Source organism: Exiguobacterium sp. GL_137 (assembly GCF_057834585.1).
This window is the reverse complement of sequence record NZ_CM174406.1, coordinates 2,091,458-2,149,128: the sequence shown is the minus strand read 5'-3', so window position 1 is coordinate 2,149,128 and position 57,671 is coordinate 2,091,458. Positions and strand designations below refer to the sequence as shown.

The window sequence follows — 57,671 nt, the reverse complement described above, 5'->3', positions numbered from 1 at the left end:
TCTTATAAAAAGGACAGGAGTAGAATAAGTGATGAAAAGACGAATTTCCTTATGAAAGCGCTTTTCTACCAAAATGCGCCAACGTTTGATTGGCAAACAAAAGGGGGGATTTGGATGGCGAATCATCGTGATTTCGTGGGGCGTAAAATACACTCACTGCTCGGCGTCATTCCAATCGGGTTATTTTTACTTTCTCATTTTACGACGAACTATTTCATCGTTCGTGGGGAGGAAGACTTTAATAAGGCTGCGGAAGTCGTGGGGAGCGTTCCGTATCGGTTGTTCTTGGAAGTGTTTGTCATCTTCATTCCAATCATCCTGCACGGTATCTACGGTGTTTACATCGCATTTACAGGTTCCGCGAACACAGGTCGTTATACATACTTCCGGAACTGGATGTATGTGCTACAACGCTTTTCAGGTATTTTCCTCGTCGTGTTCATCACATGGCACGTTTGGGAAACACGGATTGCAGCAGCAATGGGTACGGCAGTTGATGCGAGTATGATGCAAAATATCGTCGATAACGGATTCATGCTTGCCTTCTACATCGTCGGAATTTTAGCGACGACGTTCCACTTGGCGAATGGTCTCTGGACGTTCTGCATCACATGGGGAATCACACAATCACCCGCTTCTCAAAAAGCGATGTCTTATGTGGCAGCCCTCGTATTCATCGGATTATCGTTTGTAGGCGTACGCTCGATCTTGACGTTTGCAGGCGTGTTGTAAGGAAAGGGGAACTAACAACATGGCGAATAAGAATCTTGTCATCATCGGTGGAGGACTCGCCGGTTTGATGGCTACGATAAAAGCAGCAGAACAAGGTGTACCCGTTAAATTATTTTCACTTGTGCCCGTCAAACGTTCACACTCCGTTTGTGCGCAGGGGGGGATCAACGGGGCCGTCAACACGAAAGGGGAAGGTGACTCACCTTACCAACATTTGGACGATACGGTATATGGCGGCGATTTCTTAGCCAACCAACCACCCGTTCAAAAGATGACGGAAGCAGCACCGAAAATCATCCACATGTTCGACCGGATGGGTGTCATGTTCAACCGGACACCGGAGGGATTGCTTGATTTCCGTCGTTTCGGAGGAACATTACATCACCGGACGGCTTATGCCGGTGCGACGACAGGTCAACAATTGTTGTATGCACTCGACGAACAGGTCCGTAAGTTCGAAGCGCAAGGTTTGGTAGAAAAATATGAAGGATGGGAATTCCTTCGTGCAATCATCGATGAAGAAGGTATTTGTCGCGGTGCGGTATGTCAAAACTTACGTTCGATGGAAATCGAAGCGTTCGCAGCTGACTCAGTCATTTTAGCAACAGGCGGTCCGGGGGTTATCTTCGGAAAATCAACAAACTCGGTGATCAACACAGGGCAGGCGGCGGCAGCTGTCTACCGTCAAGGTGCCATTTATGCGAACGGCGAGTTTATTCAGATTCACCCGACAGCGATTCCGGGGGATGACAAACTGCGTCTCATGAGCGAATCAGCACGTGGTGAAGGCGGACGCGTCTGGACGTATAAAGACGGCAAGCCATGGTACTTCCTGGAAGAAAAATATCCGGCTTACGGAAATCTTGTGCCACGTGATATCGCGACGCGCGAAATCTTTGATGTTTGTGTCAATCAGAAGCTTGGTGTCAACGGGGAAAACATGGTCTACCTTGACCTTTCCCACAAAGATGCAAAAGAACTGGACGTCAAACTGGGTGGGATTCTTGAAATCTACGAAAAATTCGTCGGAGATGATCCACGAAAAGTACCGATGAAAATCTTCCCGGCAGTCCATTACTCAATGGGTGGATTATGGGTCGATTATGATCAAATGACGAACATCCCGGGCTTATTTGCATCCGGTGAGTGTGATTACTCGATGCATGGCGGTAACCGTCTAGGGGCGAACTCATTATTGTCTGCCGTATACGGCGGAATGGTCGCTGGACCGGCAGCCATCGCTTACATGAACGATCTCGATCAGTCTGTCCATGAAATGCCGGAAGAAGTCGTCGAAGCACATAAGATTGCAGAAATCAACCGTTTCAACGACATCCTCGCGATGGAAGGTACGGAAAATGCGTATCAAATTCACCGTGAACTCGGTGAAGTCATGACGGATAATGTCACGGTTGTCCGTTACAATGACAAACTCGAGCAAACGCTTGAGAAAATCAAGGAACTCCGTGACCGCTTCACACGTATTTCGGCAACGGATACAGCACGTTGGAGCAACCAGGGCGCATCATTCATCCGTCAACTCGATCATATGCTTGATCTTGCGGAAGCGATTACGCTTGGAGCCCTGAAACGGGACGAGAGCCGTGGTGCCCATTACAAACCGGACTTCCCGGAACGTGATGACGAACGGTTCTTGAAAACAACGATGGCCCGTTATACGAACGGTCATCCGGAAATCTATTACGAAGAAGTCGATACATCATTGATTCCACCACGTAAGCGCGACTACAGCAAGAAGTCGAAGAAAGAGGTGAAGGCATAATGGCGACACCACTCGAACAGAAAACGAATCAAAAGCCGGTTCAATTCATCGTCCAACGTCAAGATGGACCAGATGGTAAAGCATATGATGAAGCATTTGAAGTCCCTTACCGCCCGAACATGAACGTCATTTCGGCCTTGATGGAGATTCGTCGTAATCCGGTCAATGCAGCCGGAGAAAAAACGACACCAATCAACTGGGATATGGGCTGTCTCGAAGAAGTATGTGGCGCGTGTTCAATGGTTATCAACGGAACGCCCCGTCAATCATGTACAGCACTTGTCGACAAGCTCGAGCAACCGATTCGTCTTCAACCGATGCAGACGTTCCCGATTGTCCGTGACCTTCAGGTCGACCGTCAACGGATGTTTGATGCTTTGAAGAAAGTCAAAGCTTGGGTACCGATCGACGGTACGTATGATTTAGGTCCGGGACCACGGATGCCGGAAAACAAACGCCAGTGGGCATATGAACTTTCGAAATGTATGACATGCGGTGTCTGTCTGGAGGCGTGTCCGAACGTCAATGACCGGTCGAACTTCATCGGACCGGCAGCGCTTTCGCAAGTCCGTCTCTTCAACTCGCATCCAACCGGTGCGTTCCACAAAGAAGAGCGTCTTGAAGCTTTGATGGAAGACGGCGGAATCATGCAGTGTGGAAACGCACAAAACTGTGTTGAAGTGTGTCCGAAAGGGATTCCACTGACAACATCAATCGCGGCAATGAACCGTCAGACGACATTGCACTCATTCAAGAAATTCTTCGGAAGTGACGAAGGACGTACGGGTGAAGCAGTTAGTCATTAATACAAAAACGTAAAATTAAAGAAGGGGCGATGCTCCTTCTTTTTATAGTTTAAGGAGGAAATGATTGTGCGTGTACCTAGTTATATCAATGATTTAGATCCGTGGTTGGAACAGATGAAACACGGGACGCGACTTGATGTCGCGGTCCGGTTCGCTGAAACCGACGCTTACGGTCATATGAATAATCGGGTTCCCTTCGTTTATTTCGAAGATGTCCGGACTCTGATGCTAGAAGAAACGGGCTACTCGCTTGCTGACGACGGCATCGTCGTCGTCGCGGATGCACAGTGTAACTACATCCGACAAGTCTATCCGCGGGCCCGTCTTGCCGTCTACGCCTATCCTGTACAGGTCGGTACGGCTTCGTGTGATGTGCATTACGCAGCGTTCAGCGAACAAGAGGAATTGATGTTTACAGGACGGACCTCGATGGTTCAGATTGATCGTTCCGGGAATGCCTTTCCATGGAATGAAGCATATAAAAATTCCTTGCAGAATCGATTCGAATCCGTTATCATTTGATAATGAGTTCACATATTCGAAAACGACTCACTAGTACGTTATTAGTGGAGGGAGATTTCTTAATCATGGAAAAAACATTCAAAGTCATCGCGGATTCAGGCATTCATGCTCGTCCGGCAACACAACTCGTCAACACAGCTTCTAAATTCCAATCAGACATCAACTTGGAATACAACGGAAAGACTGTAAACCTCAAGTCGATCATGGGTGTTCTTTCACTCGGAATCGCAAAAGACTCAGACATCAAAATCGTTGCAAACGGTGACGATGCTTCTGAAGCTATCACGACTCTTTCAGATATGCTGACAAGCGAAGGTCTTGCTCAGTAATCCTTTATCGTACATTCTTGGACGCCGGTCTTGCACCGTCGTCCTTTTTTGTTACCATATGAGATGAGAGGAAAGTGAGGGGAAATCGTGAATAGATCAATTGGAGTATTAGATTCTGGGGTTGGTGGATTGACGGTCGCACGTGAATTGATGCGTCAGCTGCCCCATGAACAAATCATATATGTCGGAGATACGTTACGGTGTCCGTATGGTCCCCGGCCGGAAGAAGAAATTCGTCAATTTACGTGGGAGATGATTGATTTTCTTGTCGCCCAAGATGTGAAATTGATTGTCATCGCCTGCAATACGGCGACAGCCGTCGTCCTGAAGGAAGCCCGGCAAAAGTTGTCGATTCCAATCATCGGTGTCATCGATCCGGGTGCACGGGCTGCGGTTAAAGTCACACGTTCGAAACGAATCGGTGTCATCGGTACGAAAATGACGATTGAAAGTAACTCGTATGAAAAAGCATTACGTCATGTCGAGGGACAAGTCGTCGTCGAGTCGTTGGCCTGCCCACCGTTCGTCCCGCTTGTTGAATCATCCCAGACAAGTGGACCGTATGTGGAACGTGTCGTTGCGAACACTTTAAAACCCTTGCTTTCGTACGATATGGATACACTGATTTTAGGGTGTACACATTATCCGCTGCTTGCAGAAGTCATTGGACGAGTCATCGGACCAGACGTCCAGCTGATTTCTTCGGGAGACGAAACCGCACTTGAAGTAAGTGCTTTGCTTGATTATAACGGCATCACATCAGCACACGATACCGTTCCGGAGCATGTCTATCATGCGACCGGTGATACACGCTCTTTTGAACGAATCGCCAGTGACTGGTTAAATCAACCGGTCCAGGCAAAACGGTTAGTGTTAGGAACGGAGGAAGAAAAATGCGTTTAGATCGAAGAGCACAAGCAGACATGCGAACGATTCAGTTCGAGACGGGTGTCAATAAACACGCAGAAGGATCGGTGCTGATATCGGTTGGTGATACACGGGTCTTATGTACAGCGACGGTCGAAGAAAAAGTACCGCCCTTCCTGCGTGGGAAACGACACGGATGGATCAATGCCGAATATGCGATGTTACCGCGGGCGACAGCACAACGGACAGGCCGGGAATCCGTTCGAGGCAAGCAGACAGGACGGACGATGGAAATTCAGCGATTGATCAGCCGGGCATTGCGGTCTGTCGTCAATCTTGAGAAATTAGGCGAACGGACGGTTTGGATTGATTGTGATGTTCTTCAAGCAGATGGAGGAACCCGGACAGCGGCCATTACAGGTGGTTTCCTGGCGCTCGTCTTAGCGGTTGACGGATTGATTCAAAGCGGTAAGCTGACAGATACACCAATCAAAGAAGGAATTGCAGCAGTATCGGTCGGGAAAGTCGGGACGGAGTTATTGCTTGATCTTTGTTATGAAGAAGACGCAGCGGCAGATGTCGACTTGAATCTCGTCATGACATCGTCCGGAAAAATCGTCGAACTGCAAGCGACAGGAGAAGAAGCAACCTTTTCTCGCAAAGAAATGCTCGATATGCTCGAACTTGGGGAAAAGGGTATTGAAGAACTCCTCCATGCGGCGGAACAATCGTTAGGCGCCTCGTGGTGGTATGTCGGGGAAGAGGTGGAGCACGGATGAAAATTATCGTAGCAACGAGAAATCCCGGAAAAGTCGGTGAGTTTCAGGCGATGCTTGGAAGACTCGGATACGACGTTGAATCCTTACTGGATTATGAGACGGCGCCTGAGACCGAAGAGACCGGATCGACATTTGAAGAAAATGCGGAATTGAAATCCAAAGAGGCAGCGGCCTATTTTGGTCATGCCGTACTGTCGGACGACTCCGGGCTTGAAGTGGATGCGTTAGACGGAGCACCGGGTGTCTACTCGGCCCGTTTTGCAGGAGAGGACAAGTCAGATGCTGCTAATAACGCGTTGCTGTTAGAAAAGTTAGCGGACATACCGGCAGAACAGCGAACAGCCCGATTTGTCTGTGCTTTGTCACTGGCAAAACCGTCGGGTGAAACATTGACTGTCCGTGGGACGATGGAAGGACGGATTGGATTTGAATTAAAAGGAACAAACGGTTTTGGTTATGATCCATTGTTTATTATTCCGCCTTTAAATCAGACGGCGGCCGAATTAACGAAAAGTGAAAAGGCGGCCATCAGTCATCGTGGACAAGCGTTGCGAAAACTTGAAGCGACATTAACTACTTTTTTGGGAGAGTGATTTTAAATGAAAGCGTTAATCGTAAGTGACAGCCATGGTCTCGATCAGGAACTATTGACGATATTCAACCGCCACCAAGAAGCAGATGTTGCCTTTCATTGCGGTGATTCCCAACTGACAAGAGATGCCGAATCGTTATACCCCTATCGTGTTGTGAAAGGGAACTGTGATTATGGGAATGATTTTCCGGACGACGTCGTTGAAGAGCTAGGACCGTTTCGTGTCTTATGTGTCCACGGTCATCGGCAGGACGTCAAGTACAGTCTTGATCAATTGGTTCACCATGCCGATCAGAAAGCGGCAGCAATCGTTTTATACGGTCATTCGCATGTCGCGAAAGCCGAACAGCGGGACGGGAAATTATTTATCAATCCGGGCTCGATTCGGATGCCACGTCATCGCCCGGAAAAGACATATGCCTTGTTGACGGTAGAAAATAATCAATTTACGGTTGATTTTTATGATTTGACAGGCGAAAGAATCAATGCCCTGTATCTCGAGGGAGTGCTTTAAAAAGAGTTTTTGCGAATGTGATTGACACGAAAGAATTGTTTTAGTATAGTTTATTCGTGTTGACACGTCTCAATAGCTCAGCTGGATAGAGCAACGCCCTTCTAAGGCGTCGGTCGGGGGTTCGAATCCCTCTTGGGACACTATAATTAAAATAGAGGCTTCCCTTATGAGGGAGGTCTCTTTTTTTTATCCCTTTTTTCGGGTATACTTAAGGTATCATGAACTTGAAAGGGATGATAAGGATGTTAAAGAGAATGAGTGGAATCCTCGTATTGACAGTGGCTTTAGCCGGCTGTAGCGAGGTTACGGATACAGTGGATAATGCAAAACAGCAAGTGACAGACGTAAAGAATAGTGTCGATTATGCAGGACAATTGCAAGACATTGCCAAGGATACGTCGCAAGTGACATCTGAGTTATCGACAAAGCTCGATCAAGCAGCGACGGAAGCACGTGATGCGGCGAATCCGGAACAAGCCCTGGATCAGCAAATCGAACAATTAAAAAATGATGGAACGGTCCAACAGTTGAACGAAGAATTGAACCAGATTGATGAACGGCTTGCAAACTTAGACAGTCCGCCAGCAGAACTGAAGAACTTAAGTGAAAAACTTGAGCAGTACGTGAATCAATCGGAAGACATCACACGGTTATTGGAAACGGATGTTTCCTTGGATACACTTAACAAAATGGGAATCGAACAGGCGGGGCAATTACAAGAGGCTATCTCGAACTGGACGTCTTTGCTTGATCCGTTCACAAAGTAAGACAGATATGAAAAAGGTGGGATGACTGTGAATCAGTCGCAATCACGTTGGATGGAACAACCCTTGGAAGACGAACGCAAGCGGCTTGCCAGATTGAGCCAAGACGAGTTGGCAGCTGAGCTCGTGCAATTGGAGGACTGGAAAACAGAAGAAGACGTTCTCTATGTACTCTACACGATTCAGGAAGCTTTTTTGACAACTGAACATGGTGTGGAAGCTTATTTACAAGTGGCAGATCCTTTTCTGGATGTAGACGGTGTCGAACAACTCATCGCGCTGTTCATGTATGAAAAGGGAGAGCGGTATTCGTTTAACGTGGCCTTACGAACTGCCTCTCCCTATCTTCCTTATGGTCTTGCATTAAAATTAGACGAAATGGCCCAATCGCTTTCGCGTAAGAAGGGGAATGCGCGACAAACGGATGATTCCTCCTATGTGAAGATCCGTGAAACATCACCTATGCACGCAGATGAAGGTGAGTGGGTCGAGCTTTACCGGCTCGGGACGATGGAGGAACAGTTTCGTTCGATCGGACAAATCGATTTAAGAACGAATCCTTCTTTCGTCCACTATATCGTTCATGACTACCTCACGGGAGAAGATGTCAAAGAACAGAGTGTTCTCGTCATTCAGGCGTTACTTCCACAACTGCCTCAGAATGTGGATCTATTTCCGGTGCAGATATACATTCCGTCCATCCGGGTAGAGCATGTCTTTGAAGATCCGGATCAACTCAACAGACATGTGGCGAGACAGGCGATGGAACTACAGGCTTTTAGTGATGAGACGTTTAAGTTAAAACGAATGGATCCGTTCAAGGCACTGTTGTTCATGAATTGGTATCAAATCGTCTTTCCAAATGAAACACTGAAGGGGGACGACGGCTGGCAGAAGTGGTTGGATGCGGTCGATGAATTGACTGAACTCGATTTCATTTCGGAATCACCACCATCCGACTTGAGTGAACAAGCTGAAAAGATTTATCAGGCTGTTCATTTCGTGTTACCGGAAGGGAAACAGTATGAGCAGGCATTACTTCTCTAATTCAAGAGAATGCCTTGTTCAACAGTGGTAATCCTCAGAACGATTGTGCTATAATGTGACTTGTTGTACACACACGTACGCTAATTGACATTTTTGGAGGGACTCAGCATGACTGCAAAATGGGAAAAACAATCAGGTAGCCTCGGCGTTCTCACGTATGAAGCGCCTGCTGAAGCATTTGATAAAGCGGTAGACCAAGCGTTCAAAAAAGTCGTTAAGACATTGAACACACCAGGTTTCCGTAAAGGAAAAATGCCACGCGCAATGTTTAACAAAATGTACGGCGAAGAAGCACTTTACCAAGATGCACTTGATATCTTATATCAAGACACAATCGAAGGTGCTGTCGTCGAATCTGGAATCGAGCCAATCGCGCTTGATAACATTGACGTTGAAACACTCGAAAAAGGAAAACCAGTTGAGTTCAAAATCACATTCGTGATTGAGCCGGACGCAACACTCGGTGAGTACAAAGGCCTTGAGTACACAGCAGTCGAAACAGACGTTACAGACGAAGATGTCGATGCTGAACTCAAAACAATGCAAGAACGCGGTGCAGAGCTCGTCGTTAAAGAAGACGGCGCGATCGAAAATGGCGATACAGTCGTATTCGACTTCGCAGGTTTCGATGGTGAAAACCAATTCGACGGCGGTACTGCAGAAAACTACTCACTCGTCATCGGGTCTGGAAACTTCATCCCAGGATTTGAAGAGCAGATGGTTGGTCTTAAATCAGGCGAGCAAAAAGATATCGACGTCACGTTCCCAGAAGAGTACCATGAAGCATCACTCGCTGGAAAACCAGTCGTATTCAAAGTAACAATCCACGAAATCAAAGCACAAGAACTTCCTGAATTGACAGATGAGTTCGCTAAAGAAATGGACGAAGAAGTTTCTTCTCTTGATGAGTTGAAAACAAAAATTCGTACACGTCTTGAAAACACACGCAAACAAGAAGCTGATGCTTCCATGCGTGATGAGTTGGTTGAAGCTGCGACTAAAAACGCAACAGTTGATCTTCCAGAAGTCATGGTTGAAAACGAAGTTGAACGTATGGTCCAAGAATTCACACAACGCATTCAGTCACAAGGAATTGACCTTAACATGTACTTCCAGTTAACTGGAACGACTGAAGAGGCGATGCGCACTGAAATGAAAGAACAAGCAGAAGAGCGCGTTAAAGCTCGTCTCGTTCTTAAACAGATCGTTGCAGATGAAAAAATCGAAGTCACTGAAGAAGAAGCGCAAGCTGAACTTCAATCGATGTCTGAACTCTACAACATTCCTGCAGATCAACTCGAAACGATGCTTGCACCACAAGGCGGATTGGATACACTTAAAGGTGATCTTCAGTTCCGTAAAGCAATCGACGTTCTCGTTGACAACGCAAAAGCAAAATAAGCAAACAACCGAACAGGATCGACTTCAAGACCAATTTCTGGTCTTGAAGTCGATTTTTTTGTACGATAGGTCAAACAAGGACAAACAAAATTATATTTTTCAAATCAAACTGTAAAACGCTCATCCAAGATTTGAAAGAGTTTCCTTGTTCATGCTACAATCATAAATAGTAAAACGTGAGAATAGATGCGAAACGGATCTATCCAAATTCCACGTTAAAGGGGTGGACCTTTATGTTTAAATTTAACGAAGAAAAAGGTCAGCTAAAATGTTCTTTCTGCGGAAAGACACAAGAACAAGTGCGCAAACTTGTTGCTGGACCTGGCGTATACATTTGCGATGAATGTATCGAACTCTGTAATGAGATCGTCGAAGAAGAGCTTGGTACAGAAGAAGAAGTCGAACTGAAGAACGTACCAAAACCGCATGAAATCCGTGCGACTTTAAATGACTATGTCATCGGACAGGAAAAAGCAAAAAAATCGTTATCTGTCGCGATGTACAATCATTATAAACGGATCAATGCTGGTGGACGTGCTGACGACGTGGAATTGTCTAAATCGAACATCGTCATGATTGGACCGACTGGTAGTGGTAAGACACTCCTCGCACAAACGATGGCCCGTATTCTGAATGTTCCGTTCGCAATCGCGGATGCAACAAGTCTGACGGAAGCCGGATATGTGGGGGAAGATGTTGAGAACATTCTCTTAAAACTCATTCAAGCTGCTGACTATGATGTCGAAAAAGCAGAAAAAGGTATCATCTACATCGATGAAATCGATAAAATTGCCCGTAAATCTGAGAATCCGTCGATTACACGTGATGTCTCAGGTGAAGGTGTACAACAAGCGCTTCTGAAAATCTTAGAAGGTACAGTTGCGAGCGTTCCGCCACAAGGTGGCCGGAAACATCCGCATCAAGAATTCATTCAAATCGATACGACGAACATCTTGTTCATTGTCGGTGGTGCCTTTGACGGAATCGATCAATCGATTAAACGTCGTCTTGGTAAAAAGGTCATCGGATTCGGAAACGATTCTGAGAACCGTAACCTGACACAAAAAGAAATCCTTGCGGCTGCTTTACCGGAAGATTTGCAGAAATTCGGATTGATTCCGGAATTCATCGGACGTTTACCTGTCATGGCGACACTTGAGCCACTTGACGAAGAAGCGCTCGTTCAAATCTTAACAAAACCGAAAAATGCACTCGTCAAACAATACAAAAAAATGCTTCAACTGGATGATGTCGAACTCGACTTCACAGATGATGCACTCGTTGAGATTGCGAAACTTGCAATTGAACGGAAAACAGGAGCACGTGGTCTTCGTTCAATCATTGAAGAAACGATGCTTGATATCATGTTTGAGATTCCATCGCGTGAAGATATTGCGAAAGTCATCATCACAGCGGAAACGTTGACTGGAAAACGCGGTCCAACGCTCGAGTTGAAAGATGGCACAATTGAACATGGTAAAGAAAAAGAAACGGCGTAACACCGTGACAAATCGGCTCGGAGGCTACTTGTACGCCTTTCCGAGTCTTTTTGTTTAGGAGGAGATTTTTGATGAAGACAAAACAATATCCATTATTGCCACTACGTGGTGTCGTCGCATACCCATTAATCGGCCTGACGATTGATGTCGGGCGTCCTGTCTCGCTAAAAGCATTACTGGCGTCGAAAGAACATGAAATTGATCTGGTCGTCGTTACGCAACGTGATCCGGAAGCAGAACCGTCTGTTGACGGCCTGCATACGATCGGTACACTTGTTCAGATTGCAAAAATGAGTGAGCTTGGAAACGATACGGTCCGCGTGCGGGTCATCGGTAAAGAACGTGTCCGGATTGATCAAGTAACGGAAACGGACGAAGGGTACCAAGCAAACATTGAACCGATTGAAAAAGCAGACATCAAAGGGGCGAAGCAGGAAGCGCTCGTCCGTCTGATCAAGGAACAGTTCGGGCAATTGGTATCACGCATCAAAGGAATCGGGACGGACGAACGACGTCGTTTTGAAACATATGAACGACTCGACTCGTTGACGGATTACATCGCGTCGAAATTGCCGATCGACATCGCGAAAAAACAGGAATTCCTCGAAGAAAACGATCCGGTTGAACGCGGGGTCATGCTGCTTGATGTCATGAAACATGAATATGAAGTCGTCGAACTGGAACGCGAAATGCGGGAACGGACGAAAAAGACGATTGAACAGTCGCAACGTGAATACTATCTTCGTGAACAACTGAAGACGATTCAACAGGAACTTGGTGGAGAAGCAGTCTCCGCTGAAAGTGACGCCGTGAAGTATAAAGAAAAACTGGCAATGCTTGATTTGTCGGAAACGGCAGTCATCAATATCGAAAAAGAGATTAATCGTCTTTCCGTCGTGCCGGCAACGAGTCCGGAACACGGTGTGATCCGAAACTATCTCGAATGGTTCTTTTCCCTTCCGTGGAACGAAGCGACCGACGACTTCCTGAATGTCGAAGCCGCATCGGAACAGTTGGATGAAGATCATTACGGTCTCGAGAAAGTAAAAGAACGGATTTTGGAATACTTGGCAGTCCGCCAGTTGACAGATTCGTTACGCGGTCCGATTTTATGCCTGGCCGGTCCTCCGGGAGTAGGGAAGACCTCACTCGCCCGTTCAATTGCTACAGCGCTCGAGCGCAAATTCGTACGTGTCTCGCTTGGTGGAGTCCGTGATGAAGCCGAGATCCGAGGACACCGCCGGACCTATATCGGAGCCATGCCCGGCCGCATCATTCGCGGCTTGAAACAAGCCGGAACAAACAACCCGGTCTTCCTGCTCGATGAAATCGATAAGATGGCAAACGATTTCCGGGGCGATCCGTCTTCAGCGATGCTTGAAGTGCTGGATCCGGAACAAAACAACAGTTTTTCCGATCACTATATCGAAGAACCGTTTGATTTATCAAACGTCCTGTTCATTGCGACCGCAAATGATGTTTCAAATATTCCGGGGCCACTGCTTGACCGGATGGAACTGATTCAAATCGGCGGCTATACGGAACAGGAAAAAACAGAGATTGCCATCCGGCATTTATTGTCAAAACAATTAAAAGAGCACGGCCTGAAAAAAAGTCAACTGACGGTTAAACCGGATGCCTTACAAGAGGTCGTGCGGCGGTATACACGAGAAGCTGGTGTGCGGAGTTTAGAGCGTGTCATCGGTGCGTTATGCCGAAAAGCGGCGAAACAAATCGCGATGGGCGAAAAGAAACGGGTCACGGTCACAAAACGTAATTTACCTGACTTTTTAGGTAAACCGATTTACCGTTACGGTCAAAGTGAACTCGAAGATACGATTGGCGCGGTGACCGGTTTAGCGTATACTGCATTTGGGGGCGATACACTGACGATTGAAGTGAGTCTCGCTCCAGGTAAAGGAAAATTGCAGTTAACAGGGAAATTGGGAGACGTCATGCAGGAGTCGGCTCAAACGGCGCACAGTTTTGTTCGGGCGAATGCGGAAGCGTTTAAGATTGATCCGAATTTTTATGAGACACAAGACATCCACATTCACGTTCCGGAAGGCGCAGTCCCGAAAGACGGTCCTTCGGCAGGAATTACGATCGCGACAGCATTGATTTCCGCCTTGACGAAACGTCCGGTGCGGCGAGATGTCGGGATGACCGGAGAGATTACATTACGGGGACGGGTCTTGCCGATTGGTGGTCTGAAAGAGAAGTCACTCGCCGCTCATCGTGCGGGTCTGACGACGATTTTGATGCCGCAAGACAATACACGTGATATCGATGACATTCCTGAAACGGTCCGGGACGGCATTCGCTTCATACCGGTCGCGACAATGGATCAAGTGCTCGAACATGCATTAAAAGGAGAGTAACATGAAAATTTATAAAGCAGATTTTATTACGAGTGGTGTCAATCCGGAACATTATCCGGAACCACTCCTTCCAGAGGTGGCACTCGCCGGACGTTCGAACGTCGGAAAGTCGTCGTTCATCAACAAACTTGTTCAGCGAAAAGCACTCGCCCGCACATCATCAAAACCGGGTAAAACACAGACGTTAAACTTCTTCAATATTAATGATGAAGTCATGTTTGTCGATGTACCCGGTTATGGATATGCGAAAGTTTCAAAAACCGAGCGTGAGGCATGGGGCAAGATGATGGAAAAGTATTTCACGACACGTGAAATCTTAAAAGGGGTAGTCCTCCTCGTCGATATCCGCCATGAACCTTCAGCAGATGATGTCATCATGTATGATTTCTTGAAATACTACGATTTATCGGTCATCGTCGTAGCGACGAAACTCGATAAAATCAAGCGTGGTCAACGGGATAAACAGATTGCGGCGATTAAACGGAAATTACAGTTTGACGGGCAAGACACATTTATTCCCTTTTCTTCGGAAACCGGTGAAGGTGTCGACGCAGCATGGGAAGCCATCTACCGTCACTTATAATGCAAATGAGTCGAAGCGACTGCCTAACGGTAGTCGTTTCTTTTTTTTTATCCAAAATATACCTTTCAGAAATAAGCAGTTCCCATATATGCGATAGATTGTTTTCACGTTACAATAGAAAAAACAAAGGGGACGGAAAGGGACGTGTAAAGATGAAGCGATATAAATGGATCGCAGCAGTAATTCTCCTTTTGATTTTGACACCATTATTGATTTGGTTCATTCAAAAGGAACGGACATTAAACGTAATCCTGTTTGATTACACGGTAGGAAAACAACAACGGGAGCATGCAGGAACGACCTGGTTATTGAATCATTTGAAAATCACGAAGAATGAGGGAAAGAACTATACATACACGGATTACGTAAACCGTTATGACGGGACGCAAGGCGAAACGATGCTCAAACAAGCATCAAAGGCGGATGTCCTGTTGTTTACGGACACGTACGGGAAATCCTATACCGTCGATGGTAAGGAACAACATCGTGGCGGACTGACGGCTGAGGATGTGGCATTGGCAACAGATGCGATTTCAAAAGGAAAGACAGTCGTCGCAGAGTTTAATACAGCAGCCAGCCCGACACCATCCGACCGCTCCAATGCGTTTCGGCAATTGTTTGGTACGGCATGGACAGGATGGATCGGACGCTTTTTCCCGGACTTAACAAAATTACAGGGACTCGATCAGACCGTCATTGATAAATTGAAGCTTCAGGCAAAAGATAAAGCATTTAAATTATCGGGACCTGGTTATGTCTTCATCAACGACTCAACGGAAGAAGTCTTTTTCGTCAATGATGAGACGCCACTTTTATACACATGGGATAAAAACCAGGGACAGGCGAAGGATGAAGTCCGCTACAACTACTGGTTTGAAGTGTTGGAGCTTGACGGAGGCGAACAACAGGCGCATTTCTCTTGGAATCCGTCAAAGAAAACACAAGCCATGTTGCGTGAACGGCAATTGCCACTTGAATTCCCCGCATATGTCAAACAGGGAAGCGGTCATTATTTTGCAGGTGACTTCACAGATGTGGCCGATATTCCGCGCTACTATCGTTATGCCGGTCTCGAGTGGTTCCGTAAGCAATTCATTTTGGATAGTGCAGACAGCGAGACTGCATTCTTTTGGAAAGTCTATGCACCGACGATCAGTCGTATCTTGAAAGAAACGAAAGTCGTAAAACAGCAGTCGGCGCAAGTTAAACCGTTGGCACAAACGAAAGTTAACAATCAGACGGTCCGTACACGGGCACGTTCTGGTCAAGATACACTTGAAATGTATCAAGACGGAAAATGGAAACCATACTTTGTTAAAGGTGTGAATGTTGGGCTAGGACGTCCCGGCGCTTTCCCGGGAGAACACGCCATCAGCCGCAATGAATACGACCGGTGGCTGAAGCAGATGGGCGAGATGGGCGTCAATACCATCCGGATTTATACCCTCCATCCTCCCGCTTTTTATGATGCGTTAAAAGCTTACAATGAAACGGCGAAAACACCGATTTATTTAATGCAAGGCATGTGGGTCGAAGAAAAACCGTTCGAGGAATTAAAAAATGCCTTCGAACCGAAATTTTTGAAGATGACGGATACGGAAGCGAAGCGGATGGTCGACGTGGTTCACGGCAATGCTGTCGTCAAAGAAGTTGTCGGTCATGCTTCCGGAACCTATACGTCAGATGTTTCGCAATACGTCTCGGCATTTGTGTTCGGGATTGAATGGTTACCGGATGCCGTAATCGGAACAAACAAAAAGAATAAAGGACTTCGATACGACGGGAAATATGTGACGACGACAAAAGAGGCATCTCCGTTCGAGTCGTGGTTAGCCGGTCGGATGGATGGTGCGACACAACATGAGCTCGACGCGTACAAAACGACCCGGCCGATCGCAGCGACGAACTGGCCGACGACGGATCCGCTTGCACACCCAAATGAAGTGGAAGAAGAACAGGATTTAGTATCGATTGATTTCAATCATATCCAGGCCACAAAAGAGTTTGCAGGCGGCGTCTTTGCCTCGTACCATATTTACCCGTACTATCCATCGTTCATCAAGGAAGAATTTGGACGGAAAGGGGATACCGACTCAGAGTCATACAGCCGGTATCTTAAACGGATGAAAGACTATCATGATATGCCGTTACTTGTTTCCGAATTTGGTATTCCGAGTTCGCGCGGTAAAACTCACCTTGGACCGAATGGATTTGATCAAGGGCATGTCAGTGAAGAAAACCAGGGGAAACTTGTGGCGAAGTTGTATCAGGACATCGTTGAAACGAAAATGGCCGGCGGACTGGTCTTCATCTGGCAGGATGAATGGTTTAAACGGACGTGGAACACGATGGACTACGATGATGCCAACACGCGTCCGCGTTGGTCAAATGTTCAAACGAGCGAACAACATTTCGGAATGCTCGGTTTCTTAAGATCCGATATTACGATTGACGGAAAAATGGATGATTGGAAAGGTTATGCGCCAGTAGCGGAAACGGACGGTCAAGCCATTTACATGACATCAGATGAAGCCTATCTGTATGTCCGGATTGACCGGAAAAAAGCGGAACCGACGACACTCGCCTTTTCGACGAAACCGAACGATGGCAACTTACAAGTGGGACCGTTGAAACTGGAAGAAGGAGCAGAATATCGTTTAACGATTGCCGATCAAGCACGGCTCGATGTCGATGAACGGTATGACATCTTCCGTTACCATTACGGATTGAAAAAACCGTTTGAGATGGTCAAACCACCATCCGATCAACAAAACAGCGGAAACTTTAATCCGATTTACCAAATGCTCGACTATGCAAGACGGGATCCGGTCACTAAAAAAATTATCAAGCCGGCAGTGAAGTGGGACACCGGTATCTTACATGAAGGACCACCGGAAAGTATCTTGACCGATATCTCCGACATGAAGCGGAAACAAATCGAACTCCGGATTCCATGGATGTTATTGAACATGCGCGACCCAAGCAAACATGAAATCATCGGAGATTTTTGGAAAGACGGGCTCGAAGCGAAGATGATCACGGAAGGGATTGAAGTGACCGGTCAAATCGGGACGACACGAATTCCGGAAAAAGACCGTGGTTTTTACAATTGGTCGGAATGGACGAATCCGCAACAGCGTGAAGCGTTGAAACCGGTTTATCAAACGATGCAAAAAGCGTTTAAAGAAGGAGTGAGATAAATGCGCCGGGAAGAGATGTGGAAACTGATCAATGCATCCATTGCACCGCTAGACGAGGAAACGAGTTCTGCGCATATGGCGTCAGATGAAGAAATTAAGCAATCGACCTCTGGTGTTATGTTCATCCATACTATTGGTTTAATGCCGGAAACGGTTAATGATTTAATTGAGCAAGGACGTTGTGTCCGGACAGATATCTCTTATGCAGATGTCGTCCTCGCGAGCAGTGCTGTTGAAGAAGAACGAATACCAGTTCTCTATCTCAATCCGAATGAATCGGACAGTTCTCTGTATCTGCTTGATAATGCACGTGAAGTAATACCGGCTGATGTCACGGTAGATGTGTTGCTTGACCGGATCAGTCGCTACAAGCGGGTTCAACGAATTGTTGATGCCGTCATCGTGACCGAGGATCCGCATTTAAAACGTCTCTTGGAGCGTGAACTGACCAACCGTTTTGAGAATCTGTCCGTGTACGAACGGACAGAATCATTTTTGGAAGAACATGTAGCAACGCGCCCGTATCTGTTGGTCTTTTCTTCCGCGCTTCCACGTGCGGACGGTCTTGAACTGCTCTTACGTGCTAAAACAGAAAGTGTGATGCCGTTTCACGCCATCATGATTTCGATGTACAACCGTGAACGGGATCATGTCCTCGCCATCGAACGTGGCGTAGATGGTGTTATGACGTTGCCGCTTAAAATTGAAGAATTCCGTGCCTGGCTCAGAAAACTGGAGGGGATGAACGAATGAGATGGATTCTGACTTTCATCCTTATCCTCGTCATTCTTCAGGTGGCTGCTCTCATGTATCTGGTCATTCAAAAACGTAAACGCGCTAGGCAAGAGGATAACCGGCTGACATGGCAACTGCGTTTTCGGGACGACATCTACGATTATGCGACAGGTGAACAAACAGACATGCCAGATATCGTGCCGGGAAATGAAGACTTGGTTGAACTGGAGTTGTTTGCTTTGACGAATTTAACGGCAACCGAGGCGCATCAGGAAAAAATTTACCGTTATGTCGAAACGAAATTATTGTCTTATTATCAAAAACAAATCCGGCATCGTCGGATAGATCGCCGTCTAAATGCCTATGAAGCGATTGCCCAGTTCCGGTTGAGTCCGGTCGCTGACACTCTTCAGCAAAAATTGCATAAACAACTGTCAAAAGAAGAAGAAGACGTCATCATCCGGACGTTGGTCTCGATTTCTCCGAGCCTAGCCATCGAGGAAGCAAAACAGAAGAACGAGATCAGTTTTTTTGGAGCGGTACTCGCTGTCGGGCGAAGTCACGATTTATCGCCATGGATAAAAGACTTTGATCAGCTGACAGAGTCTTTTCAAATGGCGATTCTCCAACTGATTTATGACCGCGACGAGACAAAATATGCAGAGCTGGTCCGGAGCAAAACGAACGACGTCAATCCGGAAATCCGAAAACGGGCGTTGCGTGCGCTGACACGGATTGGTCTTGAAGAAGACTGGCAGCTTTATACTCCCTATCTGGAAGACGAAACGAGTTGGGTCGAGCAGATGTTAGCTTTGCGCTTTTTAGAAAATGTGACACCAAAGGATTCTGTCGACTACATCCTGCCGTTTGTCGGCAGTCGTTCTTGGTGGGTACGAACGGCGGCATTTGATGCCCTGCTTGCCTGTGGTGGTCTCGAACAGTTGGCGCTTGTCGCAAAAGATCATCCTGACCGCTATGCGAAACAAAAAGCGACGGAACGGCTAGCAAAGGAGATGAAACAACATGTTGTCATCTGAAACCATTCAAAAAATCATTGATGTTTTATCATGGACTGTCCTGATTTATATGATTCTCGTCATCATTTTCTATTCCTCGTTGTATCTGATTTCGGCACAAATGGTCCGAAAACAACGATTCCGACGAAAGGAAAGTTCTTATCTTCCGTTGATGCGTTCTCTTTATACACGACCGGTCAGTATCCTTGTTCCGGCTTACAATGAAGAGTATACGATTGTCACGAGTGTTCAGGCGTTGCTTGCACTCGATTATCCGGAACATGAAGTCATTGTCATCAATGACGGATCAAGTGACGGGACAATGAGTGAACTGTTTAAGATGTACGAACTGGAAAAGGAATTGCGGTTTCCACGGATCCTGATTGGATCGCAACCGGTTAAACAGGTCTACCGTTCCCGAATCGATGCCCGTTTGATTGTCATCGATAAAGAAAACGGCGGAAAGGCGGATGCTTTGAATGCCGGAATCGACTATTCCAGTTATCCGTATTTCTGTTCACTGGACGCGGATTCAATTCTTGAGCGGGATGCGCTCTTGAAAGTCATGAAACCGATTGTTGAGTCCGATGAAGATGTCATTGCGACGTGCGGATCGATTTTCCTCGTCAACGGCTGTACAATCGAGGGCGGTGAAATTGTTGAGATTCGGACACCAAAACAACGGATCGTGTTGATGCAAATGATTGAGTACTTCCGGGCATTCCTGTTCGGTCGTCTTGGGCTAAGCCGTTTTAACATGCTCCTTATCGTTTCCGGGGCTTTTGGATTATTTCAAAAGGCAATCGTTGTTCAGGCTGGCGGGTACAAAGAAGGACTTGTCGGCGAGGACATGGAACTGGTTGTCCGGCTGCACCGGTACATGAAAGAAAATGATATCGACAAACGAATTGAGTACGTCCCGTCACCGGTCTGCTGGACTCAGGCACCGGATACGATGGAAGTCTTACGCTCACAACGGAGCCGTTGGCATCGTGGACTGGCGGAAACGTTATGGACGCATAAGCGGATGATTGGAAATCCGCGCTACGGCTTTGTCGGAAGTGTCTCGATGCTCTATTTCTTTTTGATTGAATTATTGGGTCCGATCGTCGAACTGATCGGTTATTTCATCATTCCATTAAATCTACTTGTCGGAACGCTTAATTTTGAGTTTGGCATCGTTCTGTTGACGGTGGCTCTATTGTATGGCTCATTATTATCGGCAGGGGCTGTCTTGCTTGAAGAATGGACGATGCACCGCTTTAAAAACGTCAAGGAATTGATTCGATTGTTCCTGTGGTCACTGACAGAATCGTTTTGGTACCGGCCGATCCTCGTGTTCTTTAAACTGGGCGGATTAATTCAGTTCATGACGGGACGCGGTCAATGGGGTAAAATGGAACGACAACGACTGGATGATGTCGTAACAGAAGAAGCGAAAGAAAAAACAAGTTGATTGTAAACTCGTAGGAGGACTGTTCGTGGATTTACTTCGAAACAAATGGTTTAAAGCCTTACTTTGGATTTTGACGATATTCTTAGTCATCTGGGTCGGAACGAAAATCTCATTTTTATTCCAACCGATTAAAGTGATGTTAGCCCTGATTTTCCCACCGTTGATTATCGCCGGTATTTTTTATTACTTCACACTTGGAATTGTTGATGCACTGCAAAAGCGGGTCAAGAAGCGGGGTCTTGCTGTTTTAATCGTCCTGCTCGGATTTCTCGGTGTCATCACGATTGCCGTGGCATCCATCGGACCGATTCTGGTCGAGCAAGTCTCGGACTTCGTAACGAGCATTCCGAATCTGGTCGTCGAACTGCGGGACCAGACGCTGAACCTCCGGGATCAGCTGATGAACAATCGACTCATTTCCAACTGGGTACATGAAAATACCGATTTGTTTGATAAATGGACGAATGAAGCGACATCTTACATCGGGACGTTGTTCAAGTCGGTGTCGACCTCTGTCGGGACGATTTTCAGTGTCATTTCTTCGACCGTGCTGATCATCGTGCTTGTACCATTCATTTTGGTCTACATGTTACTCGACGGTTATAAGTTTCCGAATTCAGTCGTCAAACTTTTACCGAAAAGCTATGAAACGGAAACACGTAAAATTCTTCATGACATGCATGTGACGGTTAAACATTATGTGAATGGTCAAGTCATCGTTTCGTTATGTGTCGGTCTCATGTCGTTGATCGGATTCTTCCTCTCGGACATTCAATATGCGTTGCTGCTGGCGCTGTTCTGTACGGTCACGAATATCATTCCTTATCTCGGACCTTATATCGGTGCTGTTCCTGCAGTCATCGTCGGATTCATCGATGATCCAATCAAAGCGCTCTACGCCATCATTACGATTGTCGTTGCCCAACAGATTGAATCGAATCTGATTTCACCTTACGTCCAAGGGAAGACGTTGAAGGTCCACCCGTTGACCATCATCATCGTCTTACTCGTTGCCGGTAAAATTGGCGGCATCATCGGTGTCATCTTAGCGGTCCCGACGTATGCCGTGACCAAAGTCGTCGTTCAAAACATTGCCCGGATTTATCGTCTGCGTCAACAAAAGTTGGATGTCCAGATCGAGGAGTCACGGATCATTACCGATTCGACGAAATAAGAAATCCACAACCCTCTGCTTATGATGAAAGCAGAGGGTTTGTACTTTGTTGCTGAGAGGGATATGGTAAGAAGATAAGTTTCACAACTTCGACTCATTTTAGTTTATAAATTGATTGGAATCTTTTTTATAATGGTTATAATGTAGAGTAGAGAACGAAAGATAGATGAGAATGAAATCTTTGGACGTAAGGGGTAGAGCGCATGCATATCGTAGTTGTCGGTTTAAATAATAAGACGGCGCCTGTATCAATCCGCGAACAAGTCTCATTTGGGGAACATGAGATGAAGGGAGCGGTCGTTGCGCTACGTGACGAAAAAAGTATTTTCGAGAGCGTCATCGTTTCGACATGCAACCGGACGGAATTATATGTTGTTACGGATCAGCCGCATACAGGGCGTTATTATACAAAACGTTTTCTGGCGAACTGGTTTGGGTTGACGATGGAAGAATTAGAGCCGTATTTGTTCATTCACGAGGGATTTGACGCGATGAAGCATCTTTTCCGGGTGACGAGCGGGCTCGATTCGATGATTGTCGGCGAAACACAGATTCTCGGGCAAGTGAAGACCAGTTTCTTCACGGCACAAAAACTCGAGACGACAGGAACGGTTTTCAATAAATTGTTTAAAGAAGCGGTCACGCTTGCGAAACGCGCGCATGCTGAAACGGGAATCGGTGAAAATGCGGTGTCGGTCAGTGCAGCTGCCGTCACGCTCGCAGAACAGTTACTTGGATCGCTTGAAGATAAATCCATCGTGGTCATCGGTGCCGGAGAAACAGGCGAATTGACGACACTTAACCTGTATGAAGCGGGTGCCCGTGATATCACCGTCTTTAACCGGACGCTGGCCAAAGCCGAAGAAGTGGCGAATCGTTTCGAAGGATCCGCACATTCGATCAATGAAATGCAATGCGGTCTGCTTCGGGCTGACATCGTTATTTCTTCAACCGGAGCAAAACGGGCAATCATCAAACGTGAAGACATTGCTGCAGCACAATTGTTCCGAAGTGATCGTCCCTTCCTGTTGATTGATATCGCGGTTCCGCGTGATATCGAACCGACGGCAGGTGACTTGCCGGGTGTTCATTTATACGATGTCGATGATTTGACGTCGATCGTCCAGCAAAACATGGCAGAACGAATGAAAGAAGCAGCAAAAATCGAACGCCGGATTGAAGCTGCGATTGCCGAGTTCGAAGGGTGGATGACGACACTTGGTGTCGTTCCGATCATTACGGAACTCCGTGACCAGTCGCTTAAAATCCAGCAAGAGACAATGCAAAGCCTGGAGCGGAAGTTGCCGAACATGACAAATCGGGAAAAAACCGTGATCGGAAAACACATGAAATCCATCATCAATCAATTGCTGCGCGAGCCATTATCCTATATCAAAGATGCAGCCGCAAAACCGGATGCCGATCAACGGATTGCGCAGTTCATGGATACGTTTGCATTAGACGAAGAACTGTTTGACAGTGCCGCTGAGGAAATGGTATTACAGGAAGAAACAACAGCTGAACGGAAAGCTGTGAATCGATGAACATAGACCGAATTGTGTTACAATAGAAAAGCATGGGGCGGACTTGTGCCGCCCCTTTATTATTGTACAGGGGGATTTCAGCATGCGAAAAATCATAGTAGGTTCACGTAGTTCAAAACTTGCGATGACACAAACGAAGTGGGTCATCGAACAATTGAAACAAGCAGGTGCACCATACGAATTCGAAATCAAGAATATCATCACGAAGGGTGACCGCATCCTTGACGTGACACTATCTAAAGTCGGCGGTAAAGGATTGTTCGTCAAAGAAATCGAACAACAGATGATTGACGAAGACATTGATTTTGCAGTGCATAGCATGAAAGATCTCCCGTCTGAGTTGCCGACAGGGCTCATCATCGGCGCGACACCTGCACGAGTCGATGCGCGTGATGCCTTGATTACGACAACAGGCGGCGGACTGGACTCGCTTCCGGACGGCGCAATCGTTGGAACAAGCAGCTTACGCCGTGGTTCCCAATTACTCAAATTGCGTCCGGATTTAAAAATCGAATCGATTCGTGGGAACATCGATACACGTCTTGAAAAGCTGAAAACAGGTCCGTTTGACGGCATTCTGCTTGCTGCTGCCGGTCTTCAGCGGATGGGCTGGTCGGATGAAATCGTTTCGGAATACATTTCAACGGATGATATGATTCCCGCAGTCGGACAAGGAATTTTGGCAATCGAATGCCGAGCGAACGATCAAGAAGTGCGCGACTTGTTGAATTTGATCCACGATCAGATGACAGAAAAAGTAGCCTTCGCCGAACGTTCTTTCTTAGCGGCAATCGAAGGAAGCTGTCATGTACCTGTCGGTGGATTTGCGACAATCAACGAAGATTTGTCGACGACACTCGTCGGATTCCTCGGTTCAGTGGACGGACAACAAATCTTGCTTGAACGGGAAACATCACTTGATCCGATGCAACTCGGTCAAACGGTTGCGACGCGTCTTCTCGATGCGGGTGGCCGTGAAATTCTCGCATCTTTACCGGATGATTTATAAACAACTGGTCTTGACGGGGAGTCGGCGGCCGACTGCAGAGCAAGTGGCGCGTTTAGCGGCACAACAGATTGAAGTCGTCCATCACCCGGTCATCGAAACGATTCCTGTCGCCTTTCAATTGCCAACAGCATTAGATTGGCTGATTGTCACGAGTCCGACCGGCGTCGAACGTATCCAGTCACAGCTTCCGTCTTTGCAGGACACAAAGATTGCCGTCGTCGGGTCGAAAACGGCGGCGGCGTTAATCCGGCAGGGACGGACACCTGATTTCATGCCATCCGCTTTTACTGGGGATGTGCTCGTCGAAGAATTACGACCGCTTCTCGAGACCGGTCAACGGATTTGTTTTGCCCGCGGGAACCGGTCACGTCAAGAACCGCTCGAACGATTAAGAAACGCCGTTGCGGCTGAAGTGTTGGAAGTCATCACGTACGAAACGAAGTTACGGGGGCTTCCGCCTGATGTGCTGCAACGTGCTACGTATATTGGATTACAAAGTCCTTCAGCTGTCGAAGCGATTGCTCCATTTTGCAAGGGGACGACCGCGACTTATGTGACGATCGGACCAATCACCGAGCAAGCCGCCCGACGATCTGGTTTGGCACCGCTTCTGGTCGCTGCTGTCTATACGCTCGACGGGCTGATTGACTGTATTTTAGAGGAGGAACTGTTATGAATACATTAGAATTCGCACGCCACCGCCGCTTACGCAATACAGCGTCATTACGCTCACTCGTCCGGGAAAATCATTTGCACAAATCCGATTTGATTTATCCGCTATTTATCGCGGAAGGGGACGACATCAAACGGGAAGTCAGCTCGATGCCGGGTGTGTTCAACTTATCACTCGATCATCTTGAAGCAGAAATCCAAGAAGTCGTTTCACTTGGTATTGAATCAGTCATCCTGTTCGGCGTACCGCACGATCATTTAAAAGATGAGCAGGGAACAGGGGCATTTCATGATCACGGGATCGTTCAAGAAGCGACACGACTCGTTAAAAAAGTGGCACCGCAACTGACGGTCATCGCAGATACGTGTTTATGTGAATACACGTCTACAGGACACTGCGGCATCGTTGCTGACGGAACCGTCGATAATGATGCATCACTTCCGTTACATGTTCAAACAGCGGTCTCACAAGCGCGTGCCGGTGCCGATATCATTGCACCGTCTTCGATGATGGACGGGTTCGTGGCAGCGATCCGCCAAGGACTGGATGAGAACGGCTTCAGCCATATCCCGGTCATGAGTTACGGCGTCAAGTATGCTTCCGCGTATTACGGACCGTTCCGTGATGCGGCAAACTCGGCTCCTGGTGAAGGCGACCGCAAAGGGTATCAAATGGATCCTGCAAACCGTCGGGAAGCGTTCCGTGAAGCAACAGCGGATGTTGATCAAGGTGCAGACTTCATGATCGTCAAACCGGCCCTTGCTTTTATGGATATCATTCGTGACGTCCGCGAACGCGTGGATCTGCCAATCGTTGCATACAACGTATCGGGTGAATATGCGATGGTCAAAGCCGCTGCATTAAACGGCTGGATTGATGAAGAACGAATCGTCATGGAGACAATGCTTGGATTTAAACGGGCCGGTGCCGATTTAATCATCACCTATTTCGCGAAAGACATTTGTCGTTACTTGGAGGGGTCAAAATGAGCTTAACGAATCAGAACTCAAAATCAAAAGCGGCGTTTGAACGCGCCTTGCCGCTCATGCCGGGTGGCGTCAACAGCCCGGTTCGTGCCTATAAATCAGTCGGAATGACACCGATTTTTGCAGAACGGGCACAAGGGTCACGGTTATATGACATCGATGGCAAAGAATACATCGACTATGTCTTGTCTTGGGGACCGATGATTCTTGGTCATGCGGATCCGATCGTGACAGCAGCGATTCAGGAACAAGCGACACGCGGTTGGAGCTACGGAACACCGACCGAAATCGAATCGGCGATGGCAGAAGTCGTCATCAGCCGTGTCCCGTCGGTTGAAGTCGTCCGGATGGTCAACTCGGGAACGGAAGCAACGATGGCTGCGCTTCGCCTCGCACGCGGCTATACCGGAAAAACAAAAATCCTGAAATTCGAAGGCTGTTACCATGGTCACGGCGATTCGCTGTTGATTAAAGCCGGATCAGGCGTGGCGACTCTCGGACTCCCGGATTCACCGGGCGTACCGGCACAAATTGCCAGCATGACATTGACGGTTCCATACAATGATATGGATGCGGTCCGGATTGCATTTGAAAAACACGGAGATGATATCGCAGGAGTCATCGTTGAACCGGCAGCCGGAAACATGGGCTTCGTTCCACCGCAACCGGGATTCCTCGAAGGACTTCGCGAAATCACGGAACAGTATGGCACACTCTTGATTTTTGATGAAGTCATGACCGGTTTCCGTGTCGGCTTCAACTGTGCGCAGGGATACTTCGGTGTCACGCCGGATATCACGTGTCTCGGTAAGGTCATCGGCGGCGGTATGCCGGTCGGTGCTTACGGTGGACGTCGCGATATCATGGAACAAATTGCGCCGCAAGGTCCGATTTACCAAGCGGGGACGTTATCAGGTAATCCGCTTGCGATGACAGCCGGTCTTGCGACATTGACGCAGCTGAAACCGGAACATTACGAAGAGTTTGACCGGAAAGCCGGTCGACTGGCGGAAGGGTATCTCGCAGCAGCAGCGAAATACAATATTCCGTTAACAACGAACCGGGCGGGCGCCATGTTCGGTGTCTTCTTCACGGATCAGCCGGTGACGAATTTCGAGCAGGCAAAATCGTCGAATCTCGACATGTTCCGTTCGTATTATCAAAAGATGGCAGCACGCGGCATCTTCTTACCACCGTCACAATTTGAAGGACTCTTCCTATCGACCGTTCATACGGACGACGACATCGAGCAGACGATTGCAGCAGTCGAACTGACATTCAAGGAATTGCAACTCGAATTTAATCGTTAAGCAGTTCTTGACGCGCTACGGACGTCTCGGATAAAATGAAGAAAGATTAATTTGGAAAACAGCGATGACGGGAAGAGTAGTCAATCAACGGACTGTTATGAGAGAACACATCCATGGCTGAGAGATGTGACAGGACGTCCTGATGAAGGTCACCCCACGAGCTGGTCTCGTAAGCAACAGCAAGCGAGATCCGGATTGCCGCACGTTACGCGGGCTAGAGGGCACTCTGTAAAGAGTGAACTAAGGTGGTACCGCGGAAGAGCAACGGCTTCTTTCGTCCTTAGATGAGGACGAGAGAAGCCGTTTTTATTATGGATTAAAGGAGCGATTCAGATGCAGGAATTATCAATGCCAACCAAATATGATCCGCAGGCAACAGAAGAAAAATGGTACGACTTTTGGATGAAAGGGGAATACTTCAAAGCCGATCAGGATCCGGAAAAAGCGCCGTATACGATCGTCATCCCACCCCCGAACGTCACCGGGAAATTACACCTCGGTCATGCCTGGGATACAACACTTCAGGACATGCTGACACGGATGAAACGGATGCAAGGTTTTGACGTCTTGTACCTGCCGGGAATGGACCACGCCGGAATCGCGACGCAGGCAAAAGTCGAACAGAAACTCCGGGCGGAAGGCAAGTCACGTCTTGAAATGGGACGTGAGAAGTTCCTGGAACAATCATGGGCATGGAAAGAAGAGTATGCTTCAACGATCCGCGAACAATGGTCGAAACTCGGACTCGGACTCGATTATTCACGGGAACGGTTTACACTCGATGAAGGCTTGTCGGAAGCAGTTCAGGAAGTGTTCGTTAAATTGTATGAAAAAGGCTTGATCTACCGTGGTGAATACATCGTTAACTGGGATCCGGCGACGAAAACAGCCATCTCGGATATCGAAGTCATCTATAAGGACATCGAAGGAGCTTTCTATCACTTCAGTTATCCGTTGACGGACGGAAGCGGTCACGTCGAACTGGCGACGACACGTCCGGAAACGATGCTCGGCGATACGGCGATTGCCGTCAATCCGAAAGATGAGCGTTATGCGCACCTCGTCGGAAAAACGATCACGTTGCCAATCGTCGGCCGGGAAATCCCGATTGTTGCCGATGAGTACGTCGACATGGAATTTGGAACAGGTGTCGTTAAAATCACGCCGGCCCACGATCCGAACGACTTTGAAGTCGGAAACCGACATGATTTACCACGTGTCCTTGTCATGAACGAAGACGGCACGATGAATGAAAATGCCGGGAAATACGAAGGCATGGATCGTTTTGAATGCCGCAAGCAAATCGTTGAAGATCTAAAAGAATCAGGTGTCCTGATCAAGGTTGAACCGCATCTGCATTCCGTCGGTCACTCGGAACGGTCGGACGCGATCGTCGAGCCGTACTTGTCGCTCCAATGGTTCGTTAAAATGGAGCCGCTCGCTGAAAAAGCATTGAAAGAGCAGCAAGGCGAAGACAAAATCAACTTCATTCCGCAACGTTTCGAAAACACATACGTCCGCTGGATGGAAAACATCCGCGACTGGTGTGTCAGCCGTCAGCTCTGGTGGGGTCACCGGATTCCGGCCTGGTACCATAAAGAAACGGGTGAAGTCTACGTGGGCAAAGAAGCACCGTCTGACATCGAAAACTGGGAACAGGACAATGATGTGCTTGACACCTGGTTCTCTTCAGCGCTCTGGCCGTTCTCGACGATGGGTTGGCCAAATGAAGGGGCAGTTGATTATCAGAAGTACTTCCCGACGTCAACACTCGTGACGGGTTACGATATCATCGCCTTCTGGGTCTCACGGATGATCTTCCAGTCGTATGAATTCACAGGCGAACGTCCGTTCAACGATGTACTGATTCACGGTTTGATCCGCGACTCGGAAGGACGGAAAATGTCGAAGTCACTCGGTAACGGAATTGATCCGATGGATGTCATCGAGAAATACGGTGCCGATTCGCTGCGTTGGTTCTTAACGACCGGTTCAACACCAGGAAACGATTTACGTTTCTACTGGGAGAAAATCGAAGCGACGTGGAACTTCTCGAATAAATTATGGAACGCAAGCCGTTTTGCGTTGATGAACATGGACGGACTGAAACATGAACAGATTGACCTGTCAGGTGAGAAATCACTGGCCGACCAATGGATCCTGACGCGTCTGAACACGACGATTGATGATGTAACACGTCTTTCGGACAAGTATGAGTTCGGTGAAGCCGGTCGTGTTCTCTATCACTTCATCTGGGAAGATTTCTGTAACTGGTACATCGAGATGGCGAAATTGCCGTTAAACGGTGAAGATGAAGCCGCTAAATTGACGACACGTTCGATTCTTGCGTATACGCTGGATCAAATCATGCGTCTGATGCATCCGTTCATGCCGTTCATCACGGAAGAGATTTGGCAACACTTGCCGCACGAAGGCGAAACGGTCACACGTGCTGCCTGGCCGACACGCAACGATTCACTGGACTTCCCAAAAGCTGTTCCGGCGTTCGAGGCGGTTCAGAACGTCATCCGTTCAGTCCGAAACATCCGTGCTGAAGTCAACGCACCGATGTCGAAACAAATCCAGTTGATGATTGCAACAAGTGACGATCAAGTCCAGCACGATTTAGAGACAAACGTCTCGTACTTGAAAAAGTTCACGAATGCCTCGGAATTGCTCGTCGAACGGAATATGCCAGCACCGGAAAAAGCGATGAGTGCCATCGTGACGGGAGCCGAATTGTTCATTCCACTAGCTGATTTGATCAACATCGAAGAAGAAATCGCACGTCTGAATAAAGAACTGGTGAAATATACAAAAGAAGTCGAACGGGTCGAGAAGAAACTCAACAACCCGGGCTTCGTCGGGAAAGCTCCGGCACACGTCATTGAAGAAGAACAGGCAAAAGCACAAGACTATAAAGAGAAACGGGCGGCAGTCGAAGTCCGGATCAGCGAACTCGCAAAATAATCTTAACAGTGGCTCAAGTTTTCTTGAGTCACTTTTTTTAAAGGAGTGAACCAAGCGTGAGAACACGAGAAGATGTGCTCGAATGGTTATCGGCGTTACTGGCATTTGGCATCAAACCAGGGTTGAGCCGGATGAACGCGATACTGGCGGAACTTGCAATTGATCCGGATACGATTCCGACGATTCATGTTGCGGGAACAAACGGCAAAGGATCAACGGTCGCTTTTTTGCGGGAGATGGGTGTAGCGGAAGGATTGCAAATCGGAACCTTTACGTCACCGTATATCATTCAGTTTGAGGAACGAATCATGTTGAACGGTGTACCGATCAGTGAAGCGGATCTGGTTGAGGCGGCTAATATGGTTCAAGCTGCAATCCTGAAATTAGAACCGGTAATCGGGGCAGTGACGGAATTTGAAGCTCTGACAGCACTCGCCTTTTATCATTTTCATCAGATTCGTCCTGATTTCGTTATTTATGAAGTCGGACTGGGCGGTCTGTATGATTCGACGAATGTCCTGAAGCAACCAAAAGCCGCAATTATTACTTCGATCGGTCACGATCATCAGGCGATTCTCGGAGATACGCTCCAAGAGATTGCTTTACAGAAGTTCGGGATCATTAAACAAGGTACACGAGTCATTGCGGGAAAACTGCAGGAAGAATTAACGGTTCCGTTGATGGCCTATTGTGGCGATCGGCAGGCGAGCCTGTCCTGGAGTCAGGAAGTCATCCGGCATTACCGGCTGAGTGAGACCGGCACATGGGCGACCTATGAAGGGATTCCCGAGACACGTCTAGGGCTGGAAGGGATTCATCAAGTCCACAATGCGGCGAACGCTGTCGTCTGTGCGAAACAACTCGGCTGGTCGAAGACCTCTATCCGGCGCGGACTGCGGAATGCGACGCATCCGGGACGGTTTGAGATCATCTCCCGCAAGCCGCGGATTATTTTGGACGGTGCCCATAATCCGGAAGGGGTGACGGCACTGGTTGAACGACTGAAGGAAGAGTCAAAACCGGTTCTCGTCCTGTGTTCGATTTTACGGGACAAGGACCGCGAAGCAATGCTCAGGCAGTTGCAGGAAGTGACGCCGAATATCTACGAAACGACGTTTGATTTTCCACGGGCGCGGTCGCTTGAAGAATTGAAGATGGACGGAGCGAATGCGATGGAACTCAACCGTTTTTTCAAGGAAGTGGATACGACGGAAAAGACGCTCATCGTCACGGGATCGCTCTATTTCATCAGCACGGTTCGCACATTACTAAAGGCGCAGTCTTTTACAAAAAAGGGGAAACGCTGAAAGTCCTTGTATACTAATGGTGGGGTAATATAGTCCTAGATTGCATGATCTTAAGACGAGGAGACGATGGAGATGAAACGTTGGGTACGTCTGTTTTTAGTCAGCTTATTGATATTTACTAGTATTACGTATATACAACCACCATATACAAAGGCAGCAACCGGAGAAAAGTTCAGAATTCTGGAAGTGCGGGATGACTGGTCGACGACGAACCGGATTGATCCTAGTACAGTTGTGAATTCGATGTTGACGGGTCTTGATAAAAATCAGTTCGAGATCAAGATGATGACAGTCAAAGAATTAAATGCATCGCGTTTTCCACTCGACGGGGCATTTGATGCGATTGTTTTTGATCCGTCTGTGTTTACAGGACTAGACCGTTATTCGGTCAAGATTTCCGATACATCAAAACAGCATAATACAAGTAAAATTGAAAATGATATTACGAAATTAAAGGCAAATGAAATCAACACTGCATACATTAAAAAGGGATTACCGGTCTTCTTACATCAAGATGTTCTGACGCACTCATCAAGTAACTTTACATCGGTTTTTAAAGGTGTTCCAACGTATACAGATCTTTCAAGCGTTATCACGAGATTGAAGGCATCTAAAATCATTCGCCCTCGATTAGAAGGCGTTTCCGTTCGACAACAAGGAACGGCTTTGACGGGAGTCGATAAAGGAACAACAGCTGTTCCGAACGTTCCGATCGATTTTACGTATACGACAAGTATCGAAAATACAAATCAACTTGTTCAACTGTACATTGATTTTGACAGCAACGATCAATTTGAAGAGTCGGAAAAAGTCGATGAGAAGCCGGCCGGTAAGACAGGCACGCTAAGCTATAACTTCGATGCACCAAGTTATACCGGTCCACGGAACTGGATGATTCGCGTTTCTAGTAGTGACGGTTTGACGGATTATAAAACCGGCAGTTTTTTAATGAAGGATCAGGTCGCGGAAGCGAAAATTCTTCAAGTGACACGGACAGGAACGACCGGATCCATCAATGGATTTATGAATACTGGAACGTTACTGAAGCAGGATGGATTTTATGACTTTAATGTCGAAGTCATTACTGCAGACACATTTAATCAAACGTATTCGACTAAGAATTTAAATACGGCTTACGATATGTTGATTTTTGGTTTTCAAGATTCTTATGGTGCCGCATCTTTGAGTGACGCTGCATCGAACGCGATCCTTGGGTTTACGAACACGGGCCAAGGATTGATGTTGTCTCACGACACGATTTTCCGTCCGAATCAATCAGCGATTCCCGAGCTGTTCTGGGAAAAGAAGTTTGCTGATTTAGCAGGACAAAAGAATTTTACGAATATGGGCTATGCGGCGCCGCGTACATCGGGACAAGCAGTTAAGCAAAACGATGGCGTCATGACAACTTACCCCTTCACCTTAGGAAGTAATGTCTTAATTGCAACGACCCACAACCAATACTTTGGACTGGACTTGGAACAACCTGATTTAATTCCATGGTATAACATTCGCGAAAATAGTGTTGCCGCCTCGAACCAAGATACCGGTCGAACAGTTGGCGACGCAAGAAATCATTATTATATGTATACAAAAGGAAATATCACCTATTCGGGTGCTGGACATACTTCGACATTCAGTCAACAGCAAGAAAAAGAACTGTTTTCAAATACAATGTACCGCGCTTTTATTGGAGCAAACCATAAGCCGCTCATTAAAAATATCTTGCCGGATAATCAAGCCGGTTATTTAAGTAATGAGCCACTTACAATTTCGTATAAAGTGAATGATTATGATTTACGGGATCGCCAATTAAAAACACGTATTTATATCGATAACGAAAAGGTATTTGAGAACGATAAATTGAAAAATAATTCCTTTGTCAGTCAGACGTTTAACGGTAAATTGGCGGGGAAAACGTCAGCCGTGATTCGGATTGAAGCCGAGGACCAGCGTGGAGCGAAGACGGTTGAAACACGAACGATTCAAATCGTTCAGCCCTCTGCTTCATCGCCGTTCATCTTATCACGTTCCATCGATCCGGCTACAATCCCGCAAGGTGAAACAGCTGACATCACCTACACTGTCAAAACAAGTCCAATGCTCCAAAAAGATGCGATTGGAAATAATGGGTATATCATGGGGCAATTCTCTGTCACGATGGAGAACATCCTTTTTAGTGAAAATTTCCCGACAAATGTTGATGTCATTTCAGCGACCGGACTCGGTAACGTTAAAATTGTGGATCAAAAATTGACTGGAGATATTCCGGATATTGAATATGATGAAGCAATCGAAGGTGTCCATAAAGGCTTATGGATTGCACAGCCGTCTGAACTCACCTTTACAGTGAAAGTTCGGGCGAAAGACAGCGCTGGTACTCATTTATTTGATAAAAAAGACAATACAGTCAGTTCGACCAAAACGATTTATCGCGATAAAAAGAATGGAAAAGACAAATCGTCATCGGTGTCCAATGATACACAAGCTTTCCCGACGATAGGGTATGCTTTATCAAAACCTTTTGCAACAGAAGTGAAGATTCCGTCAGTCCGAATCGATCTCAATACACCGTCTTATAAAGTTTTGCCGGAAATCAGTCCGGTAGGCAGTCAATACGGAACGTTGAAGTGGTCGATTGCAGACACGGACATTGCAACCATCAACCAAGAGGGAATCATTGTGCCGAAAAAAATCGGCACGACGGATATTAAATTGATTGTCCCTGTTGCAAATGGCAAAGAATTGGTCGCAACCTCTAAATTGACCATCAATGATGTATTTGGCGGACTGATTGTCCGTGACGTTCCGAATGTGTTGTACGTGGGACAAACGAAGGCAATGACCGGGGATGCCATCATGTTATCTGGAACGGATGCACCGATTAAATGGATAGTGACGAATCCTGGATCGGTTGAATCGAAAGGAAAAGAAACGGATACGTTGACTTTAACGGGTGTCAAACCCGGTATGCTGACTGTGCAGGCGGTCGTACCAGCTACAGCAGGCGCAACGACCTACTTGGCGCAATCACAAGTTTATACGATTGAAGTCAAGGTTCCGGAACTAACTGTGAATCCAAGCAACTTGGAACTATGGGCGGGAACGACTCAAAATATGACCGCAACGTTTTCGCCGGATATCCGCTTACCGTTTGTTCTTTCTAAAATCAGTGATGCCATTGAATTGACTGCAACCGGTACCGGATATACCGTCAAAGGATTGACCGGGACTCCAAACGGTCCAGTCGATGCGGTATTACAACTAAGTGACTTCCCGGATACCCGTGCTGTAACAAAAATCAATGTGCGTGAAAATCCATTGACGTTGACGGCAAATGATTTGACGATGACGTTACAAGATGATCAAAAACGCCCTCTTCTCAATTGGTTGCCCGTTACGACGACAGAACGTTTCTATCGTCTCGAAGTCATGCAAGGAAAAGAATACGTCAAGACGGATGCGACTGCTCAGACGCTAAAGGCTCTTCGTCCGGGTGTTGCCCGAATCAAAGTGACTGCCTTAAAAGAAGACAAGAGTGTTTTTGAAGTATTGAAAGACGGGGAAAAAGAGAAGCAACCGTTGACGACAACCTTTAAAGTCACGATTTCATCTGACGGATCAACAGGAGAAAGTGATACGGATGTGTATTAAAGAGGAGCAAGCGACGTGACACGAAAAAAAATCATGCTCGTCGTTCTCCTGTTCTTAGTTGGAATTGGAGGAACGACCTATCTGTTAATTGATTATCGAAATCAACAAACGTTTGAAGAGAGCCTAAAGGCGAGTGATGCCACTAAGTTGCAACAGGCTGTAGCGACGGTTGATTTATCAACAAAAGAACGAAACCGATACATTCGGAAATTTCAAGAAACGCTTGAGTATGAAAAAGCACTTGTTTTGTTAGACCGGACAAGTGCCAAAAATCAACAAAATTGGTTTTATGTCGCTCAGTTTGCCCCGACCGATATCGTCAAACAATGGTTAGCGGCGGGCGCTTCGATGAAACAAGTAAATAAGAACAAACAAAATGTTTTGCATGTCGCAACAAGTATCAATCGTTCTGTTGATGCTTATGATTTACTCGTCAAACAAGCTTCAAAAAGTCAGCTGAATCAATTGGATCGATTTGGTCATACACCGCTTTATTATGCGACAGTCGATCAAAATCAAGAAGCGATGGAGTTGCTACTCGCAGCAGGCGCTGTTCCAGACAAAGGAACAGATCCACCGATTTATGAGACCGTTAAACAAAATCGGACCGACTTATACCAATTGTTAAAAACGAGTGGGGCCTCAGCAAACACGAAACAAGTTAAAAAAATAGCAAACAACTACGGGGCAGAATCATTTAAGTAACAAAAAACACGACATCCTCATAAAAAGGATGCCGTGTTTTTGTATGTCATGGAAGGCGTTTAGGTGTTTCAACATATAATTGAACGGCTCGGCTGAGCGGAAGCATTGCCGTCGGGTTTTGAAGAACACTGGCGTCATAGGTCAGACGAAGGCGGGATTTTTCAGCGTCCGCGGATTGCTTGGCTTTCATAAAGGTCTCGAGTGCTGTTACATCTTGCGGGAAGCTGTTTTCCGGTAAATCCAGCGTTCCACGGTAGGCATTGACTTCGAGAATACCTTTCGTAAAGATTCCGCCTTGCAGGTTCATCGTAGAACCGACCGAATAAATTCGATTCAAGGCAGGATCATCACTGTATAAAAAAGCACTCATATCAGGTTTGGTTGTTTGTGGTGTTGAAAACTTATTCACACGATTAATCGTCAGGCTTCCTTTACTGAGAAGAATCAACGTATTTTGATTCGACGAACTGGCGATTCCTTGGATATTTGCATCATCGAGTCGACTCGAGCCCGTCGAAAATATCGTCGTCGCAAAGCTGACATTTCCTCGAATCAATAGATTACCGAGAACAATCATCGGGCGTTTGATTTCAAGTGGTTGATTCACCGGATTTAAAGAGGAAATGGTTAAGTTTCCATCAATGATGAGGGGTTCCATGGAGGCTTTAACGATATCATCAGTGATTGTCACTGTATTGTTTTCTGTTGGTGCCGGACGAATCAACTGTTTGTCTGTACTGAGTTCATTCAAAAAAGGTCCCGTTAAGACAGCTTGTTTAATAGGTTGAGTCCGCAAATATCCGGGCAATGTCGCAAGTGGTGTTGTACTTGGAATATTTAAAAAATCATTCAAGGCAAATTCAAAATCGAAAGGCACCAGTGCTTCTTTCGTTGCGATCAGGTCTGTCTTGACGGTCGGATCGAATACACTCGTATCACAAGATAAGAAGTCACGACAGCTCAATAAAGGCTGATCCTTTGGCTGGAAGACTTTGACTTGACCATCAATATAGGCACGGGCTGTTTTATCCGTGTAGGAGCCGGTTGCGCCATTGTAGATGAAGTTTGGTGACGCGGATACTTGTAACGGTTGCCGGGAGAAGACATTTCCTTGAATCCGCGGGGCACCGTTTAAAATGACTTGATTATCAGAGCCTAGAATGTAATATAAGAAACTTGGAATAGCGGACAAATAGACACGTTGCGCATACTTTTTCCGGACCGTCGGCTGATCGCCTTTTGTTTCTTCAACCTGTGCCGTCAAATCGAAGGCTTTGACGCGGACATTTGATGCGGCTTCATTTAATGTCACTTTGACGTTCGGTGCTGCAGTCGCAAGCTTTAAAATGATTTGATTGGTCGGGTCATTAAATAACTCCTTCGACGAACTCGTCGGACTGGTTCCGGCTGTCGTCGCGACGATTTGCTGTAAAGCAGCAATCGCTTGTTTCAATTCATTTTGTGTCGCTGATTCTACTTCGATATTCGTCCCACGAATTTCTGTCAGTCGTGTGGATTGGAGACTGATGCCAATCGTCGCGACAGCCAAAACGGATAGCACCGTTAATGTTACTAATACAAATAATAAAGTATAACCTTCTTCGGATTTTCGCATGGGTCATCCTTTCTCTCTTAAAAGCCAATCGTGCTTGTGAGGGTTTGTGTTTCTTCTTGATCGACGGACTGAATCGTTAAGGTGATCGTTAAGATACCGTGGACCACATAGACACCGGGGTAATCACCTGTCGTAATCGTGACCGTTTCCGGACGGGACAGGGTAAACGTTTTTTGCATGCTCGTCTGCTCATTGATGTTTTCGAGCGGACTCTTATAAATCAAGGTCGTTTGTTCTGTCTGTTTATCGTCGAATCTATACGTAACGGGCTCGACCACATCTTCTTGATTCGCGTTATACGGGACGAAACCAGCCGACCGTTCAAGTAAGCCGGTTGCTTGACTGAGACTGGGTAACGTTTTTTTGTAGAATGCGAGTTCGTTTGCTTGGTCGATTCGAATGGCATCAAACCCTGTGATTTCATTTAATATCAAACCAACCGAACTGTCTGCTTCGCTCCGCAATTCACTGATGATACCGGTCGCTTGAAAACTTTTTGTACCGGAGATGAATACTGTCAAAATGACGGCACTGAAAATAGCAGCGATGACGATGGCGACAAGCAACTCGACAAGCGAAAAGCCATCATTTCGTTGAGGGAAAACTTTGATTAAGCGTCGCATTGGTGATCGATCCTTTCAAAGACGTAATCGGCTCCGGTTGTCCATCCGGATAGACATAAATATACAAATCAAGCAGATTTGGATCGTTTTCACCGTTAATCTTACGGGGCGTGACACTGAACTTTACATCAAACGGTAGATTATTTATTTCAGCATCGTTGAAGATTGAGTCACAAATAGCCGATACACCACATGACGGCGTGTTCGGCGTCGGTATTTCAAAAGAACCATTCTGATAAATCGTTTGTTGTGCTTGTTCCTTCAAATCTTCAAAAACAAAGGGACCGGATTCTGTCTCGATAGCTTCCCGCTCGATATAGGAGGCGGCATTCTTTGCTAAATAATTGGCAAACGTCAATTCGGTACTGTCCCTTGAAGCTGCGAGGGACTGGGAAAAGATACTGATTAACGATACAGAAATAATCGATAAAATCGTAATACTGACTAATACTTCAATTAATGAAAAACCAGCTTGCTTGTTTGGCACGGATTCACCTCATGTCTAAATCAATAGGATTTCTGGACTGAAAATTAAAAAAAGGTATGTATTCACACGTAGAGAAAGTATTTGTCAGGTAGGACTTATGTTTCATCATAATATTCATTATAATGGAAATACTAGACACCTGAAATGGTTATTTCATACGGAAAGGAAACAGATGATGATAAATTTCAAACGTTTTGCTGTCCATACGTTGCTGCTAGTCGCGTTAATTGCTCTAATCTATGTTCCTTCATTTGCCTTGATTTCTTTTACAGGCAAAGCAACAGTCATCGAAAAATTTTCTGATACCGCCCGAATCGGTTCCGTTCCAGTCAGCGGACTGACACGAAAAGAAGCAAAACCGAAAGTGCAGGAAGCCGTCACGTCCTGGTCTAAAAAAACACCATTGACCGTTGGAACAGGAGAAGAGACATTACCGATTCCGACCGAACTGGTGACATTTAAGGTCGAAGAATCCATCAAACAAGCTTCTTTGAAAAAAGGCGGATCTTTAAAGGTAACTGTCAATCAAACTGCAATGGAAGCCTATCTTGCCTCACAACCGATTACATATACAGAAGAACAGGTGAAGACGTTTAACACCTGGTTGATTAAAACAAGTCAAAAGCTGGAAGAAGGAAACTTTGACCCGGCTGAAACAGCAGCAGCGATTGATCCGGCAGGAGAAGTCGTCTCGAGTGTCACGTTTACGACACGTTCTGCAGCAGAAGAACAGATGATTGACGGAATGGCTCAAGTCGACATCAAAGCCGGCCAATTGATGAATGTTAAGACGTACGGCATGGATCCAGTGGCTGCCTCCTTTATTGGCAGTAAATTGTATGAACTATTCGCGAAAACACCGTTTGAGATTGTCGAACGGATGCCGCATAAGGAATTACCGGACGACATCACACTGGGTTATGATGTCAAGATTGATGAGAAAACTGATTTTGCCGTTCGAAACACTCAAGCGGTTAATTACCAAGTCGTCGCGACGAAGAACGGGAGTGATGTCACGCTGGAATTACGCGGGACACCGTTCAAAGAAACGGTCACGGCCGTACTCGAAGCGGAAAAAACAATTCCGTACCGGACGATTACACGGTATTCTGCGACGCTGTCTGCAGGAACAAGCAGTGATACGCAGTCGGGGATTGAAGGAAAGTCGATTGAATTGTATCGTGTCACGAAATCCAATCAAGGAGAAGTCAAACGACTACTGGCCCTTGATTTTTATGCGGCGACACCAGCCATTGTGACGAAGAGCAGTCAAGAAGAGTTACCGCCTGTCGTCACACCACCGGCAGAAGAACCGTCAACCGACTCGACGGACGATACAATGAATGATGAAACAACCAATGACTCGACAGATAACTCAACAACTGACTCAACGGATGGAACAACAGACGGAACGACGACACCAGAAGAACCTGTAACACCGGATCAACCGACGGTACCGGACACTCCGGATACGCCAACGACAGGAGACCCGGCATCTCCGGTCGAAGATGATTCGACGGAAGGCGCTGTTGGCTGATCTTGCCAAAAAGAAAAGAGGATGAATATGAACTGGACGGACTTAGCAATTGAACTTGGTATCATCATCGGTCTAGCGACCATCATTTGTGGTTTGATGTTTGCGATTCAAATCCCTTTTGTCACGACTACGGCAGCAAAAGTGATTCTGTCCTTGACGGCGCTCGTCCTGGTCACTTCCCTCTATTTAATCGTCAAGTTTGACTGGATTTCGAATCCTTTCGTAATTGCCGGTTACGTTGTATCGATTCTCGTTGTGACGGCAATCACGAGTGTCGTGGATGAAAGAAAGCAGAAACTGACACCACTGGACGAGGAAGAAACATGGCACGCGGAAGGATGACAACGTAAATGGCAATGAAACGAAAACGACTAGGTGAAATGCTGTTAGAAGAGAGTGTGGTGACGGAAGCGCAAATTGAAGAGGCGCTATCCGTCAAACGGACATCTGAAAAACTGGGGGATACGTTATTACGACTTGGTCACTTGACGGAACAACAGTTGATTGAAGCATTACATCATCAATTAAAAATTCCTGTCATTCAACTGTATAATTATCCGGTCGATGTGGCGGTAACGAAATTGATTTCAAAGGAACTGGCACAACGACATACGCTTGTGCCGGTTTACCGCGAGGGGAATCGGCTGTTCATCGCGATGGCAGACCCGATGGACCTAATTGCGATTGATGACTTGCGACTTCAAACAGGATTAATGATTGAGGTAGGCCTTGCGACACGCGATGAAATCCGACGGACAATTTTAAAGTATTACGATATCGATTCGTCACTGCGAGAACTACTCGAGTCAGACGAGATGACGATTTCGGATACATCACGTGATACGGTTACACGTGAAGATGCTCCAATCATCCGTCTGGTCAATCAAATACTCGAGAACGGAATTTCCCAGCGGGCATCCGATATTCATATGGATCCACAAGAAACGTCACTTTCGATTCGGATCCGGATTGATGGTGAATTACGTACAGAAAACAATTATCCGAAACAGATTCAAAATATTTTAACGACCCGGATCAAAGTCATGAGTGAACTGGATATTACGGAAACTCGCTTACCACAGGATGGACGCATTAAATTCCTACATAATGGGGTTGCCTATGATTTCCGGGTCTCGACATTACCAACCGTCTACGGCGAAAAAGTCGTCATTCGGATTCTCGACAGTTCGAACTCGAACATCTCGATCGCAAAAATCGGATTCAGTGAACGGAACGAACAACAATTTCGTGAGATGCTCAAACGGCCAAACGGAATTATCTTAATCACGGGACCAACCGGATCAGGAAAGTCATCGACCTTGTATGCGGCTTTAAATGAATTAAATGATGAAACACGTAATATCATTACGGTTGAAGATCCGGTCGAATACCAAGTGGACGGCATCAATCAGGTCCAGGTCAACTCGAAAATCGGTCTGACGTTTGCCAGCGGACTCCGCTCGATTCTCAGGCAGGATCCAAACGTCGTCATGGTCGGGGAAATTCGTGACATCGAGACCGCCGAGATTTCGATCCGGGCTTCATTAACCGGTCACCTGGTCCTGTCGACTCTGCACACGAATTCAGCCGTCAGCTCGATTACCCGATTGATTGATATGGGAGTTGAGCCGTTCCTTGTGGCCGCTTCGGTCACCGGACTGATCGCCCAGCGGCTTGTCCGGCGCGTTTGCCGTGACTGCGGGGAAGTTCAGCCGTTATCGAAGCGCGAAGAAGAGTTGTTTGCGCAAGAAGGTATCACGGCGACGACCGTCATGCGTGGACGCGGCTGTTCCTCTTGTAATATGACAGGTTATCGTGGACGTCTGGCGATTCAGGAAGTCGTCGTGGTGGATGAGAGCTTACGACGGATGATTATGAATCAATCAACGGAGAGTGAAATCACAATGTATGTCAGATCACAAGGACAACGGTTATTGTTGGCGGACGGTTTAGCCAAAGTCGCGCAAGGTATCACGACGACGGAAGAAATTCTACGGACGGTGATTTCCGAATGAGTACGATGGAGCGCGCCCAAATTGAAGATATCTTACGATCGTCGAAAGAAAAAGAAACATCCGATGTCCATCTGACGGCCGGTTCACCGCCGGTCTTTCGCATCAACGGCACCTTGACACCGTTCGGTACAGAAAAGATGAAACCGGTCATCATCGAAGGGTTCGTCCGGTCCCTTATTACCGAAGAAATGTTTTTACAGTTAAAACAGGACCGGGATATCGATTTTTCATTTGGTGTGACAGGAGTGGCACGCTACCGCGTCAATTGTTTTTATCAACGCGGGGCGTTGTCGATGGCCTTTCGGACGATTCCGACTGAAGTACCGACACTCGATCAATTGTCATTGCCGCCGGTCTTAAAACGTTTCCTGACGAAGCCGCACGGCTTGATTCTCGTGACCGGTCCGACGGGTTCCGGGAAATCGACGACACTGGCAGCGATGATCAATGAAATCAACCAAACGATGTATAAGCGGATCATCACGCTCGAAGATCCGATCGAATATTTACATAGTCATCAGAAAAGTCTGATTGACCAGCGGGAAATCGGTATCGATGCCCCGCGTTTTGCGACCGGCTTACGGTCTGCTCTCCGGCAGGATCCGGATGTCATTCTGCTCGGTGAGATGCGGGATCTTGAAACGATTTCAACAGCAGTGACAGCAGCAGAGACCGGTCATTTAGTCTTTGCGACGGTCCATACGTCGACGGCAGCATCGACGGTCAGTCGGATCATCGACGTCTTTCCATCCGAGCAACAAGACCAGATTCGGGCTCAACTCGCGAACGTTCTAGCCGGTGTCGTCTCACAACGGCTGATGCCACGAACGGATGGAACCGGTCGTGTCGCAGCACTTGAAATCATGGTTGATACACCCGCCGTCTCAAACTTAATCCGGACCGGGAAAGAATATCAGATCCAATCGGTCTTACAGACAGGGAAGCAATACGGCATGCAGACGATGCAGATGGCATTACAAGACTTAGTGAGTCGAGGTTTGATTCCAGCATCAGCCGCGACACCTTACATATCGGGGTGAACCAATGACAGTCTTCAAATATGAAGGTCGTACGATGACCGGTAAACGTAAAAAAGGAAAAATTACGGCACTTACGAAACGGGAAGCGGCGGAACGCTTACGGACGGATCAAATTGCCGTGACGTTACTTGAGAAGCAAGAGTCCAAAGGCTTAAATACGGAAATCACATTTTTAACGGCCAAACCGAAAATCGAGCATCTCGTCATGTATGCCCGTCAGTTCGCGACACTCGTACGGTCCGGTGTCTCAATCGTCAAAGCGACGGAAATCTTACGGAAACAGACGGAATCAAAGCCGCTGGAACGGGCGCTGGTCGAAGTCGAAGATGATTTGCGGAGCGGGATTCAATTTTCACAAGCGATTGAAAAACATCCGCGTGTTTTTGATACGTTTTTTGTCAGTATGGCAATGGCAGGGGAGGCAAGCGGAAACCTGGAAGAAGCGCTCGATAACATCGTGACCCAGCTCCAAAAACAGTATGAAATCAAACGGAAAGTCATCTCGGCATTGATTTATCCGGCGGTCGTCTCGATTGTCGCCGTCGGGGTCGTCGTCTTCTTGATGCTGAACGTCGTTCCAACGTTCGCCTCGATTTTTGATCAGCTCGGCAGTGAGTTGCCGTTGATCACGAAGATCGTTGTCGCCGTCTCTGACTTTTTTGTTGCCTACTGGTGGGTCTTACTCTTGATTGTGTTTGGTTTACTCGGATTACTGTACTTTAACTTAAAAAATGAGCGGCAACGGGTTGTCTTCGACCGTTTACTGTTGATGATTCCTGTGTTCGGTCCGTTGATTCAAAAGTCACAAATTGCGTTAATGACCCGTGGACTGGCTGTCTTATTGAATGCATCGGTTCCAATTCTTACATCGCTTGACATTACGGAACGCATCGTCACGAACCGGGTCATCCGTAAAGGAATTGCTGCCGCCAACGAAGCGATGTCGCGGGGGATTCCGATGCACGAACCGTTAGCGAAAAACAAATATTTTCCACCTCTTGTCACGCAAATGATTGCGATTGGGGAAGAATCGGGACGACTCGACTCGATGTTGACGGAAGTCGCCGATTTTTACGAAACGGAAGTTGAGACGACGACCGACCGCTTGAAGTCAATCATCGAGCCGTTATTGATTGTCGTACTCGCGGTTATCGTCGGTGTGATTGTCATCGCTGTCGTTGTTCCGATGTTCAAAATCTATTCCGATATTCAGGCAAGTTGACAACTGCGAAAACATTTACCTGATGTAGAAAAAATCCATTTTCTACAAAAAATATGGTGCTACTATAATAGTATCGATTTGGATAGTATGACCTATACGTCAGGAACAGTAAAAAAGTACTAGGGAGGAATAATAAACATGTTAGAACGTCTGAAAGAGATTTGGCTCGATGCCAAACAAATGCGTGACGAGCGCGGCTTGACATTGATCGAGTTACTCGTTGTTGTCGTTATTTTAGGAATCATTGCAGCAATCGCTGTCGTCGCAATCGGCGGATTGATTGAAAACTCACGTAAGGATGCCGTTGTATCCGATGCGAAACAATTGGTTTCGGCTGCGAAGTTGTATACTTCTTCTAATCCAATTAAAGCTGGTCAAACAGTTGTAATGGGAGTGAAAAAAGACAAAGGAGCATTCCCGACAACTGGTGGTGGAGTGCTTCTAGATAAATACATCGATAGCATGGAAGATCCTTTCAACTCGCCAAATTCATATTCAGATGCTTTTGTTTCTGTAAAAGAAGAGAACGGTAAATATACTTACACGGTTACTCTAAAAGGTGATAAAGATTACTTCGTTACAAAAGCTCCTAGCGAATTAAAGCGTGACAATGTTGCTACGACAGCAGCAGGTGAATAATTAGTTTCGTACCCCCATCTCGGGGGTTTTTTTCTGAACTTTTTTAAGGAGGGAACTGTATGATGACAGTCGTCTTTACCGTTTACTTTTTTCTGATCGGAATGCTCGTGACATCCTTTACGAACGTCGTCGGCTTACGGGTTCCGGTCGGGGAATCAATCGTCCGTCCGCGGTCGCATTGTCCGAACTGCGGGCATGTGCTTGGTCCGCTCGAACTGACACCGGTCATCGGCTACTTGATGCTAGGCGGCAAATGCCGGACGTGTCAGCTGCCGATCTCGATCAAGTATCCGGCACTCGAATTACTCGGCGGTATTTTGTATGCGTATGCTTTTTATCAGTTCGGTTGGTCGATGCAATTCGTCTTATCGATTTTGTTGACGAGCCTGCTCAGTATCCTCGTTATGTCAGACCTTGCCTACATGTTGATTCCGAATAAAATCTTATTATTCTTTTTACCGATTAGTCTGATTGTTCGCTACCTTTCTCCCCTTGAGAACTGGTATAATCCAATTATTGGCGGAATCGTCGGATTCTTTCTATTGTTCGTGATTTTTCTTGCGTCACGACAAGGGATGGGAGCAGGAGATGTCAAACTGTTTGGGGTGCTCGGAATTTTTTTAGGACCGTTACACGTCGTCATCGCCTTGTTCGTTTCCGCTTTCGTCGGATCAATCATCGGACTCGGGTTACTCGGCTTCAAGCGCGTTGAACGAAAACAGCCGATTCCGTTTGTTCCCTCGATTGCTGTCGGAACGTTACTGACATATTATTTCGCGGACGATTGGGTGAAGCTTTATCTCGATCTGTTCCTCTAGGAAAGGAAGAATATACATATGGCGCAAGCTCGGCGCAGAGGTACATATATCTACTTTAATTTCACAGATGTCGGGATTTTTGGAGCGGTCGTCAAAAAGGGGGTCATTAAGCGGCGGGATGTCGTTTCCTTACCACCCGGAACCCTTCAGGGTGGATGGCTCCAACCGGAAGCATCACTCGATCTGATTTTTGACAGCTTACTAGCGAAGTTGAAGGTGCCCCGCGGTTCACAGGCGGTCCTCGCGATTGACGGATCACTCGTCCTGGCACGGAAACTTGAAATTCCGGAGACCGTCGAAACCAATCAGATTCGCGGTTATTTGTTCATGGAACTGGGACACAGTATCGTCTTACCGTTTGAAGAACCTTATTTTGATTACACGTTGCTCGAAGAAGACGGTAAACGGGAAATCATGTTGTATGCAGCACCAAACGAAGCGTTAAAACAATACATGGAACTATTCCGGAAAAAACATATCCGCCTCGTGGCAGCGGAACCGCAACCACTGGCGACATTTTTTGGTCTCGATTCGCTGTATGAAGTCGAAGCCGACAGCAATCTGTTGATTTGGAACGTCAATGCGACGAATCATCAGTTGATCATCATCGAAGACAAAGTCCCGCGTCTGATACGTTCGGTCGATACATTTGTCGCGAATGCCTGGGAAGTCGATGTCATCGAGGACCGGTTGCATTACCGCTATCAATCAGATGATGCCAACGTCGAATTCATCCTGGAAGAGATGTTACTGGAATTTTCACGTGTGCTTGATTTCTATCGTTTTTCGTTAGCGCGTGACGGGCGGGAAATCAGCCGTGTCATGCTGACGGGAGATTTTCCGTTTCAAGAGGAACTGGTGCGCCGGTTCGAAACGAACTTTGACGTCCGGTTGGAACAAGTTCCGGATGTACTCGATGTAGCGGGGCAGCCGATTCCAAAAGCTTACTTACCCCTCGTCGGTTTAGCGACAGTCCATAAAGACCGGATTAATTTATTGCCGGACAGTGATGTCGCACCAAAGTTTCCGTTGATTGCCTCGCTGATCCTGCTGCTACTCGGCGGGGTGGCAGGCGGATATCTGTACTGGCAGACCGATCAATTTGCTGACCGGCTCGAGACGGCAAATAATCAGATCCAAATCGTCCGGACGTTGCAATCGGAATCGGCTCAGTCGGCCAAACAAGAAGTTGCGCAGCTCAAGCAAACCGTCGACGGACTGGAAGCGACACCACGTCCGGCTGTGCCGGCTTTGGAACGGATTACGCGGTATCTGCCGGAACGCGGCTATATTCTCCAGTTTGCCTATGGAGCCGACCATCTTGTGACGATGAATGCCCAGTTTGAGACGTTAGATGAGTTAAACGGTTTTTACCGTCAATTGTTGACGGATACGGCCTTTACCGGAGTGACGTTAACGAATGTCACGACGAAAACGATGAATGAAGAAGCGGAAGTCGTCACATCGACGACGATTGATCCGACGACCGGCGAAGAGATTCCGACGACGACCATTACGCCGACGGACGAGACGGAGACGGAAGAACCCCGCTATATCGGGCAATTTGGTCTGACGGTTGTCCCGGCGGAAGTCATCAAAGGGGAAACGAACCAGGCGGATCCCGATGCGCCGAAGGAAGATGCAACGACGGATGCCGTGGTCGACCCGGGAGCGGATGCGACGGAAACGGTGGAACCACCGACGACTGGCACAGAAGCGGACGAACCGGTTTCGACTGAAGTAGAGGAGGTGGAAGAAAATTGAAACGATACAGTGGTCTCATTCTTCTTGCCTTGACGATTGTCTTGATTGTCGGGGGGCTCGGCTACTTCGGTTATACGACGTACACGACGTATCAGGAATTACAGCAAACCGAAGCAACGCTTGAACGGGAACAGATGGCGCTTGAAGCGGCAAAAGCGAATGAACAGAAAGTCGATGTTGCTGAATCCAGCTTCCTCCAAAAACAGGTGCCGGTCGTACCGGCGAATGATGATGTGATTGATGCGATCAATGCGGCCAGTCAAATTGCCGGTGTGAAAGTCCAAGCCATCACGTTTGGCGCAACCGGAACGGAAGCAGCTCCTGCATCGCCGGTCCAGTCAACGCCTGCCGTGGACGGTGCAATGGCGACGGAATCCGAGACGGAAGCTGCGGCAACGGCAGAGACACCGGTTGCGACCACAACGGCGACGGCACTGCCTGCTTCTTTGACGGTCGAAGCCCCGTCCTATCTCGAACTGATGGCTTTTCTTAAACAAATCGAACGGACGGACCGGATTACGATTTTACGCCAAATCCAGTTGACCGGTCCGGATGAACCGGGTCCAGGGAGCCAGACGATTGTCCTTGAAGACGAAATGATGTCCTTTACAGTGGAAATCGAAAGTTACTACCGTCCGGATTTAACCAAGTTGATTCCGGATAAACAGACGCCGCTTCAGGAGACGACCCCGAAATCGGATCCGTTTGTCGATGTTACAGGTAATTAACCCCAAAACAGGTGTTGCTCTGACTCGGAGCGGCACTTGTTTTTCGTTATACTGAAAGTTGATTCCAGTAAGACTGGTCGAAAAAGAAGGAAAAGAGCGTGATACTGATGATAACGCAACACTCATTGATTCTGGCTTCGGCCTCTCCGAGACGGACCGAACTGTTACGGCAGATCGGTGTGCCCCATATGATACGACCGGCCGATGTGTTGGAGGAAGCCCCGTATCCGATGTCAGCTGACGAGTACGTGATGTATTTATCACGGAAAAAAGCCCGGACCGTGGCGAAGTCCGGTGAAATCGTCCTGGCAGCAGATACGGTTGTCGCCCTGGATCGGCACATTCTTGAAAAACCGGTCGATCAAGCGGCTGCTCTCGAGATGTTACGACGGTTATCCGGACGGACACATGAAGTCGTGACCGGCGTGACGATATTAACGGACGAGCGGGAGGAGACGTTTACGATCACGACGAAGGTCCGATTCTGCGATATCCCGGAAAGCTGGATGCTGGCTTATGTTGCGACAGAGGAACCGTATGACAAGGCAGGCGGATACGGGATTCAGGGAAAAGGTGGTCTATTCGTCGAAGCGATTGACGGCGACTATTATAATGTCGTCGGTTTACCGATCAATCCAATCAGCCGTCGTCTCGAAACATTTGGAATCAAGCCGATGTTCGCGTAATTTCATGAACAGAAAGGTCGGATGAAGTGATTGAATGGCCAAAGGATATGATTCAGTTAAAGGGTTTGGCACAGGCGACGACGGTGGAGTTATTGGCATGTCTCGTCCGCAGCGGGACACGGAACCGGAGCCCTCTTGAAATTGCTGAAGATTTACTCGACATTTATCCGTCGCTAATTGAACTGGAAGCGGCAGGTGTCGGGGGACTGGAAAAGGCACCGGGCGTCGGCAAAGCAAAGGCGCTTCAAATCATGGCGGGACTTGAACTCGGGCGGCGGCTTGTCACGGAACCGAAATGGGTCCGTCCGGTCGTCCGCTCACCCGATGATGCCGCCGAATTATTGATGGAAGAGATGCGGCTCTATCAGCAGGAACACTTCATCTGCCTGTACTTGAATACAAAAAATGAGGTCATCTCGAAGAAGACGCTGTTTATCGGAGGGCTCAATACATCGATTGTTCACCCGCGCGACATATTTCGGGAGGCCATCCGTTGTTCGGCGGCAAGCTTCATTGCTGTCCATAATCATCCGTCCGGCGATCCGACGCCGAGCCGGGAAGATATCGAAGTCTCGGAACGAATGGTCGAAGCGGGCAGATTGATCGGAATCAGTTGCATCGATCACCTCGTCATCGGGCATGGACAATTTATTAGTATGAAACAGCGGGGATTTATGTAAGAATAACGTCTGAGGGGGAACTGTGCTTCCTGACCTCAGGCGTTTTTAGTTTTGTAATAACCATTGAACTGTAAACAAGCTGTAACGTTTTAACGCTTTCCAAGGAAGGCTTTTCCGTTATAATTAGTGAAGTGTATTCTCAGAGAGGGGTTTTTTGAATAATGTTTGGATCATTTAGCCGTGAAATCGGCATTGACTTAGGTACGGCAAATACGCTCGTTTATGTGAAGGGGCAAGGAATCGTCGTGCGCGAACCTTCTGTCGTCGCATTCCGTACCGATACAGGCAAGATTGAAGCAGTAGGTAACGCAGCAAAAAACATGATTGGACGGACACCGGGAAACGTGACGGCACGACGCCCGATGAAAGATGGGGTTATCGCCGATTATGAAACAACGGCTACGATGATCAAATACTTCATGGATCAAGCAACAAAGAAAAAAGGATTATTTTCTTCTAAAACAAACGTCATGATTTGTGTACCGAGCGGGATTACGTCCGTTGAAAAACGTGCGGTCGAAGACGCGGCGAAACTTGCTGGTGCACGTGAAGCCTATACGATTGAAGAACCGTTTGCAGCAGCAATCGGAGCAGGTCTCCCGGTTTCTGAACCAACAGGATCAATGGTCGTCGATATCGGTGGCGGAACGACGGAAGTCGCGGTCATTTCACTTGGCGGTATCGTAACAAGCCAATCGATTCGTGTCGGTGGAGACGAGATGGACGAGTCAATCATTCGTTACATCAAATCGAAATACAACCTGATGATCGGTGAACGGACGGCTGAAACGTTGAAAATGACGATCGGTTATGCCCGGATTGATGAAGAGTCGGAAAACGAGACGATGGAAATTCGTGGACGTGATCTCGTGACGGGACTTCCGAAACAAATCGAAGTCACAAGCGCAGAAATTTGTGATGCGTTATCAGATACGGTCGATGCAATTTTAGCCGGTGTCAAACACACGCTTGAACAAACACCGCCGGAATTATCAGCAGACGTAATGGACCGCGGAATTGTCTTGACAGGCGGCGGCGCCCTTCTGAAAAACTTGGATGCCGTGATTGAAGATGAAACACGCATCTTGACACTCGTTGCGGAAAACGCGCTTGATTGTGTCGCAATCGGTACAGGTAAATCATTGGAGATGATGAATGTGTTACGTTCGAAATCAGGCATCTCACAAAAAAGATAAGGACGGGATGAGCGATGAAGCGATTTTTAAATAATCGAAAACTGCTCATCACACTCCTTAGTTTTCTCCTTTTGGTGATTTTAATCGGAATTTCGCTCCAAGGACGTAACCAGACCCACTGGTATCAAAGTTTTGTCCGCGATACCGTCGGGGTTGGCCAACGTCTTTTTGCGACACCGATTGGCTGGATTGATGATACGGTCACTTCGGTTAAAGAAGTGCGCGATGTGTATAAGGAAAATGAGTATTTAAAATCACGACTGGGCGACTATGCCGGAAATTCCGTCAAAGTCCGCGATTTGGAACGTGAGAACAATGAATTAAAAGACATGTTGAAGCTAAAAGGATCGATTCGGGATTATACGTTATTGCCGGCAGAAATGATCGGTCGAACGTCATCCGAATGGCAACGCTTCGTCACGGTCAATATCGGAAAAGAACAAGGTGTCAAAGCCAATATGGCCGTCGTGACAGCAGATGGTTTAATTGGCCGTGTCATTCAGACAAGTGCCTACACATCACTCGTTCAATTGTTATCAGATACGAGCCGGACGAACAATGTCTCAGCAGTTGCGGACGATACGAAAGGAAAAAGTGTCTTCGGTACGATCGAAGGATTTGATGAAGAGACGAATCTCTTGAAATTCACGAAGATTCCGAACGACGCCAAACTGAAAAAAGGTCAGACTGTTACGACATCCGGACTCGGTGGTAAGTATCCGAGTGGTATCGTGGTCGGAAAGATCGAACAAGTGAAATCGGATCAATACGGTGCTTCGAAAATCGCATACGTCAAACCGGCAGCAGACTTCGAACAGTTTGGTCACGTTTTTGTGATTCAACGCGAAGCGAAGGAACCTTTCGCTGAGACCGACAAGGGAGGGGACACTAGTGAATAACATCAAGTTGTTTTTCGCCGTGTTCCTTCTTTTTATCTTGGAAGGAACGTTGTTCGCAGGTCCGCTTGGAGACGGCTCTCCTTACGTCATTCATGTTACGTTGATCGCGTTGATGTTTTTAGGGCGTTATGGAAAAATTGAGCAAGCGCTTGGTTTTGGACTGCTGTTCGGTCTGTTATATGATTTCGTCTATTCGGATATCATCGGAATTTATTTATTTGCGCTATCTGCCATTCCGCTTTTTAGTAGCTTCGTGCTAAAATATGTAAAGGAGAACGTATTAACGATTATCGTCACCTTTACGTTCAGCGCTATTTTGTTTGAACTGGATATTTATTTCTTCACGGCTTCGGTCGTAGGAGTCGGTGTTCCCTTCAAGGAACTCGCGACACAAATCATTCCAAGGAGTCTCATTGCTCAGTTGATTGGGATCATCGTGCTGTATTATCCGATGACGCGACTGGTGCAATCCACATTTGATGAGAAAAGAGGATGAGTCATGATTGAGCGTAAGCGTTATGTAACGATGAAGGGCCATCGTGGTGGCCTCGCCGTCTATGTAAATGAAAGGTGCAGTGTGGATGAATTTCTTGACGATTTAGAATTGACGCTTGCAGACAAATCCGTCGAGAACGGACGCGCCGTTCCGATTACTTTCTTCTTCGGTCGCCGTTACGTCGACGAAGGCGTTGTGACGGCTGTCGAATCCATCGTTGCGCGTCATGATTCATTTTCGTTTAATGGGTACGACAGCGAGTGTCTGACGAAGGATGAAGCAAAAGCTCTGTACGGGGACCGAACGTTTCATTACTTTGGCGGCACGGCCCGCAGTGGGCATGTCGTAGATGTTGAAGGATCGATCGTCGTCATTGGCGACATCAATCCGGGAGCCGTCGTTCACGCAACCGGCAGTATTTATTGTCTGGGGGCGTTACGGGGAACGGTTCATGCAGGAAAAGGCGGGAACGAGCAGGCTGTCATTGCGGCAAGTATCCTGCAGCCGAAATGGATTTCGATTTCCGACTTCGTACATGAAGATCCGGATGATGCGCCGATCAAGGCGTTAGAAATGGGTTGTGCTTTTGTAGGGGAAACAGGAGTCGAATTTTCTCGTCTTCAAACCGTTCCGCTTGCGCGGATGGATCAATTTGCGATTGATAGTGAAAGAGGGTGACAGATATGGAACAAGTGAAAGAACAGGTACATAAAGATGCGAAAACGCATGTGGGACGTGCCATCGTCGTCACATCTGGTAAAGGTGGAGTCGGTAAGACGACGACAACTGCAAACATCGGGACAGCACTTGCGCTGATGGGGAATTCGGTTTGTCTCGTCGATACAGATATCGGTCTTCGGAATCTGGATATCGTACTTGGCCTCGACAACCGGAGTATCTATAATATCGTTGACGTCGTGACCGGACAATGTAAACTGCATCAAGCCCTCGTCCGTGATAAACGTTTTGAAGAAATGTATCTGTTACCTGCTGCTCAGTCTAAGGATAAATCATCCGTCACACCGGAACAGGTAAAAGGCATCATTGACTCATTAAAATTAGAGTATGACTTTGTTTTGATTGACTGCCCGGCAGGAATCGAGCAAGGATTCATGAATGCGATTGCCGGTGCAGACGAAGCAATTATTGTCACGACACCGGAAAAAGCTGCGGTTCAGGATGCAGACCGGATCATCGGGATGCTGGAGCGTTCGGAGCGTCAAATCGTGCCGAAGCTCGTCGTTAACCGTGTCCGCTCGCATATGATGGCGGCTGGAGATATGCTCGATATCGACGAAATCATGCGTATCTTGTCGATCGATCTGCTTGGTTTGATCGTCGATGACGAAGAAGTCATCGCGGCGTCTCACCGGGGCGTACCGGTAACGATGAATCCGGATAACCGGGCTGGTCTCGGCTACCGGAACATCACACGACGGATTCTCGGCGAATCGGTTCCGTTACTCGACATCATGGAACAGCCGCAAAAAGGATTTTTCGTGAAACTGAAAAAAATGCTTGGCATGAAATAAGATGGGGAAAAATAGACTAGAAGGGTTTTATGCTTCTAGTCTATTTTTCATGGAGGAATGAAGATGAAATGGATTAGTGAACAGACTCCGTCCCTGGAACGGGTAGCGTTGGTCGAAGGGGGGCGGGTCGTTGAATACCACGAACGGATGCGGGATGAACTTCGGGTCGGTACCTTGTTGCATGCGAAAGTTGACCGCCTGCACCCGACGCTTGAAGCGGCATTTTTGATTGCGACGGACGGGACGCCGCTTTATTTACCGATCAATGAAACGCTGGAGACGTTACGCCGTTATCCGGAAGTTCCGACGATCGGGCAAGCTGTTCAAGTCGGTCAGACCGTACTCGTACAGGTCGTAAAAGAAGGGGCAGCCCCGAAACAGCATAAAGTGACACAAAACATCACGTATGGCGGACGATTCCTCGTCTATTTCCCGTACGGACGCCGTGTGCGTTTCAGCCGGAAGCTGGATTTGGTCGTCCAACAGCAACTGGCTAAAGTGATTCCGGTGGCGGAAGAGGAAGGGATTTTATACCGGACAGAAGCGGCGCAAGCCGAAGTCGAGGTATTGATGGCGGAATTGAAGCAACTGCGTGCACGTCATCAACATATGTTACAGCAGACGACACTTGAACAGGATGAGCCGTTGATCATTCAAGAGGCGAAGCGGTTGAGTCATGTCACAGAGGCACTCGTCACGAACAGAATGGAGAAAGAGCGCCTGGAGCAGATGGGGTTTCAGGTCGAACGTCCCGTCATCAAAGGCCGCCTGCCGATTATGGAACAGGTGGACCGGACGATTGAGAAGGCGCTGGACCGGGTCGTGTGGCTCGACGGCGGGGCTTACCTGCTGATTGAAGAAGTCGAAACGATGACCGTGATTGATGTCAACAGCGGCAAGACGGTTTCCGTCAAGGAACAAAAACGGACGTTTGATCAAATCAATGAAGCGGCAGCGGTTGAAATCATGCGTCAGCTCCGTCTGCGAAATATCAGCGGGATGATTGCCGTCGATTTTTTGAGGGGATCCAGTAAAGGACAGACACGGGTGACACAACTGTTGAAGGAACGGGCAGCGCACGAATCGAAACAGATCGAAGTATACGGTTTTACGAAAATGGGTTTATGTGAACTGACACGTCAGCGACACGGGAAGTCCTTGTTCGAACGGTCACGGGATCATGGTCAGTTGTCCCGGGTCGCCATCCACCGTCAACTCGAGCCACGGTTGATGGAACTCGCGATACACGCGGAAGCAGCGGTCGTTCGCGCTCCGCTCGCTCTGCTCAGTCCGTTGCTTCTCGCCGAAAGTCCTCTTGAATTACTTCTGATAGAAGGTGAACCGGGCATTCTGTTTACCGGTACGAAAGCCGACTGTGACGATTTTGTCAAAAGACATTGAGAATCCGGCAGAACGTTATTGACAATAGTCAACTTCATTTGGTATTCTGAATAACGTTAGTTCGTTTGGAAGCACCCAAATGACTACAACCGCACAGACCGGGTCTTTAAAGCATCCGCTGCCCGTGATGGCGAGTCTGAGTTCCTAAGAGGAGGTGCACGTAATGTACGCAATTATTAAAACTGGTGGTAAACAAGTTAAAGTCGAAGCTGGCCAAGAGATCTACGTTGAGAAATTAAACGCAGACGTCGACAGCACAGTAGAATTCGGCGAAGTCTTGATCCTTGGTGGTGACGATGTTAAAGTCGGCGCTCCACTCGTAGAAGGTGCGAAGGTCGTAGCAACGGTCATCAAACACGCTCGCGCGAAAAAGATCACAGTCTTCAAAATGAAAGCTAAAAAGAACTACCGTCGTAAGCAAGGTCACCGTCAACCTTACACGAAGGTCCGCATCGAGAAAATCGAAGCGTAAGCCATGATACGTGTCAAGATTCGACGAGATGAAGCGGAGTTAATCCGTTCCATCGAAGTGACAGGACATGCCGAGTTCGCTGAGCCTGGTTTGGATTTAGTCTGTGCCGGCACATCAAGTGTGATCTTCGGGGCATACAATGCCATCGAATCACTGCTCGGGCAGGTCCTGCTCCTTGAAATGGCAGAACAACAAGAAGGTGGCTACTTTTATGTAGAACCGTATGCTGACTTAGCACCGGATGTCAGTGAACGCACCCAATTGTTACTGGAAGCGATGTTGGTCCAGCTTGGAACCATCGCTGAAAGTTACGGTGAGTTTATCCAACTTGAACAAATATAGGAGGTGGATTCCACATGTTGAAACTTAATCTTCAGTTCTTCGCATCGAAAAAAGGGGTAGGTTCGACAAAGAACGGTCGTGACTCGCAATCGAAACGCCTTGGGGCGAAACGTGCAGACGGTCAAACTGTTTCTGCTGGTTCAATCCTCTACCGCCAACGCGGTACGAAGATTCACCCAGGTATGAACGTCGGACGTGGTGGCGATGATACACTTTTCGCAACTGCAACTGGTGTCGTTCGTTTCGAACGTCTCGGACGCGACAAAAAACAAGTCAGCGTTTACCCAGCATAAGTGATCGATGAAGCAGACTCTAGCCACTTTCAGGGGTTAGGGTCTGTTTTTTTTAGGAGGGAACGGACTGATGAAGGATGAGCAGGTACTGGATCTTTTGAAGTCACTTCGTCACGAATGGTTGAATCGATTACAACTTGTTCGTTCATATAGCGCGATGGGTGACGAGGCGGCTGTTGAATCGATTTGTTCCATGTATCGGGAACAAGCGTCACGAGAAGGACGACTTTCCCTGATCGGACTACCGAAAACGGCACTCGCACTGCAACGAGCAGATTGGACAGGCCTAACTGTCGAATATGATGTAATCGAAACACCAAAGCAGATCGAGGATGCACGTGTAGCGTCTATTCTTGAAGCTGCGCTTGACATGATAGAAGTGGGGAATGGAGAAGTATCCGTGACCTTCCATGAGGGCGTGACCATCGAGATCTATCGGGATCTACTAGATATGTCGCGCCTTAAAGATCTAGTGACGCCGATGGAGATCGAGTCACAGACGGAGTATGAGTGTGTGATTGAAATCGAAAGTCTTCTTGCAGAGGAAGAAAAGTAATAGGAGGGATCTGACATGTTTGTCGATCAGGTAAATATTTATGTAAAAGCAGGAGATGGAGGACGCGGGCAAGTGGCGTTCCGTCGCGAGAAATATGTTCCAGACGGCGGTCCAGCCGGAGGAGATGGTGGACATGGTGCTCACGTCGTTCTCGAAGTGGATGAAGGACTCCGGACGTTGATGGACTTCCGTTACAAACGTCACTTTAAAGCCGTTCAAGGTGAAAACGGAATGTCGAAAGGGATGCACGGACGTAAAGCCGAGCACCTCGTCGTCAAAGTTCCACCCGGCA

General features: G+C 47.4%; 54 protein-coding genes, 1 tRNA gene and 1 other annotated feature (1 of these 56 cut by a window edge). Of the genes, 52 read left to right on the top strand and 3 right to left on the bottom strand.

What is annotated here, in order from left to right; translation table 11 throughout:
* Window positions 1-114 precede the first annotated feature (114 nt).
* The 30 genes from AC3IRK_RS11335 (at window position 115) to AC3IRK_RS11190 (ending at window position 36,338) form a co-directional block, all read left to right on the top strand.
* Window positions 115-732 (top strand): succinate dehydrogenase cytochrome b558 subunit, encoded by a 618-nt coding sequence (locus tag AC3IRK_RS11335; protein ID WP_114595289.1) that lies wholly within the window; start codon window positions 115-117, stop codon window positions 730-732.
* A gap of 19 nt (window positions 733-751) precedes the next feature.
* Window positions 752-2,515, top strand: a complete 1,764-nt coding sequence (sdhA, locus tag AC3IRK_RS11330; RefSeq protein ID WP_012371026.1) for a succinate dehydrogenase flavoprotein subunit — start codon at window positions 752-754, stop codon at window positions 2,513-2,515.
* On the top strand, window positions 2,515-3,321 hold the full coding sequence (gene sdhB, locus AC3IRK_RS11325; protein WP_114595290.1) for a succinate dehydrogenase iron-sulfur subunit: 807 nt from the start codon (window positions 2,515-2,517) through the stop codon (window positions 3,319-3,321). The genes sdhA and sdhB overlap by 1 nt, the downstream gene beginning before the upstream one ends.
* A gap of 66 nt (window positions 3,322-3,387) precedes the next feature.
* Window positions 3,388-3,843: an acyl-CoA thioesterase gene (locus AC3IRK_RS11320; protein WP_131502762.1), complete on the top strand. Its 456-nt coding sequence runs from the start codon at window positions 3,388-3,390 to the stop codon at window positions 3,841-3,843.
* A gap of 65 nt (window positions 3,844-3,908) precedes the next feature.
* Window positions 3,909-4,172, top strand: a complete 264-nt coding sequence (locus tag AC3IRK_RS11315) for a phosphocarrier protein HPr (protein WP_012371023.1) — start codon at window positions 3,909-3,911, stop codon at window positions 4,170-4,172.
* 87 nt (window positions 4,173-4,259) lie between these two features.
* Window positions 4,260-5,075, top strand: coding sequence for a glutamate racemase (gene racE / locus AC3IRK_RS11310; protein ID WP_188004578.1), 816 nt, complete (start codon window positions 4,260-4,262; stop codon window positions 5,073-5,075).
* Window positions 5,066-5,818 carry a ribonuclease PH gene (gene rph / locus AC3IRK_RS11305; RefSeq protein ID WP_131502760.1) on the top strand — a complete coding sequence of 251 codons (753 nt, stop codon included), beginning with the start codon at window positions 5,066-5,068 and terminating at the stop codon, window positions 5,816-5,818. Before racE ends, rph begins: the two co-directional genes overlap by 10 nt.
* Window positions 5,815-6,411 (top strand): XTP/dITP diphosphatase, encoded by a 597-nt coding sequence (locus tag AC3IRK_RS11300; protein ID WP_489169979.1) that lies wholly within the window; start codon window positions 5,815-5,817, stop codon window positions 6,409-6,411. Before rph ends, AC3IRK_RS11300 begins: the two co-directional genes overlap by 4 nt.
* Before the next feature lie 6 nt (window positions 6,412-6,417).
* On the top strand, window positions 6,418-6,924 hold the full coding sequence (locus AC3IRK_RS11295) for a metallophosphoesterase family protein (RefSeq protein WP_489169977.1): 507 nt from the start codon (window positions 6,418-6,420) through the stop codon (window positions 6,922-6,924).
* 66 nt (window positions 6,925-6,990) lie between these two features.
* Window positions 6,991-7,064, top strand: a tRNA-Arg gene (locus AC3IRK_RS11290).
* Window positions 7,065-7,178: 114 nt separating this feature from the next.
* Window positions 7,179-7,691, top strand: coding sequence for a hypothetical protein (locus AC3IRK_RS11285; protein ID WP_251138592.1), 513 nt, complete (start codon window positions 7,179-7,181; stop codon window positions 7,689-7,691).
* 21 nt (window positions 7,692-7,712) lie between these two features.
* Complete coding sequence (locus AC3IRK_RS11280) at window positions 7,713-8,735, top strand: hypothetical protein (RefSeq protein WP_131972416.1); 1,023 nt, start codon at window positions 7,713-7,715, stop codon at window positions 8,733-8,735.
* 108 nt (window positions 8,736-8,843) lie between these two features.
* Complete coding sequence (gene tig, locus AC3IRK_RS11275) at window positions 8,844-10,136, top strand: trigger factor (RefSeq protein WP_012371016.1); 1,293 nt, start codon at window positions 8,844-8,846, stop codon at window positions 10,134-10,136.
* A gap of 233 nt (window positions 10,137-10,369) precedes the next feature.
* Entirely contained in the window at window positions 10,370-11,635 is a 1,266-nt protein-coding gene (clpX, locus tag AC3IRK_RS11270; RefSeq protein WP_026827787.1) for an ATP-dependent protease ATP-binding subunit ClpX, read from the top strand.
* Between the two features lie 71 nt (window positions 11,636-11,706).
* Entirely contained in the window at window positions 11,707-14,016 is a 2,310-nt protein-coding gene (gene lon / locus AC3IRK_RS11265) for an endopeptidase La (protein ID WP_489169976.1), read from the top strand.
* 1 nt (window position 14,017) lies between these two features.
* Window positions 14,018-14,599 carry a ribosome biogenesis GTP-binding protein YihA/YsxC gene (yihA, locus tag AC3IRK_RS11260; protein WP_012371013.1) on the top strand — a complete coding sequence of 194 codons (582 nt, stop codon included), beginning with the start codon at window positions 14,018-14,020 and terminating at the stop codon, window positions 14,597-14,599.
* A 152-nt stretch (window positions 14,600-14,751) separates the two neighbouring features.
* Entirely contained in the window at window positions 14,752-17,799 is a 3,048-nt protein-coding gene (locus AC3IRK_RS11255; RefSeq protein WP_131502753.1) for a hypothetical protein, read from the top strand.
* Window positions 17,800-18,552, top strand: a complete 753-nt coding sequence (locus tag AC3IRK_RS11250) for a response regulator (RefSeq protein ID WP_489169975.1) — start codon at window positions 17,800-17,802, stop codon at window positions 18,550-18,552.
* Entirely contained in the window at window positions 18,549-19,571 is a 1,023-nt protein-coding gene (locus AC3IRK_RS11245) for a HEAT repeat domain-containing protein (protein WP_188004572.1), read from the top strand. Before AC3IRK_RS11250 ends, AC3IRK_RS11245 begins: the two co-directional genes overlap by 4 nt.
* A complete protein-coding gene (locus AC3IRK_RS11240) occupies window positions 19,558-21,006 on the top strand; it encodes a glycosyltransferase family 2 protein (RefSeq protein ID WP_131502750.1) in 1,449 nt (482 codons plus the stop codon). The genes AC3IRK_RS11245 and AC3IRK_RS11240 overlap by 14 nt, the downstream gene beginning before the upstream one ends.
* A 25-nt stretch (window positions 21,007-21,031) precedes the next feature.
* Window positions 21,032-22,180 carry an AI-2E family transporter gene (locus AC3IRK_RS11235; RefSeq protein ID WP_131972418.1) on the top strand — a complete coding sequence of 383 codons (1,149 nt, stop codon included), beginning with the start codon at window positions 21,032-21,034 and terminating at the stop codon, window positions 22,178-22,180.
* Window positions 22,181-22,383: 203 nt separating this feature from the next.
* The gene (gene hemA / locus AC3IRK_RS11230) at window positions 22,384-23,724 is read left to right on the top strand and encodes a glutamyl-tRNA reductase (RefSeq protein ID WP_026827794.1); all 1,341 of its coding nucleotides are present in this window, start codon (window positions 22,384-22,386) and stop codon (window positions 23,722-23,724) included.
* 82 nt (window positions 23,725-23,806) lie between these two features.
* Window positions 23,807-24,733 carry a hydroxymethylbilane synthase gene (hemC, locus tag AC3IRK_RS11225; protein WP_489169974.1) on the top strand — a complete coding sequence of 309 codons (927 nt, stop codon included), beginning with the start codon at window positions 23,807-23,809 and terminating at the stop codon, window positions 24,731-24,733.
* On the top strand, window positions 24,699-25,409 hold the full coding sequence (locus AC3IRK_RS11220; RefSeq protein WP_255508350.1) for a uroporphyrinogen-III synthase: 711 nt from the start codon (window positions 24,699-24,701) through the stop codon (window positions 25,407-25,409). Before hemC ends, AC3IRK_RS11220 begins: the two co-directional genes overlap by 35 nt.
* A complete protein-coding gene (gene hemB, locus AC3IRK_RS11215) occupies window positions 25,406-26,395 on the top strand; it encodes a porphobilinogen synthase (protein ID WP_188004570.1) in 990 nt (329 codons plus the stop codon). Before AC3IRK_RS11220 ends, hemB begins: the two co-directional genes overlap by 4 nt.
* Window positions 26,392-27,702, top strand: coding sequence for a glutamate-1-semialdehyde 2,1-aminomutase (gene hemL, locus AC3IRK_RS11210; RefSeq protein ID WP_114595308.1), 1,311 nt, complete (start codon window positions 26,392-26,394; stop codon window positions 27,700-27,702). Before hemB ends, hemL begins: the two co-directional genes overlap by 4 nt.
* A 333-nt stretch (window positions 27,703-28,035) precedes the next feature.
* Window positions 28,036-30,672 (top strand): valine--tRNA ligase, encoded by a 2,637-nt coding sequence (locus AC3IRK_RS11205; RefSeq protein WP_489169973.1) that lies wholly within the window; start codon window positions 28,036-28,038, stop codon window positions 30,670-30,672.
* Between the two features lie 56 nt (window positions 30,673-30,728).
* Entirely contained in the window at window positions 30,729-31,979 is a 1,251-nt protein-coding gene (locus AC3IRK_RS11200) for a bifunctional folylpolyglutamate synthase/dihydrofolate synthase (RefSeq protein ID WP_214852852.1), read from the top strand.
* A gap of 72 nt (window positions 31,980-32,051) precedes the next feature.
* The gene (locus AC3IRK_RS11195; RefSeq protein ID WP_489169972.1) at window positions 32,052-35,633 is read left to right on the top strand and encodes a GEVED domain-containing protein; all 3,582 of its coding nucleotides are present in this window, start codon (window positions 32,052-32,054) and stop codon (window positions 35,631-35,633) included.
* 15 nt (window positions 35,634-35,648) lie between these two features.
* Window positions 35,649-36,338, top strand: coding sequence for an ankyrin repeat domain-containing protein (locus tag AC3IRK_RS11190; protein WP_131502742.1), 690 nt, complete (start codon window positions 35,649-35,651; stop codon window positions 36,336-36,338).
* Between the two features lie 46 nt (window positions 36,339-36,384).
* Here the strand turns inward: AC3IRK_RS11190 and AC3IRK_RS11185 are convergent, their stop codons facing one another.
* From AC3IRK_RS11185 to AC3IRK_RS11175, 3 genes are read right to left on the bottom strand one after another with little or no spacing between them, the layout of a single operon-like run.
* Window positions 36,385-37,953 carry a type II secretion system protein gene (locus AC3IRK_RS11185; RefSeq protein WP_489169971.1) on the bottom strand — a complete coding sequence of 523 codons (1,569 nt, stop codon included), beginning with the start codon at window positions 37,951-37,953 and terminating at the stop codon, window positions 36,385-36,387.
* A gap of 17 nt (window positions 37,954-37,970) precedes the next feature.
* Complete coding sequence (locus tag AC3IRK_RS11180; protein ID WP_131502740.1) at window positions 37,971-38,576, bottom strand: PulJ/GspJ family protein; 606 nt, start codon at window positions 38,574-38,576, stop codon at window positions 37,971-37,973.
* Complete coding sequence (locus tag AC3IRK_RS11175; protein ID WP_131502739.1) at window positions 38,539-39,063, bottom strand: type IV pilus modification PilV family protein; 525 nt, start codon at window positions 39,061-39,063, stop codon at window positions 38,539-38,541. Before AC3IRK_RS11175 ends, AC3IRK_RS11180 begins: the two co-directional genes overlap by 38 nt.
* Before the next feature lie 175 nt (window positions 39,064-39,238).
* Between AC3IRK_RS11175 and AC3IRK_RS11170 the strand changes: the two genes are divergently transcribed.
* From AC3IRK_RS11170 to obgE, 22 genes are all read left to right on the top strand, one after another.
* On the top strand, window positions 39,239-40,600 hold the full coding sequence (locus AC3IRK_RS11170) for a G5 domain-containing protein (RefSeq protein WP_489169970.1): 1,362 nt from the start codon (window positions 39,239-39,241) through the stop codon (window positions 40,598-40,600).
* 27 nt (window positions 40,601-40,627) lie between these two features.
* Window positions 40,628-40,942, top strand: coding sequence for a hypothetical protein (locus tag AC3IRK_RS11165; RefSeq protein WP_131502737.1), 315 nt, complete (start codon window positions 40,628-40,630; stop codon window positions 40,940-40,942).
* Window positions 40,943-40,950: 8 nt separating this feature from the next.
* The gene (locus tag AC3IRK_RS11160) at window positions 40,951-42,615 is read left to right on the top strand and encodes a GspE/PulE family protein (RefSeq protein ID WP_131502736.1); all 1,665 of its coding nucleotides are present in this window, start codon (window positions 40,951-40,953) and stop codon (window positions 42,613-42,615) included.
* Window positions 42,612-43,655 (top strand): type IV pilus twitching motility protein PilT, encoded by a 1,044-nt coding sequence (locus AC3IRK_RS11155; RefSeq protein ID WP_489169969.1) that lies wholly within the window; start codon window positions 42,612-42,614, stop codon window positions 43,653-43,655. Before AC3IRK_RS11160 ends, AC3IRK_RS11155 begins: the two co-directional genes overlap by 4 nt.
* 4 nt (window positions 43,656-43,659) lie before the next feature.
* Window positions 43,660-44,877, top strand: coding sequence for a type II secretion system F family protein (locus tag AC3IRK_RS11150; RefSeq protein ID WP_131502734.1), 1,218 nt, complete (start codon window positions 43,660-43,662; stop codon window positions 44,875-44,877).
* 138 nt (window positions 44,878-45,015) lie between these two features.
* A complete protein-coding gene (locus AC3IRK_RS11145; protein ID WP_489169968.1) occupies window positions 45,016-45,516 on the top strand; it encodes a type II secretion system protein in 501 nt (166 codons plus the stop codon).
* 59 nt (window positions 45,517-45,575) lie between these two features.
* A complete protein-coding gene (locus tag AC3IRK_RS11140) occupies window positions 45,576-46,334 on the top strand; it encodes a prepilin peptidase (protein ID WP_489169967.1) in 759 nt (252 codons plus the stop codon).
* Between the two features lie 18 nt (window positions 46,335-46,352).
* A complete protein-coding gene (locus AC3IRK_RS11135; RefSeq protein ID WP_489169966.1) occupies window positions 46,353-48,098 on the top strand; it encodes a fimbrial assembly protein in 1,746 nt (581 codons plus the stop codon).
* Window positions 48,095-48,826 (top strand): hypothetical protein, encoded by a 732-nt coding sequence (locus AC3IRK_RS11130; protein ID WP_131502730.1) that lies wholly within the window; start codon window positions 48,095-48,097, stop codon window positions 48,824-48,826. The genes AC3IRK_RS11135 and AC3IRK_RS11130 overlap by 4 nt, the downstream gene beginning before the upstream one ends.
* A 107-nt stretch (window positions 48,827-48,933) precedes the next feature.
* Window positions 48,934-49,512 (top strand): Maf family protein, encoded by a 579-nt coding sequence (locus AC3IRK_RS11125; RefSeq protein WP_426355412.1) that lies wholly within the window; start codon window positions 48,934-48,936, stop codon window positions 49,510-49,512.
* A 47-nt stretch (window positions 49,513-49,559) separates the two neighbouring features.
* A complete protein-coding gene (radC, locus tag AC3IRK_RS11120) occupies window positions 49,560-50,192 on the top strand; it encodes a RadC family protein (protein WP_188005452.1) in 633 nt (210 codons plus the stop codon).
* Window positions 50,193-50,353: 161 nt separating this feature from the next.
* Window positions 50,354-51,388, top strand: a complete 1,035-nt coding sequence (locus tag AC3IRK_RS11115) for a rod shape-determining protein (RefSeq protein WP_012370984.1) — start codon at window positions 50,354-50,356, stop codon at window positions 51,386-51,388.
* A gap of 14 nt (window positions 51,389-51,402) precedes the next feature.
* The gene (gene mreC / locus AC3IRK_RS11110) at window positions 51,403-52,287 is read left to right on the top strand and encodes a rod shape-determining protein MreC (protein WP_131502729.1); all 885 of its coding nucleotides are present in this window, start codon (window positions 51,403-51,405) and stop codon (window positions 52,285-52,287) included.
* The gene (gene mreD, locus AC3IRK_RS11105; protein ID WP_012370982.1) at window positions 52,280-52,783 is read left to right on the top strand and encodes a rod shape-determining protein MreD; all 504 of its coding nucleotides are present in this window, start codon (window positions 52,280-52,282) and stop codon (window positions 52,781-52,783) included. The genes mreC and mreD overlap by 8 nt, the downstream gene beginning before the upstream one ends.
* Window positions 52,784-52,786: 3 nt before the next feature.
* Window positions 52,787-53,461, top strand: coding sequence for a septum site-determining protein MinC (locus AC3IRK_RS11100; protein ID WP_131502727.1), 675 nt, complete (start codon window positions 52,787-52,789; stop codon window positions 53,459-53,461).
* A 50-nt stretch (window positions 53,462-53,511) separates the two neighbouring features.
* Window positions 53,512-54,315, top strand: a complete 804-nt coding sequence (gene minD / locus AC3IRK_RS11095) for a septum site-determining protein MinD (protein ID WP_188005451.1) — start codon at window positions 53,512-53,514, stop codon at window positions 54,313-54,315.
* Window positions 54,316-54,378: 63 nt separating this feature from the next.
* On the top strand, window positions 54,379-55,716 hold the full coding sequence (locus AC3IRK_RS11090) for a ribonuclease E/G (protein WP_131972431.1): 1,338 nt from the start codon (window positions 54,379-54,381) through the stop codon (window positions 55,714-55,716).
* 77 nt (window positions 55,717-55,793) lie between these two features.
* Window positions 55,794-55,864, top strand: a sequence feature (ribosomal protein L21 leader region).
* A gap of 15 nt (window positions 55,865-55,879) precedes the next feature.
* Window positions 55,880-56,188 (top strand): 50S ribosomal protein L21, encoded by a 309-nt coding sequence (gene rplU, locus AC3IRK_RS11085; protein WP_012370978.1) that lies wholly within the window; start codon window positions 55,880-55,882, stop codon window positions 56,186-56,188.
* Between the two features lie 3 nt (window positions 56,189-56,191).
* Entirely contained in the window at window positions 56,192-56,530 is a 339-nt protein-coding gene (locus tag AC3IRK_RS11080; protein ID WP_026827819.1) for a ribosomal-processing cysteine protease Prp, read from the top strand.
* A 14-nt stretch (window positions 56,531-56,544) separates the two neighbouring features.
* Window positions 56,545-56,823: a 50S ribosomal protein L27 gene (gene rpmA / locus AC3IRK_RS11075; protein WP_012370976.1), complete on the top strand. Its 279-nt coding sequence runs from the start codon at window positions 56,545-56,547 to the stop codon at window positions 56,821-56,823.
* Between the two features lie 70 nt (window positions 56,824-56,893).
* Window positions 56,894-57,379, top strand: coding sequence for a Spo0B domain-containing protein (locus AC3IRK_RS11070; protein ID WP_489169965.1), 486 nt, complete (start codon window positions 56,894-56,896; stop codon window positions 57,377-57,379).
* Between the two features lie 15 nt (window positions 57,380-57,394).
* A protein-coding gene (gene obgE, locus AC3IRK_RS11065; protein ID WP_026827820.1) for a GTPase ObgE crosses the window boundary here: on the top strand, window positions 57,395-57,671 show its beginning. Its footprint extends 1,019 nt past the window's final position; 277 of the gene's 1,296 nt are visible here — the first part of the coding sequence; the start codon lies at window positions 57,395-57,397; its stop codon lies beyond the right edge, outside the window.

Excerpts from the sequence above, each read along its gene's own strand:
- AC3IRK_RS11335 (WP_114595289.1), top strand. The coding sequence starts at position 115 with ATGGCGAATCATCGTGATTTCGTGGGGCGTAAAATACACTCACTGCTC.
- sdhA (WP_012371026.1), top strand. The coding sequence starts at position 752 with ATGGCGAATAAGAATCTTGTCATCATCGGTGGAGGACTCGCCGGTTTG.
- sdhB (WP_114595290.1), top strand. The coding sequence starts at position 2,515 with ATGGCGACACCACTCGAACAGAAAACGAATCAAAAGCCGGTTCAATTC.
- AC3IRK_RS11315 (WP_012371023.1), top strand. The coding sequence starts at position 3,909 with ATGGAAAAAACATTCAAAGTCATCGCGGATTCAGGCATTCATGCTCGT.
- rph (WP_131502760.1), top strand. The coding sequence starts at position 5,066 with ATGCGTTTAGATCGAAGAGCACAAGCAGACATGCGAACGATTCAGTTC.
- AC3IRK_RS11300 (WP_489169979.1), top strand. The coding sequence starts at position 5,815 with ATGAAAATTATCGTAGCAACGAGAAATCCCGGAAAAGTCGGTGAGTTT.
- AC3IRK_RS11295 (WP_489169977.1), top strand. The coding sequence starts at position 6,418 with ATGAAAGCGTTAATCGTAAGTGACAGCCATGGTCTCGATCAGGAACTA.
- AC3IRK_RS11285 (WP_251138592.1), top strand. The coding sequence starts at position 7,179 with ATGAGTGGAATCCTCGTATTGACAGTGGCTTTAGCCGGCTGTAGCGAG.
- AC3IRK_RS11280 (WP_131972416.1), top strand. The coding sequence starts at position 7,713 with ATGACTGTGAATCAGTCGCAATCACGTTGGATGGAACAACCCTTGGAA.
- tig (WP_012371016.1), top strand. The coding sequence starts at position 8,844 with ATGACTGCAAAATGGGAAAAACAATCAGGTAGCCTCGGCGTTCTCACG.
- clpX (WP_026827787.1), top strand. The coding sequence starts at position 10,370 with ATGTTTAAATTTAACGAAGAAAAAGGTCAGCTAAAATGTTCTTTCTGC.
- lon (WP_489169976.1), top strand. The coding sequence starts at position 11,707 with ATGAAGACAAAACAATATCCATTATTGCCACTACGTGGTGTCGTCGCA.
- yihA (WP_012371013.1), top strand. The coding sequence starts at position 14,018 with ATGAAAATTTATAAAGCAGATTTTATTACGAGTGGTGTCAATCCGGAA.
- AC3IRK_RS11255 (WP_131502753.1), top strand. The coding sequence starts at position 14,752 with ATGAAGCGATATAAATGGATCGCAGCAGTAATTCTCCTTTTGATTTTG.
- AC3IRK_RS11250 (WP_489169975.1), top strand. The coding sequence starts at position 17,800 with ATGCGCCGGGAAGAGATGTGGAAACTGATCAATGCATCCATTGCACCG.
- AC3IRK_RS11245 (WP_188004572.1), top strand. The coding sequence starts at position 18,549 with ATGAGATGGATTCTGACTTTCATCCTTATCCTCGTCATTCTTCAGGTG.
- AC3IRK_RS11240 (WP_131502750.1), top strand. The coding sequence starts at position 19,558 with ATGTTGTCATCTGAAACCATTCAAAAAATCATTGATGTTTTATCATGG.
- hemA (WP_026827794.1), top strand. The coding sequence starts at position 22,384 with ATGCATATCGTAGTTGTCGGTTTAAATAATAAGACGGCGCCTGTATCA.
- hemC (WP_489169974.1), top strand. The coding sequence starts at position 23,807 with ATGCGAAAAATCATAGTAGGTTCACGTAGTTCAAAACTTGCGATGACA.
- hemB (WP_188004570.1), top strand. The coding sequence starts at position 25,406 with ATGAATACATTAGAATTCGCACGCCACCGCCGCTTACGCAATACAGCG.
- hemL (WP_114595308.1), top strand. The coding sequence starts at position 26,392 with ATGAGCTTAACGAATCAGAACTCAAAATCAAAAGCGGCGTTTGAACGC.
- AC3IRK_RS11205 (WP_489169973.1), top strand. The coding sequence starts at position 28,036 with ATGCAGGAATTATCAATGCCAACCAAATATGATCCGCAGGCAACAGAA.
- AC3IRK_RS11195 (WP_489169972.1), top strand. The coding sequence starts at position 32,052 with ATGAAACGTTGGGTACGTCTGTTTTTAGTCAGCTTATTGATATTTACT.
- AC3IRK_RS11185 (WP_489169971.1), bottom strand. The coding sequence starts at position 37,953 with ATGCGAAAATCCGAAGAAGGTTATACTTTATTATTTGTATTAGTAACA.
- AC3IRK_RS11180 (WP_131502740.1), bottom strand. The coding sequence starts at position 38,576 with ATGCGACGCTTAATCAAAGTTTTCCCTCAACGAAATGATGGCTTTTCG.
- AC3IRK_RS11170 (WP_489169970.1), top strand. The coding sequence starts at position 39,239 with ATGATAAATTTCAAACGTTTTGCTGTCCATACGTTGCTGCTAGTCGCG.
- AC3IRK_RS11165 (WP_131502737.1), top strand. The coding sequence starts at position 40,628 with ATGAACTGGACGGACTTAGCAATTGAACTTGGTATCATCATCGGTCTA.
- AC3IRK_RS11160 (WP_131502736.1), top strand. The coding sequence starts at position 40,951 with ATGGCAATGAAACGAAAACGACTAGGTGAAATGCTGTTAGAAGAGAGT.
- AC3IRK_RS11155 (WP_489169969.1), top strand. The coding sequence starts at position 42,612 with ATGAGTACGATGGAGCGCGCCCAAATTGAAGATATCTTACGATCGTCG.
- AC3IRK_RS11150 (WP_131502734.1), top strand. The coding sequence starts at position 43,660 with ATGACAGTCTTCAAATATGAAGGTCGTACGATGACCGGTAAACGTAAA.
- AC3IRK_RS11145 (WP_489169968.1), top strand. The coding sequence starts at position 45,016 with ATGTTAGAACGTCTGAAAGAGATTTGGCTCGATGCCAAACAAATGCGT.
- AC3IRK_RS11140 (WP_489169967.1), top strand. The coding sequence starts at position 45,576 with ATGATGACAGTCGTCTTTACCGTTTACTTTTTTCTGATCGGAATGCTC.
- AC3IRK_RS11135 (WP_489169966.1), top strand. The coding sequence starts at position 46,353 with ATGGCGCAAGCTCGGCGCAGAGGTACATATATCTACTTTAATTTCACA.
- AC3IRK_RS11125 (WP_426355412.1), top strand. The coding sequence starts at position 48,934 with ATGATAACGCAACACTCATTGATTCTGGCTTCGGCCTCTCCGAGACGG.
- radC (WP_188005452.1), top strand. The coding sequence starts at position 49,560 with ATGATTCAGTTAAAGGGTTTGGCACAGGCGACGACGGTGGAGTTATTG.
- AC3IRK_RS11115 (WP_012370984.1), top strand. The coding sequence starts at position 50,354 with ATGTTTGGATCATTTAGCCGTGAAATCGGCATTGACTTAGGTACGGCA.
- mreC (WP_131502729.1), top strand. The coding sequence starts at position 51,403 with ATGAAGCGATTTTTAAATAATCGAAAACTGCTCATCACACTCCTTAGT.
- AC3IRK_RS11100 (WP_131502727.1), top strand. The coding sequence starts at position 52,787 with ATGATTGAGCGTAAGCGTTATGTAACGATGAAGGGCCATCGTGGTGGC.
- AC3IRK_RS11090 (WP_131972431.1), top strand. The coding sequence starts at position 54,379 with ATGAAATGGATTAGTGAACAGACTCCGTCCCTGGAACGGGTAGCGTTG.
- rplU (WP_012370978.1), top strand. The coding sequence starts at position 55,880 with ATGTACGCAATTATTAAAACTGGTGGTAAACAAGTTAAAGTCGAAGCT.
- AC3IRK_RS11080 (WP_026827819.1), top strand. The coding sequence starts at position 56,192 with ATGATACGTGTCAAGATTCGACGAGATGAAGCGGAGTTAATCCGTTCC.
- rpmA (WP_012370976.1), top strand. The coding sequence starts at position 56,545 with ATGTTGAAACTTAATCTTCAGTTCTTCGCATCGAAAAAAGGGGTAGGT.
- AC3IRK_RS11070 (WP_489169965.1), top strand. The coding sequence starts at position 56,894 with ATGAAGGATGAGCAGGTACTGGATCTTTTGAAGTCACTTCGTCACGAA.